54 protein-coding genes (2 of these 54 only partly in view) are annotated in these 57,671 nt (G+C 32.4%); 44 read left to right on the top strand and 10 right to left on the bottom strand.

Annotation, left to right across the window (positions count from 1 at the left end; translation table 11 throughout):
- A protein-coding gene (locus tag C1X07_RS01260; protein WP_103068165.1) for a transthyretin-like family protein crosses the window boundary here: on the bottom strand, window positions 1-289 show its 5' end (the start). 1,580 nt of this gene lie to the left of the window's left edge; 289 of the gene's 1,869 nt are visible here — the first part of the coding sequence; the start codon lies at window positions 287-289; its stop codon lies off the left edge, out of view.
- A gap of 226 nt (window positions 290-515) precedes the next feature.
- Between C1X07_RS01260 and C1X07_RS01265 the strand changes: the two genes are divergently transcribed.
- Window positions 516-1,325 carry an SH3 domain-containing protein gene (locus C1X07_RS01265; protein ID WP_128755171.1) on the top strand — a complete coding sequence of 270 codons (810 nt, stop codon included), beginning with the start codon at window positions 516-518 and terminating at the stop codon, window positions 1,323-1,325.
- Between the two features lie 193 nt (window positions 1,326-1,518).
- On the top strand, window positions 1,519-2,091 hold the full coding sequence (locus C1X07_RS01270) for a hypothetical protein (protein WP_103068167.1): 573 nt from the start codon (window positions 1,519-1,521) through the stop codon (window positions 2,089-2,091).
- Window positions 2,092-2,247: 156 nt separating this feature from the next.
- Here the strand turns inward: C1X07_RS01270 and C1X07_RS01275 are convergent, their stop codons facing one another.
- Entirely contained in the window at window positions 2,248-3,081 is an 834-nt protein-coding gene (locus C1X07_RS01275) for an OmpA/MotB family protein (protein WP_103068168.1), read from the bottom strand.
- 390 nt (window positions 3,082-3,471) lie between these two features.
- Between C1X07_RS01275 and C1X07_RS01280 the strand changes: the two genes are divergently transcribed.
- The gene (locus C1X07_RS01280; RefSeq protein ID WP_164914068.1) at window positions 3,472-4,386 is read left to right on the top strand and encodes a M23 family metallopeptidase; all 915 of its coding nucleotides are present in this window, start codon (window positions 3,472-3,474) and stop codon (window positions 4,384-4,386) included.
- Here the strand turns inward: C1X07_RS01280 and C1X07_RS01285 are convergent, their stop codons facing one another.
- Window positions 4,387-5,649 (bottom strand): response regulator, encoded by a 1,263-nt coding sequence (locus C1X07_RS01285; protein ID WP_103068170.1) that lies wholly within the window; start codon window positions 5,647-5,649, stop codon window positions 4,387-4,389.
- Between the two features lie 369 nt (window positions 5,650-6,018).
- On the opposite strand from C1X07_RS01285, the gene C1X07_RS01290 reads away from it, so the two are divergent.
- The 6 genes from C1X07_RS01290 to C1X07_RS01315 all read left to right on the top strand — a co-directional run bounded on the left by C1X07_RS01290 (window position 6,019) and on the right by C1X07_RS01315 (window position 10,183).
- Window positions 6,019-6,660 carry a hypothetical protein gene (locus C1X07_RS01290; protein WP_103068171.1) on the top strand — a complete coding sequence of 214 codons (642 nt, stop codon included), beginning with the start codon at window positions 6,019-6,021 and terminating at the stop codon, window positions 6,658-6,660.
- 153 nt (window positions 6,661-6,813) lie between these two features.
- On the top strand, window positions 6,814-7,302 hold the full coding sequence (locus C1X07_RS01295) for an RNA polymerase sigma factor (protein ID WP_103068172.1): 489 nt from the start codon (window positions 6,814-6,816) through the stop codon (window positions 7,300-7,302).
- Between the two features lie 7 nt (window positions 7,303-7,309).
- Window positions 7,310-7,930: a hypothetical protein gene (locus tag C1X07_RS01300; protein ID WP_103068173.1), complete on the top strand. Its 621-nt coding sequence runs from the start codon at window positions 7,310-7,312 to the stop codon at window positions 7,928-7,930.
- A gap of 220 nt (window positions 7,931-8,150) precedes the next feature.
- A complete protein-coding gene (locus C1X07_RS01305) occupies window positions 8,151-8,993 on the top strand; it encodes a sterol desaturase family protein (RefSeq protein ID WP_103068762.1) in 843 nt (280 codons plus the stop codon).
- A 26-nt stretch (window positions 8,994-9,019) separates the two neighbouring features.
- Window positions 9,020-9,418 carry a cupin domain-containing protein gene (locus C1X07_RS01310; RefSeq protein WP_103068174.1) on the top strand — a complete coding sequence of 133 codons (399 nt, stop codon included), beginning with the start codon at window positions 9,020-9,022 and terminating at the stop codon, window positions 9,416-9,418.
- Window positions 9,419-9,523: 105 nt separating this feature from the next.
- Window positions 9,524-10,183, top strand: coding sequence for a class I SAM-dependent methyltransferase (locus C1X07_RS01315; RefSeq protein ID WP_103068175.1), 660 nt, complete (start codon window positions 9,524-9,526; stop codon window positions 10,181-10,183).
- Between the two features lie 15 nt (window positions 10,184-10,198).
- Here the strand turns inward: C1X07_RS01315 and C1X07_RS01320 are convergent, their stop codons facing one another.
- Together C1X07_RS01320 and exaC are read right to left on the bottom strand one after the other, a co-directional pair.
- Window positions 10,199-10,573, bottom strand: coding sequence for a DUF779 domain-containing protein (locus C1X07_RS01320; RefSeq protein WP_103068176.1), 375 nt, complete (start codon window positions 10,571-10,573; stop codon window positions 10,199-10,201).
- 12 nt (window positions 10,574-10,585) lie between these two features.
- Entirely contained in the window at window positions 10,586-12,109 is a 1,524-nt protein-coding gene (gene exaC, locus C1X07_RS01325; protein ID WP_103068177.1) for an acetaldehyde dehydrogenase ExaC, read from the bottom strand.
- Window positions 12,110-12,529: 420 nt separating this feature from the next.
- On the opposite strand from exaC, the gene C1X07_RS01330 reads away from it, so the two are divergent.
- Window positions 12,530-15,772 carry a M14 family zinc carboxypeptidase gene (locus C1X07_RS01330; protein WP_103068178.1) on the top strand — a complete coding sequence of 1,081 codons (3,243 nt, stop codon included), beginning with the start codon at window positions 12,530-12,532 and terminating at the stop codon, window positions 15,770-15,772.
- Window positions 15,773-15,841: 69 nt separating this feature from the next.
- Here C1X07_RS01330 and C1X07_RS01335 read toward each other — a convergent pair whose 3' ends face one another.
- On the bottom strand, window positions 15,842-17,392 hold the full coding sequence (locus tag C1X07_RS01335; RefSeq protein WP_103068179.1) for a hypothetical protein: 1,551 nt from the start codon (window positions 17,390-17,392) through the stop codon (window positions 15,842-15,844).
- Window positions 17,393-17,400: 8 nt separating this feature from the next.
- Window positions 17,401-18,261 carry an ABC transporter ATP-binding protein gene (locus C1X07_RS01340; protein WP_103068180.1) on the bottom strand — a complete coding sequence of 287 codons (861 nt, stop codon included), beginning with the start codon at window positions 18,259-18,261 and terminating at the stop codon, window positions 17,401-17,403.
- A gap of 345 nt (window positions 18,262-18,606) precedes the next feature.
- On the opposite strand from C1X07_RS01340, the gene C1X07_RS01345 reads away from it, so the two are divergent.
- The 4 genes from C1X07_RS01345 to C1X07_RS01360 all read left to right on the top strand — a co-directional run bounded on the left by C1X07_RS01345 (window position 18,607) and on the right by C1X07_RS01360 (window position 22,643).
- Complete coding sequence (locus C1X07_RS01345; RefSeq protein ID WP_103068181.1) at window positions 18,607-19,584, top strand: sensor histidine kinase; 978 nt, start codon at window positions 18,607-18,609, stop codon at window positions 19,582-19,584.
- Window position 19,585: 1 nt separating this feature from the next.
- Window positions 19,586-20,299 carry a LytR/AlgR family response regulator transcription factor gene (locus tag C1X07_RS01350; protein WP_103068182.1) on the top strand — a complete coding sequence of 238 codons (714 nt, stop codon included), beginning with the start codon at window positions 19,586-19,588 and terminating at the stop codon, window positions 20,297-20,299.
- A 106-nt stretch (window positions 20,300-20,405) separates the two neighbouring features.
- Window positions 20,406-21,197 carry a helix-turn-helix domain-containing protein gene (locus C1X07_RS01355; protein ID WP_103068183.1) on the top strand — a complete coding sequence of 264 codons (792 nt, stop codon included), beginning with the start codon at window positions 20,406-20,408 and terminating at the stop codon, window positions 21,195-21,197.
- 123 nt (window positions 21,198-21,320) lie between these two features.
- Complete coding sequence (locus C1X07_RS01360; RefSeq protein ID WP_103068184.1) at window positions 21,321-22,643, top strand: S41 family peptidase; 1,323 nt, start codon at window positions 21,321-21,323, stop codon at window positions 22,641-22,643.
- Window positions 22,644-22,773: 130 nt separating this feature from the next.
- Here C1X07_RS01360 and C1X07_RS01365 read toward each other — a convergent pair whose 3' ends face one another.
- On the bottom strand, window positions 22,774-22,983 hold the full coding sequence (locus C1X07_RS01365; RefSeq protein WP_103068185.1) for a hypothetical protein: 210 nt from the start codon (window positions 22,981-22,983) through the stop codon (window positions 22,774-22,776).
- 114 nt (window positions 22,984-23,097) lie between these two features.
- Between C1X07_RS01365 and C1X07_RS01370 the strand changes: the two genes are divergently transcribed.
- Together C1X07_RS01370 and C1X07_RS01375 are read left to right on the top strand one after the other, a co-directional pair.
- Window positions 23,098-23,451: a hypothetical protein gene (locus C1X07_RS01370; protein ID WP_103068186.1), complete on the top strand. Its 354-nt coding sequence runs from the start codon at window positions 23,098-23,100 to the stop codon at window positions 23,449-23,451.
- Between the two features lie 136 nt (window positions 23,452-23,587).
- Window positions 23,588-24,154 carry a hypothetical protein gene (locus C1X07_RS01375; RefSeq protein ID WP_103068187.1) on the top strand — a complete coding sequence of 189 codons (567 nt, stop codon included), beginning with the start codon at window positions 23,588-23,590 and terminating at the stop codon, window positions 24,152-24,154.
- A gap of 41 nt (window positions 24,155-24,195) precedes the next feature.
- On the opposite strand, the gene C1X07_RS01380 is transcribed toward C1X07_RS01375, so the two are convergent.
- A complete protein-coding gene (locus C1X07_RS01380) occupies window positions 24,196-24,522 on the bottom strand; it encodes a hypothetical protein (protein WP_103068188.1) in 327 nt (108 codons plus the stop codon).
- A gap of 268 nt (window positions 24,523-24,790) precedes the next feature.
- Between C1X07_RS01380 and C1X07_RS01385 the strand changes: the two genes are divergently transcribed.
- From C1X07_RS01385 to C1X07_RS01435, 11 genes are all read left to right on the top strand, one after another.
- The gene (locus tag C1X07_RS01385) at window positions 24,791-25,327 is read left to right on the top strand and encodes a Crp/Fnr family transcriptional regulator (protein WP_103068763.1); all 537 of its coding nucleotides are present in this window, start codon (window positions 24,791-24,793) and stop codon (window positions 25,325-25,327) included.
- 66 nt (window positions 25,328-25,393) lie between these two features.
- Window positions 25,394-25,915: a GNAT family N-acetyltransferase gene (locus C1X07_RS01390; RefSeq protein ID WP_103068189.1), complete on the top strand. Its 522-nt coding sequence runs from the start codon at window positions 25,394-25,396 to the stop codon at window positions 25,913-25,915.
- Window positions 25,916-26,010: 95 nt separating this feature from the next.
- A complete protein-coding gene (locus C1X07_RS01395) occupies window positions 26,011-26,427 on the top strand; it encodes an HYC_CC_PP family protein (protein WP_241507168.1) in 417 nt (138 codons plus the stop codon).
- Window positions 26,428-26,529: 102 nt separating this feature from the next.
- On the top strand, window positions 26,530-30,264 hold the full coding sequence (locus C1X07_RS01400; protein ID WP_103068190.1) for an efflux RND transporter permease subunit: 3,735 nt from the start codon (window positions 26,530-26,532) through the stop codon (window positions 30,262-30,264).
- Window positions 30,261-31,478, top strand: a complete 1,218-nt coding sequence (locus C1X07_RS01405; protein WP_103068191.1) for a TolC family protein — start codon at window positions 30,261-30,263, stop codon at window positions 31,476-31,478. Before C1X07_RS01400 ends, C1X07_RS01405 begins: the two co-directional genes overlap by 4 nt.
- 17 nt (window positions 31,479-31,495) lie before the next feature.
- Window positions 31,496-32,044, top strand: coding sequence for a DUF3347 domain-containing protein (locus C1X07_RS01410; RefSeq protein ID WP_103068192.1), 549 nt, complete (start codon window positions 31,496-31,498; stop codon window positions 32,042-32,044).
- Between the two features lie 80 nt (window positions 32,045-32,124).
- On the top strand, window positions 32,125-32,685 hold the full coding sequence (locus C1X07_RS01415; protein WP_241507169.1) for a helix-turn-helix domain-containing protein: 561 nt from the start codon (window positions 32,125-32,127) through the stop codon (window positions 32,683-32,685).
- A gap of 73 nt (window positions 32,686-32,758) precedes the next feature.
- Complete coding sequence (locus C1X07_RS01420) at window positions 32,759-35,257, top strand: heavy metal translocating P-type ATPase (protein WP_103068193.1); 2,499 nt, start codon at window positions 32,759-32,761, stop codon at window positions 35,255-35,257.
- Between the two features lies 1 nt (window position 35,258).
- The gene (locus C1X07_RS01425) at window positions 35,259-35,963 is read left to right on the top strand and encodes a PepSY domain-containing protein (protein ID WP_103068194.1); all 705 of its coding nucleotides are present in this window, start codon (window positions 35,259-35,261) and stop codon (window positions 35,961-35,963) included.
- Between the two features lies 1 nt (window position 35,964).
- Complete coding sequence (locus C1X07_RS01430; RefSeq protein ID WP_103068195.1) at window positions 35,965-37,680, top strand: efflux RND transporter periplasmic adaptor subunit; 1,716 nt, start codon at window positions 35,965-35,967, stop codon at window positions 37,678-37,680.
- Between the two features lie 124 nt (window positions 37,681-37,804).
- On the top strand, window positions 37,805-38,689 hold the full coding sequence (locus tag C1X07_RS01435) for a DMT family transporter (protein WP_103068196.1): 885 nt from the start codon (window positions 37,805-37,807) through the stop codon (window positions 38,687-38,689).
- Window positions 38,690-38,841: 152 nt separating this feature from the next.
- Here the strand turns inward: C1X07_RS01435 and C1X07_RS24740 are convergent, their stop codons facing one another.
- Entirely contained in the window at window positions 38,842-39,051 is a 210-nt protein-coding gene (locus C1X07_RS24740) for a hypothetical protein (protein ID WP_128755172.1), read from the bottom strand.
- Between the two features lie 207 nt (window positions 39,052-39,258).
- Between C1X07_RS24740 and C1X07_RS01440 the strand changes: the two genes are divergently transcribed.
- The 17 genes from C1X07_RS01440 to C1X07_RS01515 form a co-directional block, all read left to right on the top strand.
- Window positions 39,259-41,583 (top strand): outer membrane beta-barrel family protein, encoded by a 2,325-nt coding sequence (locus C1X07_RS01440; RefSeq protein WP_103068197.1) that lies wholly within the window; start codon window positions 39,259-39,261, stop codon window positions 41,581-41,583.
- Between the two features lie 23 nt (window positions 41,584-41,606).
- Window positions 41,607-42,008, top strand: a complete 402-nt coding sequence (locus tag C1X07_RS01445) for a hypothetical protein (protein WP_103068198.1) — start codon at window positions 41,607-41,609, stop codon at window positions 42,006-42,008.
- A gap of 78 nt (window positions 42,009-42,086) precedes the next feature.
- Window positions 42,087-42,296: a DUF6250 domain-containing protein gene (locus tag C1X07_RS25345; RefSeq protein ID WP_394335661.1), complete on the top strand. Its 210-nt coding sequence runs from the start codon at window positions 42,087-42,089 to the stop codon at window positions 42,294-42,296.
- 14 nt (window positions 42,297-42,310) lie between these two features.
- The gene (locus tag C1X07_RS01450) at window positions 42,311-43,354 is read left to right on the top strand and encodes a sensor histidine kinase (RefSeq protein WP_103068199.1); all 1,044 of its coding nucleotides are present in this window, start codon (window positions 42,311-42,313) and stop codon (window positions 43,352-43,354) included.
- Between the two features lie 8 nt (window positions 43,355-43,362).
- A complete protein-coding gene (locus C1X07_RS01455) occupies window positions 43,363-44,028 on the top strand; it encodes a LytR/AlgR family response regulator transcription factor (protein ID WP_164914069.1) in 666 nt (221 codons plus the stop codon).
- A 91-nt stretch (window positions 44,029-44,119) separates the two neighbouring features.
- Entirely contained in the window at window positions 44,120-44,542 is a 423-nt protein-coding gene (locus tag C1X07_RS01460) for a MarR family winged helix-turn-helix transcriptional regulator (protein WP_103068201.1), read from the top strand.
- Window positions 44,543-44,544: 2 nt separating this feature from the next.
- Window positions 44,545-45,075 (top strand): NADPH-dependent FMN reductase, encoded by a 531-nt coding sequence (locus C1X07_RS01465; protein WP_103068202.1) that lies wholly within the window; start codon window positions 44,545-44,547, stop codon window positions 45,073-45,075.
- A gap of 368 nt (window positions 45,076-45,443) precedes the next feature.
- Window positions 45,444-46,736, top strand: a complete 1,293-nt coding sequence (locus C1X07_RS01470; protein WP_103068203.1) for a DEAD/DEAH box helicase — start codon at window positions 45,444-45,446, stop codon at window positions 46,734-46,736.
- Between the two features lie 70 nt (window positions 46,737-46,806).
- Entirely contained in the window at window positions 46,807-48,117 is a 1,311-nt protein-coding gene (locus C1X07_RS01475) for a DEAD/DEAH box helicase (protein ID WP_103068204.1), read from the top strand.
- Window positions 48,118-48,197: 80 nt separating this feature from the next.
- On the top strand, window positions 48,198-48,389 hold the full coding sequence (locus C1X07_RS01480) for a cold-shock protein (protein WP_103068205.1): 192 nt from the start codon (window positions 48,198-48,200) through the stop codon (window positions 48,387-48,389).
- A 361-nt stretch (window positions 48,390-48,750) separates the two neighbouring features.
- The gene (locus tag C1X07_RS01485; protein ID WP_103068206.1) at window positions 48,751-51,885 is read left to right on the top strand and encodes a SusC/RagA family TonB-linked outer membrane protein; all 3,135 of its coding nucleotides are present in this window, start codon (window positions 48,751-48,753) and stop codon (window positions 51,883-51,885) included.
- Window positions 51,886-51,897: 12 nt separating this feature from the next.
- Window positions 51,898-53,385 (top strand): RagB/SusD family nutrient uptake outer membrane protein, encoded by a 1,488-nt coding sequence (locus C1X07_RS01490; protein WP_103068207.1) that lies wholly within the window; start codon window positions 51,898-51,900, stop codon window positions 53,383-53,385.
- Window positions 53,386-53,434: 49 nt separating this feature from the next.
- Window positions 53,435-54,625: an IPT/TIG domain-containing protein gene (locus C1X07_RS01495; RefSeq protein WP_103068208.1), complete on the top strand. Its 1,191-nt coding sequence runs from the start codon at window positions 53,435-53,437 to the stop codon at window positions 54,623-54,625.
- A gap of 888 nt (window positions 54,626-55,513) precedes the next feature.
- Window positions 55,514-56,203, top strand: a complete 690-nt coding sequence (locus C1X07_RS01500) for a hypothetical protein (RefSeq protein WP_103068209.1) — start codon at window positions 55,514-55,516, stop codon at window positions 56,201-56,203.
- 6 nt (window positions 56,204-56,209) lie between these two features.
- The gene (gene prfH / locus C1X07_RS01505; RefSeq protein ID WP_103068210.1) at window positions 56,210-56,911 is read left to right on the top strand and encodes a peptide chain release factor H; all 702 of its coding nucleotides are present in this window, start codon (window positions 56,210-56,212) and stop codon (window positions 56,909-56,911) included.
- Window positions 56,908-57,432, top strand: coding sequence for a tetratricopeptide repeat protein (locus tag C1X07_RS01510; RefSeq protein ID WP_103068211.1), 525 nt, complete (start codon window positions 56,908-56,910; stop codon window positions 57,430-57,432). Before prfH ends, C1X07_RS01510 begins: the two co-directional genes overlap by 4 nt.
- 2 nt (window positions 57,433-57,434) lie before the next feature.
- Window positions 57,435-57,671, top strand: the 5' portion of a protein-coding gene (locus tag C1X07_RS01515) for a hypothetical protein (RefSeq protein WP_103068212.1). Its footprint extends 309 nt past the window's final position; the window shows 237 of its 546 coding nt (coding positions 1-237); the start codon lies at window positions 57,435-57,437; its stop codon lies beyond the right edge, outside the window.

A 57,671-nucleotide genomic window follows, 5' to 3' on the forward strand; every position in this document is an offset into this window, starting at 1 on the left:
GGACATCTATCATTATTGGTCCATCGTACTGTTCATAGTCACCCTTCAGAGAAGTTTCATAATTTCCATTTTTATCAATTTCTGCCTCAGCAATTAAAAATTTTGCTTTAGCTTTGATTTGCTTTTCATCCAGAATTTGTAATGTATTTTTTGGATCAGATGCTACATTTGTGATGACAGTAGTATCGAGGTTTGCTACTCGATAAAAACGCACCACAGAACCAAATAGCGGTTCTTTACAATCCTTGCATAATTCTCCTGCAAGATTTCCCCTTAGTATAAACCCCATGTTTCCTAAATTTTTAAGATTAATATGCTTTTATCTCAAAATTAGATATTTGTAAGTAGTTGTGAAAGAGTTTAATACCTGATATCTCTAGGTTTAATACCCTTTTTTTATATAGTTATATTACGGTAGACTATTAGGGGGTTTTCCTGATATTTATAGTTGAGGCATTTCAAAATTCAATATATTCGCTATGCCTAGTGAGCGTGTGATGGAAATATTAAATACTATGAAGAAAATACATTGTTGCATTTTGGTCTTATTACTGGTTTTTACCAATGTAATGAGTCAACATTTTGATAAAAATACTGTACTAACAAAGGGGACAACATATTATATGTTTGGAGATAACGTAAAATTGAGAGAAGCACCCGGGTTAGATTCAAAAACGTTAGTTTTATTACCTATAGGAAGCGAAATTAAGATATTGGATATGATGGAGATTAGCCATATGTATAATGGGATTTCTTCTCCCTGGTATAAGGTAAGTTTTGAGAATCAGATTGGATATTTGGTAGGAGGTCTAATCTCTATATATAGGCATGCCAGTCATAAGGATTCGAACACCAATTTTCTTTGTAACTTATCTGAAAAGGATGAGAGAGTTTTTGTAAATATTAGAGCAACTTCTAAAGGTAAAGTAATAGATGAAGTCTCTGTTAGATTAATAGGAAATGGATCTTTTCAGTTTAAAAATATAGGTCATAGAGGAGTAAAGCAGTTGCATGATATACTTTTTGTAGATAATGACAGTGAATCTTGTGGGGTGAATGGAGGGAAATCTTATGTTTTTTGGGATGGAACTACCCTTAGACATGTGGCAAATACTTCCGAAATTGGCGATGGTGGATTATACCATCACCATTCTGAATACATCTTTCCTGAAGATAAGGATGGAAGAGAGAATGTAGTAATTTATAAAGAGGAACATGGAGAGTTAAAAGATGAGGAAACAGAGTGGTATGTAACTACAAAACAAGAAAGAAATCTTACCTGGGATGGAGAAAAGTTTTTGCCTGTTAATTATAGAGAGGAGTAGTTTCACCGTTTACTACCTAAATTTACTTCGATAAGTCCTTTTTATTTTTATTCTTTCGTTATTAACATAGTTTTCTTTGACACCAAATTCAATCCATAAAGAGGCATGGATGAGTCAATAAAAATATGTTAAAAACTTGTTTTTATTTTCTGAAAAAATTGTGATTTCTTTGCCACCGGGAAAAAACAACATATTGGAAAATCAAGAAAAAGAGCATACTAAGGTATATACACGGTATAATTTTTTTAATAAAACGTATTGTGTATTTAGGGGGGCTTCCTTACGGGAAATTACTAGAAGAAAACCAAATTATAGAAGCGAGTCTGGAAGTACGTATTACTATACAAAACATGGTATTTATAGGCTGTCAAACCATTGGGGAAGGGCAGCGAATTGCCAGTGGAGATTAGTATCTGATTTTCCGGCAGAGATCGACGACTTACGATTGGGGTATGCTGATTGGGGAGATTTTAGAGAAAACCTGGATCCAGATGTAGATGCATATTATATTTCGGTGGATTTTGAAGCCAAAAAAGTGAGTTATATGCATAAAGATAATCCTGATTATAATAAGGTAGCCGTATTGCGTTCTGCCGATGCGACAAGAAAGCTTATCAAACAGATAAAGAATCTACTAGAAACTCATAAATGGGCTAAGTATTATGACTATGATGATCTAGAGGAGTTTAGAGAAGAAGTGGTTACTAAATTGATAAATAGTAACATCTCATTGAATGAACTACGTCGTGAATTAGCAGAGTGGTAATTTGATTCTTTTATTATAACTCTTTAAAAGATTAGGAATAAATTATTGCTTAGGAGGTACTAAAAGCAAAAAGTATATAAAAAAGAAAAGGGATGAAATTTAAATTTCATCCCTTCTTTTATTTATTGGAGTGTGTTTTACACTAAAATCTTTAGGTTAGTTAGAAGATAACATTGCAAAAAACTTGTCCATGTTAGGTAATAAAACAATTCTGGTACGTCTGTTGATTGCCATGTTTTCTTTAGAATCATTTTCTACTAATGGCTTGTAGCTACTTCTTCCTGATGCAATTAGTTTTGCAGGATCAACAGAATAGGTTGTTTGTAGTTTTCTGATGATCGATGTAGCTCTTTTTACACTAAGATCCCAGTTATCCTGTACTACAGCATTACTAATAGTTCTAGAGTCGGTATGACCTTCTACCATAACTTCAAGACTTGGTTCAGAATTAATAACGTCTGCCAATTTTTTTAGAATATCATTGGCTTTATTACTTACTCTATAGCTTCCGCTGTTAAATAACATTTTATCAGATATAGATATCATAACTACTGTATTATCTATATCAATAGAAATATCATCATCTTCCTTAAGTTCATCGGTTAGTGAACTTTTTAGATTGTAAGAAACGGCCAGATTCATTGAATCTTTTAAAGATTTTGCTCCTTGCACTTTTTGTTGGTCAACCTTGGCAAGCGTAGCTTTCATTTTTTCTTTAGTATTGTTAGAGATTGCAGTAACACCTTCTACCATTACCATTTTTTCATCATTCGATTCTTTTAAAGAATTGATTTTAGCATTATAATTTGCTACTCTGGCTTCAATCTTAGCAAATTTTTCTTCAAGTTCATCTTTTTCTACCGAAGTCTTTTGCAATGTACTACGCGTGTCCTGTAACTCTTGTTCTAAAGCAACATATTTTTTCTTTGCTACACACGATGTCAATAGGAATATCCCTGACAAGGCAATTAATGTGAATAATCTTCTCATGGTTATTTAATTAATTAATTATTTACTATTGTAACTACGTCTTATTTTATTTATTGTACCCTATTTTATTAATGTTTTCATATCAATTTCTTAAAGAAATGTTAATGGAGTGTTTGGTGTAAAATAGGAGCTAATTATTAGTCTTTTTTTTGTAAAATAACCCGTTGATTTTCAAAAAAATATGTGTTTTTGTGTAAACTTTATCTCACATATTGGGGAAAAAAGTATTGATTTATTGTAATAACGTACTATTTTTACAGTCTTAAATGTAGAAATAAACGAACGCTATAGCCCGAGATCTACTTTAGTTAATATAATGTATAATAATAATTGATGTTTTTAATTGATAAGAGGCTAGTGTCCTGTTTCTTGATGTTTATATCTTTTTTTGTGATAACTGCGCAAGAAAACCTAGAAAAAGACAAAGAAAGTATAGCTGTAGATTGTAAAAAGTTAGTTTTAGAAGGTAAAATAGTCTGCTTACCTATATATCCAAAAAATTATAATTTTCCTGTTGATGATATCTTATTAGACAAGATAGAAGATCAAAATACTGAAGTATTTAATAGTAAATGGGATAATCAGGTCTTTAATCCATACTGGAATGAAAACCTTACATTACCATTTCAATTAGAATTTAACGAAGAAGATTTTTCTTCTCCGGTTAATGGTAAGATGGTAGTTACTTCTAGGTATGGTTGGAGAAGAGGACGACCGCATCAGGGTATAGATATCGATCTTCATACAGGAGATAGTGTAAAAACCATATTGGGAGGTAAAATACGATATGTAGGATATCATGGGGGACATGGAAATACGATTGTAGTAAGGCATCATAATGGACTAGAATCTGTATATGCCCATCTATCCAAGATATTAGTAAAAGAAAATGATGATGTCAAAAGAGGTGATGTAATAGGAAAAGGTGGTGTTACCGGAAATGCAAGAGGAAGTCACTTACACTTAGAAGTACGATATCATGGAAAAAGTATTAATCCCGAGTATTTGTTTGAATTTGCCAAGGAAACTAAAATTAGATCAGATGTACTTTTTGTTACCAAAAAATGGGTTACTCCCAGATATCATCGATCTACACGCAAAAGCAATATTGTAGTTCATACAACAATTGATGATATTGCCAGAATTGAAGAAGAACAAAAAAAGATTTATACTGTAAGAAAAGGAGATACGCTTTCCAGAATCGCAAATAAGTATGGATTGGCGATTTCTCAAATTTGTAAAACGAACTCTATTCGATCTAATTCGGTACTAAAAATCGGGCAGCAAATAATTATAAATCTATAATTATTTAGTAACAGGATTATCCAAATACTTATGAATCATTTCTAATAAATGGTTTTTGTCATATGGTTTTAGGATATAGTCATTTAAACCAGCATGTACGATTTGCCTGTTTAACTGAGTGACATCTACAGCGGTTAAAGCGATGATAGGAGTAGTCTTATTAAATTCTCGTATTCTTTTGGTGGTGCCTATACCGTTTAATCTTGGCATATTAATATCCATAAGAATAACATCATAGTCATTATTTCTTACTAATTCTATAGCGTCAAAACCATTATCTATGGTGGTGCAGTCAAAATGTTCTTTTGATAACATTTTATCAGCTACCAAAAGATTTAGCTTATTATCATCAACAATCAAAGCTCTAAATTGAGTGTGAAAGGACTCTTTGTCTTCAGGAGTATCATTATTCGTAGGGATTTCTTCCTTTGTTTGTCTAATCTTAAAGTTTACAACGAGTGCATATTCTGACCCTTCTGGTGACTCTTCCTGAATAATAACCTCTCCATTAAGTGCTTGAGCCAGATTATTTACTATATCAGAATTAATACCCGTACCCAAATATGATTTTTTAGTGTTTTTTACATTAATAAACTCTTCATAAATTGATTTTTCATCTTTTTGGGATACTTCATATCCATCATGATTTATTTTAAAAGAAATAGTAGAAACATCTTCTTTTTTCTTAATCAAGGATATAGAAAAAGATACATTACCGTTTTTGGTAAACCGTAGTGCATTACTTAATAGGCTCATTAGTATTTGCGCAAGAATTGCTGGATCCCCATATACCATTGGGTCAATTTCTTGGTCAAAATCAAAATGTAGTTTATTATCGTTGTTTTCGGTGGCATAGCCAAAGGAGTTGATAAGATTTTGTGTAACCTCTTTGAGGTCAAATAGTACATTTTGAGCCGTAATCTCTTCAGAACTCAAAAAATTTACATGCAATACGTTATTGATAAGTGTAAGAAGGTAGTCTCCCGAGAATTTAAGAGATTTTAGATTTTTATCATTTTTGAGTTCTGGGTATTCCTCTGCCAAGAGATTGGTTAATCCCATAATACCATATAAAGGTGTTCTTACTTCCTGACTAAGGATAGATATCAGATCCTGTTGTAATTGAAATTGTTTGTCTTTTGCTTTATTTAAAGAGTCTAACTCAATGTTTGTAGCATCAAGCCTTTTCTTTACTTTGCTATACTGTAGCCATACAAATAGAAGAACGGCTAGTAGTACTCCTCCAATTACATAATAGATCATAAACTTTTTTAATAACAAAATAAGAAATATAAGGTTTATCTTACAAGTATGTTGGTGTATTTTTATACACAATTTTGTAATTTATAGTAAACCAAAATATTATTGGGTAAAGGATATCAATTAAAACTACATTTTGTTCGACAAAAGGTAGGTAGGGGCGCAATTTCTTACAATTAAATATATACGTTAAAAACTTTTGTAGATAGTTTTTGGTATATTAATTGTTAGAGTTGTGTTGTAATTATTTACTATTTATATCGTCTTTATACTAGTACCAAATCTTTATAAAACAAGTTTTACGTGTAATAAGAAGTCTTAAAGGGCTATAATACTTATCTTTGTTATTAATTAATGAGTATCTAAAAAGATATGAAAGCTAGATTATTTTTGTTTTTTTTATTATGTATTGAGGTTACGATCTATGCTCAGATAGAGAATAACTCCTCTTTGCGTATTGATAGAGAAAGTAATTTAAGTACTAATAAATTTAGTCTCTCAAAAGAATTATCAACACCTGATTATAATTCTTCCTTATATGCTCTTCCAAAAGAATTATCAGAATATAGCCGTAGGAATCAAACTTTTGATATGACGGGTAATACCGGTTTTTTAAAACCCAACACAGAATTAACTCCAAAATGGTTTAAAAAAGACAAAAACGTAAGTGAAGAGTTTAAAAGTGATCAATATCTAGGAGATTTTAAAAGTGGAGGAAAATTTGTGCATTTAATATATCGAGATCATGAATCTGTAGATGGCGATGTAGTTCGGATATATATTAATGATGATATTATTGGACCTCGGATATATTTGACAAGTTCGTTTCAAGGAATTAAAATTAATCTGGTAAAAGGATTTAATAAGATTGATATCGAAGCATTAAATCAAGGGGAATCTGGGCCCAATACTGCAGAGTTTCATCTCTATGATGACCAAGGCAATATAATTACTGGTAATGAATGGAATCTCACAACAGGTGTTAAAGCTACTCTTATTGTAGTCAAAGACTAAGAACATTTGTTTTAATAACTGCAAAATATCTTACCTATAAGCAGTGAATCTTTAGTAATTTTAAAAGGAATTATTATATGTTATAAAATTTTCACAGTCTTTTCTGTGATTTTTTTTATGTACTTGATACTAATATGATAAAAGTAAACCTATATGAATAAAGAATACGAGTTTATTCAGGTTATTAAGGATAACGAAGGTGTCATTTTCAAGATAACCACTATTTATACCGATAATCAGGAAGATCAAAAAGATCTATATCAAGAGATCGTCTATCAATTATGGAAAGCATATGATAGCTTTAGAGGAGATTCAAAAATTAGTACATGGATGTATCGTGTTGGACTTAATACCGCAATTACCCGATTGAAAAAAGAAAAGAGAAAAGGAAATCAAATCGGAATAGACAAGGTGATCATGAAACAAACCGAGTACTATGATACAGGATTTGAAGAACGATTAAAAAAACTATATGCACATATTCATAACCTTAATGAACTGGATAAAGGGTTGATTTTATTGCTTCTGGAAGGAAAAAAATACGAGGAAATTGCTAGAATAACAGGTTTGTCCCCAAGTAATGTAGGTACTAGGATTTCAAGAATAAAAGATAAACTAAAAAAACAAATTGTAAAAAAATAGAATAGGGATGGAGTTAGAAGAAATGCAAGCTGTTTGGTCTCAAATGAGTAACCAAATTGAAAAACAAAAAAAGTTAACGGATAAAATGATTATTATGATGACGCAAGACCAATACAGAAAAAAAATAAATAAAATAGCATACCCTGAGATAATAGGAGCGATTATATGTTATGGCACAGCTATACTAATAATTACGAATTTTTATAAGTTGGATAACTGGTATACCTTATTATCGGGGATCATAACGACCTGTATACTATTAATTTTACCTGTTTTATCATTAAAATCAATACATAAAATGCATAAAATTGATATTGCAACAAATAACTATAAAGAAACATTGATAGCATATAATAAGGGTAAAAAGAGATTTCAGTTGGTTACCAAAATGGGGTTTTATCTTGGTTTTATTCTGCTCTTTGCAATAATGCCGGTTACAACAAAGATTTTGAATAATAAAGATCTGTTTTCTCCAGCTCCCGGTAAATCCATATGGCCATTAATTGTTGCAATACCAATTGCAGTGGTGTTTTTTATAGCTTTTGCCAGATGGGTTGGAAAATATTATAACAGAAATATGAATTCTGCCGAATCATTGTTTAAAGAATTGGATAAAAATGATATGTAGTATTGTAGTAACCCAAATTGTCTCAATAAAAAGAAAAGCTATCCAAAAGATAGCTTTTCTTTTATAAAACTGAGTTTGTTAAAGTTGTTAAACTAATATTGCTTACTCAGTTTTTGATGAGCCTAGAGAATAACTGTTTTTTGTTAACAATTGATATACAGTTTTCTATATTTACTCAAAACCATTTGTATAGTTATCAAAAATGGAATATTTTGTAAGTATGGAAAGTATAATAACTTATTTTGAAACGATACCTTCATCCCATCGTAGTTTTATTTTAGTGGGTGGGATTACCTTTTTTTGGTTAATTGAGTATGCAATTCCACTGTTTAAATTTGATTACAAAAAATTTAGACATGCTTTACCGAATATTTTTTTTACTCTTACAACTATTGTAATCAATTTTGTTCTGGCATTTATATTGCTAAAAACTAGCGATTGGACCATAGAGAATAAATTTGGAATACTACAATGGTTAGGCTTACCATTTTGGGCTACTATATTGTTGGGAGTAGCATTATTGGATCTTATAGGTGCTTGGTTTGCACATTACATTCAGCATATTATAAAACCATTATGGATGTTTCATTTAGTACATCATACAGATAACCATGTAGATACAACAACTGCAAATAGACACCACCCAGGAGAGAGTATTATTCGTTTCTTATTTACAACTTTAGCCGTGTTTGTAGCAGGTGCACCCATTGGAATAATAATGTTATATCAATCATTATCAGTAGTATTGTCTCAGTTTAATCATGCCAACATTTCATTACCAAAAAAGGTTGATGATATGATAAGTTGGGTAATTGTATCTCCAGATATGCATAAAGTGCATCATCATTATATGTTGCCTTATACAGACTCTAATTATGGCAATATTTTCTCTATCTGGGATAGAATTTTTGGGACTTTTACCAAAATACGAAATACAGAGTTGGTGTATGGAGTTGATACGTACCCAGATATTAATTCTAACTCAAAGATTAATAAACTATTAAAGCTTCCTTTTATGGGGTATCGGGCTCCCACAGGTGCTAAATTTGATTCGAACAATTAACATTAATTCATTTCACATATACATTCATGAAAGCAGTGCTAATTATTTGCGGTATTCTTATTTCATATACTGGTCTTATGGCTCAAAATACAATGGCTATGGATAGTATTCAACCCGATCAGGAATATGAAAATCTATTGGTAAAAAAAATCTATTCAGATAAGCATACTTCTACATTTATTGTTTGGTTAAAAAAAGGTATTAAGGCTCATAAACACCTAAAACATACTGAACAGGTATTTGTACTTGAAGGAAAAGCCAGTCTGATATTAGATAATAAAAAAATAATTGTTCAAAAAGGAGATTGGATTACAATACCAGAAAAAACTGTACATGCCGTAAAAGTGCTATCAGAAATACCAATGAAGGTTATTTCTATTCAGTCACCAGAATTTGAAGGAAAAGATAGGGAGTTCGTAGAATAAATCATTTGATTAACAAATATTTATATTCAAAAAAGCACAAATTTTTCATAAAGCCAATTCTGCATATCTAATTAAGAAGTATTTTGAAAACTAAAGTAATTGGTTATGAGGAGTTATCAAGTATGGTTTGTAATATTACCAGCTTTTGTATTCACATTGCAGAGTAATTATGCGCAATATAAAAAAGCAGATTGGGATAAGAGGAATACGTGGATGAATGTTTCTGATTTATTTGAATTAGCAAAAATTGAACTAGGAGGTGCAGTAGCAGACGTAGGCTGTCACGAGGGGTATCTTACAATTCATATGGCACAGAAAGTGGGGGACTTAGGAAAAGTATATGCAGTAGATGTACGTCAAGATCGATTGGATAAATTGGATAAATATCTCGAAGAGCATAAAATTCAGAATGTAAAAACGATATTAGGGGATTATGATAATCCTAAATTACCAAAGAACACCCTTGATGCAGTAGTGGTTATGGACACATATCACGAGATGGAAGATTACAAGGATATTCTTGATCGTATAAAAGAATCTCTAAAACCAGGAGGAAAGATTTTGATTTTAGAAAAGCTAAAAAGGCACATGATTGATAAACCTAGAGACGAGCAAATAGAAGCGCATACTTTATCCTTGCATTATGTGAAGAAAGAATTACAACAAGCAGGTTTTCTGATCACTAAAGAAATTGATGATTTTGGACAATGGAAAAATGATCCAGATAAAACAATGTGGATTTTGGTTGGTAAGCGCAATCAGTGATGAAACATCATCCTTTTAAATTTCTCCAATATGAATTACACTAAGTGATTTCATTTCTTGTTCGGTATATACTCGTGATCGAATAACAAAACGAACCCCCATAGGGATTTCTAAAGAAAAACTAGCACCTCTACCTTGTACTACATCGACAGTTAGCTGAGTGTGTTTCCAGTATTCAAATTGATCAAGAGACATATAAAAATCGCAGCCATGCACATTACCCAACCATATATCTGTTTCATTAATCATAAGTTCCCCTTTGGGAAAACACATAGGGGAGGATCCATCACAGCATCCTCCGCTCTGATGGAATAATAACTCCCCATGTTTTGCACTAAGGGTATCAATTACGGTTTTTGCCGCATCGGTAATCTTAACACGTGATATCATATAATTACTGTTTTAGAAAAAACCCATAGCTTTTTTATCATAAGAAATAAGCATGTTTTTAGTCTGCCTGTAATGATTAAGCATCATTTTGTGTGTTTCTCTTCCAATTCCGGATTTTTTGTACCCTCCAAAAGGAGCATGTGCCGGATAGGTATGATAACAGTTTACCCAAACACGACCAGCTTGTACTGCTCTGGATACTTGATATGCCTGATGGGTATCTCTTGTCCATACTCCTGCACCCAGACCATAGAGTGTATCATTGGCAATGCTGATTGCTTCTTCCTGATCTTTAAAAGTAGTAACACATGCTACAGGACCAAAAATTTCTTCTTGAAACACTCGCATTTTATTATTTCCTTTCAGAAGTGTTGGCTGTATATAATACCCATTTTCAAGTCCTTCAACATAAGCAGCCTCGCCACCAGTCAATACTTCACAACCTTCTTCTTTTCCTATTTTTAGGTAGCTTAATATTTTTTCATATTGATCATTAGAGGCTTGTGCTCCCATCATAGTTTCTGGATCTAACGGATGCCCTAGTTTAATAGCCTTTGTACGCTCTATGACCCGTTCTATAAATTGATCATAGATACTTTCCTGAATCAAAATTCTAGAGGGACATGTGCATACTTCACCTTGATTAAGAGCAAACATTACTGCACCTTCTAGAGATTTATCAAAGAAATCATCATCGGCATCCATAATGCTTTCAAAGAAGATGTTAGGTGATTTTCCTCCTAACTCAAGTGTTACCGGAATTATGTTTTTTGATGCGTATTGCATTATAAGTTGTCCGGTAGTGGTTTCTCCGGTAAAGGCTATTTTATTAATTCGGGAGCTAGAGGCCAAAGGTTTACCTGCTTCTACTCCAAAGCCATTTACGACATTAAGTACGCCAGCAGGAATTATATCCTTAATAAGTTCCATCAAAATCATTATCCCTACCGGGGTTTGTTCTGCCGGTTTTAATACCACACAATTTCCGGCAGCCAGAGCGGGTGCAATTTTCCAGGTAGCCATCAAAAGAGGGAAGTTCCAGGGGATAATTTGCCCAACAACGCCTAGAGGTTCTGGTATATTTATAGAAACAGTGCTGGCATCAAGTTCGCTTACTGATCCTTCTTCTGCACGAATCACTCCAGCAAAATACCTAAAATGATCAATTGCCAGAGGAAGATCTGCAGCAAGAGTTTCTCGCAGGGCTTTTCCATTATCCCAGGTTTCTGATCTAGCCAGTACTTCCAGGTTTTCTTCCATGATATTAGCAATTTTTAATAAGCAATTACTGCGGTATGTAGCAGAAGAATTGTTCCATTCTGGAGCCGCTGCCCATGCAGCGTCGATTGCAAGTTCAATATCCTCACTAGTAGAACGTGCTACTTTGGTAAAACTTGTTCCGTCCACAGGGGAGATATTCTCAAAATATTGCCCTTTTACAGGTGCAGTCCATTTTCCGCCAATATAATTGTCATATTGATCCTTAAAGTTGGGTCTTTCCATCTTGCTTTTGGGAGATGCTTGTGAAATACTCATAATTTTAGAATTAAAGGTTTTTAAAGTACTGAAATGTGTGTTGCATTGTCTACATGTGTAATGTGTTGACAAGGAGGGGGCTATCTTTAAATATACTGTATTTTGGGCAATATTTTTAAAGAATAATGTTAATATTCTCATGACAATTTTATGTAGTTTTTAGAAGCCCAAATAGTCTTAAAGAATATGGTCAATTTTGTAATAATACATGTATTACAACCATAGATAGAGTTTTGATATATATAAATCATCTATGATATAAAGAAACCTATGTAATGAGTGCTTGGTAACTGTCCAATCAATACAAAAAAAACTACCCTATTAGATTCTAAACGAATTTAGTACCTTTAGGAATGATATAATATTACACAATAATATTAAAACTAAATATTAACTCAATTTAAATTACACTTAAAACCAATGAAAACACACATCATGTTAATGCTGTTGGTATCTTGTACCATAAGCATTTCTCTTTCTGCGCAAAAAAGCCACAAAGAGCTCGCTAATGAATACCTAAACACAAAAGGTGAAGTCATTTTTGATTTTACCATTAAAAACAAATCAGAACTAAATACAATTACAAAAGAACTTGCGATTGTGCATTTTGATGAGAAGACCAATATTGTAAAGGTAATGGCCAATAAAAGTCAATTCTCTTCTTTCTTACAGAAAAAAATTGACTTTAGGGTTGCGTCTGAAGATAATATAGTAGGCTATAGAACCATGACGTCTGACCTGGCAGTCAAAGCAGCTACATTTCCGCTTACTGCATATCCGACATATGCAGACTATGTGACGATGATGAATGATTTTGCTGCCAATAATCCTTCTTTATGCAAAGTGGAAAATATTGGAGCTACCACAGAAGGAGATAAATCAATATTATTTGTAAAGTTATCGGATAATGTCACTCAAAATGAGCAAGAACCTAGGGTGATGTATACCTCTTCTATGCATGGAGATGAGATAGCAGGATATCCTATGATGCTCAATCTTATTGATTATTTACTTGGGGCATATAATGATACTAGTCATCCGAAGCATGCGGAGATTAAAAACTTATTAGATAATAATGAGGTATGGATTAATCCATTGGCAAACCCAGATGGTACTTATAGAAATAGCGCGAATAATACATCTGTTGCTAATGCTACACGTGGAAATGCCAATAATGTTGATTTAAACAGAAATTATCCTGATCCCGATGATGGACCGCACCCTGATGGTAATACGTACCAGACAGAGACAGTTGCATTTATGAATTTTGCAGATACAAAACATTTTGTACTATCAGCCAACTTTCATGGCGGAATAGAATTGATTAATTACCCTTGGGATACTTATGCAGGTGCACATCCGGATGAAGATTATTTTATACATGTGTCTAAGGAGTATAGAGATCATTGCCAGGCAAATAGTCCTGCAGGGTATTTTACTGCATTAAATAATGGAATTACCAATGGGTATGCCTGGTATGAAGTACAAGGAGGTAGACAAGATTACCAAATATATAGTCAAAAAGGAAGAGAAGTAACAGTAGAATTATCAAACAATAAAACACCTCCGGCTAATCAGTTAGTAAACTATTGGAATTATAACAGAGAAGCTCTTATTGCATTTTTGAAACAAGTAAATTATGGTGTACGAGGAGTTGTTACTGACGCAGTAACTAATTTACCTATACAAGCCAAAGTTACTGTAGTGGGACGAGAAAGTTACGAATCTTGGACTCCAACAGAATTGCCTGAAGGAGATTACTATCGACCTATAAAAGCCGGAACTTATAATATTTTGTATGAAGCAGAATGTTATGAACCAGTTACTTTAATAGGGGTGACTGTTGCAGATTACGCCGCTGTAATTAGAGATGTACAACTAACTCCTATTGCTGGCGTAGCACCAACAGGATTGACCGCATCAAATGTTCAAACCACTACAGCTACTTTAAGTTGGAATGCCAATTCTGTTGCTTCATATGATGTTCGATATCGGGAGACAGGAACTACAAACTGGACAACATTACCGTCGAGTACAAACACAATTAATATAACTGGATTAACAGCTATTACTCAATATGAAGCTCAAGTAAGAGGAAACTGCGCAGGAGGAACAAGTTCACCGTATAGTAATTCAATAAACTTTACTACAACGGATGTTCAGGCATGTACAGGAATTACTAGTTTTCCGTATGTAGAAAGTTTTGAAACTGGGATAGGACTATGGACTAATGCCACGGGTGATGATATTGATTGGACACGTGACTCTGGAGGAACACCCTCATCATCAACAGGACCATCATCGGCACAAAATGGATCTTATTATTTGTATACAGAGGCATCAACCAATGTAAATCCTCCCGGAAGTCCTAATAAAACAGCAATTCTTAATAGTTCTTGTATTAATTTGGCTTCGCTTTCTAATGTTTCTCTAGATTTTAGTTATCACATGTATGGTTCTAATATGGGGTCTATGGAAGTTTTGATTAGTACAAATAATGGTACTAATTATACCTCATTATGGACAAAGAGTGGAAATATTGGAAATACCTGGAATCAAGAATCAATCGACCTCACTTCATATGCGGGTTCTGTAATCAAACTACAGTTTAAAGGTGTTACCGGATCGAGTTTTAGAAGTGACATGGCTATAGACAATATTAGCATAAAATCTTCTACACCAGATACACAGGCTCCATCGACACCTGCGAATCTTTCGACTTCATCTGTGACTTCGACCAGTATAGGGCTTTCATGGAATGCCTCTACAGATAATGTTGGAGTGTCAGGATATGAAGTATATCAAGGAACTGCTTTATTGACTACCGTAACCAGTACAAGTTATAATGTTACAGGTCTAACGCCTAATACTACGTATTCATTTTCTGTAAAAGCCAAAGATGCTGCAGGTAATAGTTCCTCATCAAGTAATACGGCTAGTGCCACTACCTTAAATACATCGATCACCTATTGCACATCCAAAGGAAATAATGTAAACTATGAATACATAGATTACGTAGAGTTAGGTGGAATAGCTAATACTACAGCTGCTAATGGAGGCTATGGTGATTTTACTAATTTGGTTGGTGCTATAGGAGCAGGAGCTAACACTATTGTTGTTAGTGCTGGTTTTGCTAATACTGCATATAGAGAATATTGGAGTATTTGGATTGATTATAACCATAGTGGTACTTTTGAGAGTTCAGAACAAATCGTGTCAAACTTATCCAACAGTAGTGCAAATCTATCTTTTAATTTTAATGTTCCTTCAACGGCATTATCTGGTAATACCAGAATGAGAATATCTATGAAATATAGTACAGCTGCTGGTCCTTGTGATACATTCACATACGGAGAGGTAGAGGATTATACAGTCAATATTGGCGTAGCTTCTCGTTCTAAGGAGAATGGGACCTCTTTGATAAGTAATTCTGATGACATAATCTTATATCCTAATCCAATAAAAGATGGAATATTATTTATACAAGGGCTACATCAGGATAAAGTGTCTTTTAAAATCTTTAACTATGTTGGTCAAACAGTTATACAGGATCAATTATCTGATCAAAGCATTGATGTAGGGCATTTACCTTATGGCATGTATCTGTTAGAGATTTCTGTAGACCAGAATGTGATCACCAAAAGATTTGTGATCAGTAAGTAAAGCTCAGATTTTCAATCCACATTATAAGCTTCCGAAAAATTTGTCTTTCGGAAGCTTTTTTGGTATTACTTACATTTTTTTTAATTCGAGATTTCTAACAATATAACTCATAGTAAGCAATAGGGTTACGATAACTAAAATCCCCATAAGATAACTGTATTGATCATGTAATCCACCAAAGTAGTCAACTAATGGTATGGTATTAAGATTGGCATAGGTTATCAAAAAAAATAGGATTTCAAATAGTTTTTTTCCTTTGGTTAACATTCCTGTTAAAACAGCAAATGAAACAATAAAAACACCACCAAATATAATCGAGATCGCGGGTACAAAATCAAACTGTAAAATATATCTGAAGAGCAAAGGGATAGCAAGTAATATTGCTAGTAAAATTCCTGAAATTATTTGTGATAAAAGTAATCTTTGCAAAGGTTGATAAGAAGAAAATGTAAAAAAATGTGTGTTATATATTCTTTCTTTGGTTACCAATGATGACCATCTACTAACTTGCAGAAACCATAAGATTGGTAATACCATTTGATGAGCAATAGATATTGGAGTAAAGCATAAGGCTATCATGCCTCCAATATTTAGTATCCACAGCCATTTATGTCCATGTCTTATAAGCAATAAAAATTCGGTTTTGATCAGAGGTAGTATTTTAAAAGAAAGTGATGTTTTTGGAAGTGTAGAAATATCAATATTATTTGCAGTACTTGTTTTTAGTGTTATTTTTTTATGTTTCCTTACCTGAAAGCGTTCTTTTATCTTAAACCTATGAAAAAACAGAGATGCCACCCCTAATAAAAGTAAAGAAATAGCAATCCAGGATATGCGGCTTACTATAAATTGAGGGGGAAAATTTATTCCATTAAAAGTGAAGTGTTTTGTATTTGATATATTTCCTAAAACAAACCCTATTGTTAATCCACTCTTTTCTTCCTTACCCGTGATTTTTTTTACGGTTTTTTCCATCTTATGAGTAACTATCTTAGTTCCAAATACATCAAAATAAAAGTTCTCATCATTTGTAGGTTGATATACTGCTAATGCACCAAAAAGAAAGAAGAAAAGAATATTCTGAAGTATTGATTTTTGACCTAAAAACACTTCAAATAGTACTGCTAGGACAGAAATAAAGAATAAAGAAGAAATTACAATAATACTATATGGAGTTATAAATTGTAGTATTTCAAAAGAAAATCCATCATTATATAAAAAGAATAATAGGATACTCATTATAAATACTACAAATGCTATGGTGATCAGCACAAGGAAATTACTGATGGTTTTAGAAAATAGATATGCAAAATTTGAAATTTTTGTAGTTGCTATAATTTGACCGATTTTACTATCAATATCATTTTTGATTGAACCGTTAACGAGATAAAATCCAATTAAAGAAAGAAAAATACTTGTCATAAGGGCAGATACGTAACCAATCCATGATGAGTTATAAAAACCAAGATAGTCTCCAATTCTAATCGTTGAATAATTTGCATCTGGAGAAGGTATAAACGTATATGCTATTACCAAACTAATACATAAGGTGATCAAAAAAGCATAGCTTCGGGTACGTTGTAAATAATCAGAGGTTATAATAGTTATAAAATTTTTCATATATCACGTTATTTTTTGGTAGTATAGAGATATGCATCTTCTAGAGTTGCGGTACAAGGAGTATGTTGGCCATAACCTGTTTCAGAGATATGTCTAACAGTTATTTTATCCTTTTTTCTGATGGTATTAAGAACAATGTGATTATTTGCAAAGTTGTGAATATCTTCTTTGGCTATTATGGTTTCAAATACTTTTCCTTTTACAGTATCTACAATTGTTTTTTGGGTTCCTTGAGAAAGAAGTCGCCCTTCTTTCATTATAGCTACTTCATCCGCAATAGTATCGATGTCAGAGACGATATGAGAGGATAAAATAACAATACAATCATTAGCCAATTCAGAAATTAGATTCCTAAAACGTACACGTTCTTCTGGATCTAGCCCAACGGTAGGTTCATCAAATAATACTATTTTTGGGTTATTAAGTAGCGCCTGTGCTATGCCTATTCGTTGTTTCATTCCACCAGAGTAATTACCGATTGGTTTTTTGGCTACTTCGATTAAATTTAATCCTTCTAGAAGAAAATTTATTTTTTGATTTAACTGATTACCACCAATTCCTTTTAGGGCTGCCATGTAAGATAAAAATTCATAGGCATTAAGATTTGGGTAGACACCAAAATCTTGAGGTAGATACCCTAACTGTTTTCTCATATAATTGGGATCTTTTATTACATTATTTTTGTTTAGCAATATGATTCCTTCAGACGGTTTACTTATGGTAGCGATCATTTTTAGAAGAGTAGATTTGCCTGCTCCATTTGGTCCTAATAACCCCAAAATACCTTTTTCAATACTTAGTGAATATTCCTTTAAACCATATTTTTTATAATTATATCTTTTGGATACATTTTGTATATCTAGTCTCATTTGATTGTTGTTTTGAAAAGTTAATTTTTAGCGATATATGGTTTTATACACTTACTATGACCTTAAGAACACTTATACATAAGAATATTATATATAAACAAAGATTTAGAATTGATTTCATTGTAATAGTTTTTTAATTCGTTGCCTCAAAAGTGTTTATAAATTCAAGGATTAAAAATAAAAAGTGATATACTGCAGGTATTGAGTGATAAATGATAAAAGGAGATTTTTTTACCTTTATCATTTTATAAAGTATGTTTACACCAAAAAGAGATCCTTTTGTCATTATTATATGCATTATAGAGGCTTTTTCTAGTATTTTTGAGATTACTTAAAGTAAAAAGTATGTCTAAACTAGATCAATGGGTTGATAATCGTATTATACAGAATATAGCTGTATGGGTGTTTATCATACTAATTCTTACCATGACTATTCAATCAGAAAATAGACCTTTGACAGCGTTGTTGGCAGGGCTATTTTTGGTACTTCCGGTTTACATAAATAATCTAAAAATTTTACCCTTGTTTAATCGGAAAAATAAGCTTTTGGGATTAGCTTGTTTTTGTTTGAATGCCTTTATTTTCAGCAGCATTGCAGTGTTTTTTATTAGCAATCAATTAGAAGAATTTGAATGGGCAATGTTGTATAATCTTTTTGCTGTTATGATTTTGGCATTGTTATTTAGTTCGGCTATCAAAATTGCAAAAGATAGCTTTACACGTAGACAAGAGATAAAGGATGCAGAGTTAAAATTGCTAAAAGCACAGTTAAATCCTCATTTCTTATTTAATACTTTAAATAATTTATATGGGTTATCTGTTGTTAATTCTGATAAATTGCCCGGTTTAATGCTAAAACTTTCGGATTTACTAAGATATAGCTTGTATGATACCAAGGAGCAAAAGGTTCCTTTGAAAAAGGAAATTCAGTATATACAAAATTACGTGTCTTTAGAGAAAATACGTTTAGAGGATAAAACGGATATCAAGTTAGAAGTTTCAGGAGAATTTTCTAATTTATATATCGCTCCTATGTTGTTGATCGTATTTGTAGAAAATGCATTTAAACACTTGGGGGTAACTAAAGAAGAAAAAAGCAAAGTTGCCGTTAATATAGTGGCAGATACTAATGAGTTAAAGTTTAGCTGTATAAATACAGTTGACTGTAGTAGGGATAACTCAGCTGATTTAGAAAAAGGAAAAAGTGGTATTGGTTTGCAAAATGCAGAAAAAAGATTGGCTTTAATATACCCAGACAGGCATACTTTAACAATTAACACACAAGAAGAAGAGTACTTAGTTCAATTAACGCTAGACCTTTAAAATGGAAATTTTAAAATGTATTATTGCAGATGACGAGCCTATTGCTCGACAGATTTTAGAAAATTATATAAAACAAATACCGTATTTGAAGCTCGTAGCTTCTTGTAAAGATGCTTTTGAAGTAATGGATGAACTCCAAAAGCAAACAGTAGACATTCTTTTTTTAGACATAAATATGCCTAAATTATCAGGGTTAAGTTTGTTAAAAACAATGCAAAATAGACCTGATGTGATTATTACAACAGCATATTCTGAATATGCGATAGAAGGATTTGAGTTATCTGTTGCTGATTATTTGTTGAAACCTTTCTCCTTAGAACGTTTTATACAAGCGGTTATGAAAGTTCAAAAAAAGGAAAGCGCCAAAAAAGAAACTATTATTCCTCCAAAAGATGAAGAAATACCTACATCTATTTTTGTAAAAAGCGATAAAAAATTAATAAAAGTACCCTTTGATGATATTAGATATGTAGAGGCATATGGCAATTATATTAAGATATATACAGATATCATGATTTTGACGCCGAATACATTATCGGACTTCTTTGAAAAACTTCCAAACCAAGATTTTATTAGAATTCACAAGTCATTTATTATCAATTTTAATGAATTAAAGTTAATAGAAGGAAATCAATTAACATTAAATAGTTTGGAAACATTGCCTATAGGGAAATCATATCGTAAATTAATCTTGGATAGAATTGACGGAATGTAATCAAAAGGTTTTTATGTCTGAAAACCAAGTGATACTTAAGCAGCTTTATAATCTTATTACTATATTAGAGTAATTATTTGTAAAAAACTGATTTAGACGTCTTATCATGATATCATTAAAAACAAAAGAGTTTTTAGGAAAAACTACAGCGCAGTTTTCTTTTGGAGATTATGATATTTCTATGGTAAAATATAAAAAACCAGTTTCTGAGGATTGGCATTCTCATGAAAAATACCATCTTTCTTTGGTGTTACAAGGAGGAAACTTGGAATCACGAAAAAAAGAAGATATCCAAATACTGCCAGGTAGTATTATACTATATGATAAGTTGGAGGTGCATCGCAATAGGCATACTGCATTTCCTTCAGAAAACTTAAATATTGAGATTGATGATCATTTTTTTGTTAAAAATGATTTATCTACTTCTGATTTCAGGACTTCAATTCTTAAAAACACAGCAGTTCAATTTCAGTTATTAAAAATATACAGAGAACTACAGATAGATGATATATCTACTTCTGATTCTATTCACTCTTCATTACTCACATTGTTTTCTGGATATACAAAAATAACAACCAGCTCTAAACCTATATGGGTTGATACCATAAAGGAATTATTACATGACCGCAGGAATGAATTTATTACACTACAAGAGTTATCACAAGAACTTCAAATCCATCCCGTTACTATTTCAAAATATTTTTCAAAATATTTTAATTGTACTCTAGGAGAATATATGCGTAGGATTAAGATTGAAAAAGCAGTTTTGTTTCTTAAACACAGTGATAAATCAATGACAGAAATAGCTTTTCTCTGTGGTTTTTCTGATCAAAGTCATTTTACTAAAACATTCAAAATTAATACAGGATTCAGACCAAATGAATTTAGACGGGTCTAAAAATTAATCTGACGCTAATTTCATACTATTTTCAGTAAAACTTAATTCGTTATTTTACATTGTATAAATGCATATATTAGGTAATTTCTGTAATTGCCTACATCAATCGATAATTCAATTTTCATGAAACGAACAGTATTACAGAAAAGTATAATGCTCATCACATTACTTTTCACCGCATCTCTTCAGTATGCTCAATCAAATAATGATATTGTAAAACAAGTACAAAAGTTACTAGAAGAAAATTACATCTTTTTGGACAAAGCAAAAGAGACCAATACACATTTGGATGCGTTAATTAAAGAAGGAGTTTTTACTGATAAATCTCCCACCGATTTTGCTAAGTTATTAAACCAACAACTTAGCAAAATTACCAAAGATAAGCATCTCCGCTTTATGGCTCCTCGTCCTAAACAGCCGGCGGGTAATAAAAATGACCAATTTGTTCAACATTTAAGTAGATATAGATCTCCAATGCTAAGAGGATTTCAACTATGGGAATCTAATATTGGATATATAGACCTTGCTTTTTTTGGAGGTGCAGATTTTCATAGAGCAAAGATAGATGCTGTTATGAAAGAAATGCAGGTAGCAGATGCAATCATTATTGATATGAGAAGAAATGGAGGAGGAAGCCCTGAGACTGTAAACTACTTGAGTAGTTATTTCTTTAATGAAAAATTATTGCTAAACAGTATATATTCAAGAGCAAATGATCATACAGAAAAATTGTGGGTAGTGGATGTAAAAGGAATAAAAAGACCTAAAGTTCCGGTTTATATTCTAACAAGCGATTATACCTTTTCTGGAGCCGAAGACTTTTCATATACTATGCAAAGTAGAGGTAGAGCAACCATAATAGGAGAGGTTACCGGTGGAGGTGCACACCCAACAAGAGGTTTTTCTCTTGACAAAGGTTATAGAATCGGAATACCATATGCCAGAACTATAAATACTGTAACCAAAACCAATTGGGAAGGTGTAGGGGTGCAGCCAGATATCAAAATGGATGCAGATGAAGCTTTAGAGAAGGCAAAAGAACTAGCAAAAATAAAAGCAATAGCCTATAGAGATTCATTCTTTAAACCATTAGAGAAAGCTCTTAGTGACTTAGAAAATAAAAAAGGAAAAAATACGCAAGGTGCTGAAGTACACAATCAGTTAGAAAGATTAATTAAGGCAAATATGATAGATGAAGGGGAGATAAATAACTTAGGATATGTATATCTACAAAGAAAGAATATGCAAGTAGCTTTGGTAATTTTTAAAACTAATACTTCATTGTTTCCTCATTCTGCAAATACATGGGATAGCTTAGCCGAAGCCTATTTAGGAATGGAAAATAAGGATATGGCAATTAAATATTATAATAAAGTGATCAAAATGGATCCAGATGGTGTTGGACAAAATGCACAAGAAATGTTAAAAAGAATTAGCGCCCAATAAATAACATGTAGTATGCATCTATAAATAATATAGGAGTAAGGCTATATAATAGCAATTTTTTTAAAACAAAGACCAGATTAGTTTCGTTAGAGACGATCTGGTTTTTTTATTTGCTTACCTACCAAAAGGTTTATTTTTCTTTATAATCAATAATATCCTTTATTTCTACCCCCATGTAATCTGCAATTTTTTGTAGCCGTTCAAAGTCTTTTACCAGATCTTTTTTCTTTACAACATAATCTCCTGCCTGTGGACTAACCCCCAAAGCTTTTGAAATACCATACACTGTTTTAGCTCCTTTACTTCGTTTTAGGAGCTTTTTTAGTTTCCTGTTAATCATAAGAACAAATATACATATAACATTTGATTAATCAAATAAAATTTTATTAAAGAAATATTTGTATATTAAAAAAATGTTTGTATATTCGTAGCATACAAATCAAATCATCTAACTATGAAACTTTTATTAGCAATAGCAGTGTTTTGCGTATCTTTTGGTTATGCTTCGACACCTACTACTGAGCCTACCTCATTTGATAAAAAAGAAAAAACTGAGAAAGAAAAAACTGTAGAAGGTAATGCTTCACAGAAGAAGAATCTTCACTCAATTAAGAAATGGAAAATGACCATTGAGTACACTAATGGTAATTCAATTTCAAAAACTATTGTGGTTAGTAAGAATTCTAAATTAAGTGCATTAGAAACAGCTTTTGAAGAAGCAGAAAAGCATTTAAAAAATATAAAAAATGTAAAAGAATATAGTGTTTCTCCGATGACAGACTCTTATGTGTTGCTTGCGGGACATTAACATATAATCAATACCCTAAACTTACCTACATGAATAAAGAAAGACCGCTATATAGTGGTCTTTCTTTATGTATAGTAGAGCGGATTTCTATCAAGAATAATACTTAACTTTCAAAATTCTATTTTACTATATCATTATGAATAAAATATATGTTTTTATTTTTCTATTATGTAGTTGTACAATTTCTTTCTCTCAAGAAGTAAATGAAACTCAGCAATTTTGGAATTCTTTACAAGCCTTATGTGGGAAATCCTTTGAAGGAACGCTAGAATTACCAATTGAAGATGAAAAGTTTGGAGGAAAACGATTGCTTATGCATGTCCGCTATTGTAGTGATACTATTATAAAAATTCCCTTTTTTGTAGGAGAAGATAAGTCCAGAACTTGGATACTAACCTACAAGAGCGATCGTATAACATTAAAACATGATCATAGGCATAAAGATGGATCAGAGGATAAAATCACTCAATATGGAGGGACCACCACAAATGCGGGGCAGAAAAATATACAAATATTTCCTGCCGATGAAGAAACAAAAGTTATGATTCCCGCTGCCTCTACTAATGTTTGGTGGATTACTTTAGATGAAAATGAGTTTACCTATAATTTAAGACGTATTGGTACTTCTCGAGTATTTAGAGTAGTCATGGATATAACAAAACCAGTAAACACTCCTGAAGCTCCATGGGGGTGGAAAGAATAATGAAATGATACCGAACTGTACAGAGAAATTATAGAATAAATTTAAGCCATTTCTCCTTCTCCAACTGGTTCATTACCAGTAGAAATCCTTGAATTATTAAAATTATTATCATTATTGAAGTAAACATAAATTGGGTTCTCGTTTCTAAGCATGTCTATTAGATGCTGTAGCTGATCATGGTGATAATAAAAACTATAGTATGATCCTGTGTTGGTAGCAGCAGGTAGTACTGCATTAGGACCCTCTTTAAACCAGACTGAACAAACTTGCCCTGTAGCTCCTTTTAAAATTAGATTGGATTTTCCGTTATTTCTTGATGACCAATTATAGTATGAATACGATTCTACTTGAAAAGATGATTTTGCCATGATTTGTAATGTATTTGTTTGGTCAAATATATAATCTATAATTGCAGAGGGAAAGGGTTGAAAGACTGATTTTTATAAGTTAAAACACTTGTTTTTAGATTGATACGCATAATGGGGTTTAGCTGATGTATTGTTCTGTAAAGCTATTATTTATTATTACCGTTGTCATTTGACGAGTATCTATTTCTCATATAAATTAAATATACTGATGGTTTTGTAGTATTTTGTTGCAATGATGATATACAAGTCTTTTTATAATGTTTATCGAATGGAAGCAATCCAAGAATTAAAAAATAATCTAGAAGAAAAAGGAATTCTTACCAAAACTAAGATTTTAGAAAGGGATGAATATTTGAATAGCTCTGGTAAGAACAATACAAATTTATATTTTGTTGTAAAAGGAAGCTTGAGGGTCTTTTTTGTTAATGATTTTGAGGAGTATATTTTGTATTTTGGTTATAAACGATCTCTAATAACTACATTAGATTCTTTTTTTTCTGAGCAAGCATCCCAATTAAAAATTCAGGCACTAAAGAAAACTACTGTACATTATATCTCAAAAAGAGAGTTTATGGAGTTTATAACTGATAATCCAGAAAATTTGCATTTATGGCATAAAATACTTCAAGAACTTATTCTTTTGCAAACAGAAAGAGAGATAGATCTTTTGATTTCATCACCAATTAAGCGTTATAAGAGAGTATTAAAACGGAGACCACAATTATTTCAAGAAATTCCGCATAAATACATAGCATCTTATTTACGCATGGCTCCTGAAACATTATCAAGAGTAAAAAAATATTGATTTCAATCAAGTATTGTCTTTTTTTTAAATGGTTATTTTGTAAAAATGCTATAACATATTTGATACATGAAAAATTACCTGGTTGAATTATTGGATGTAAAAAGGAGTGAAGCTTTTTTTCAATTAATCGATAGAAATCGAAATCGATTAGAGGATTTTTTTGCAGGAACTGTTTGTTATACCAAAACATTGGAGGATACTATAAGCTATTGCCTAGAAGTGGATAAGAAAATTAAAAATAAATCTTATTTTCCATATGTTATTATAGAGAAGGATACTCAAAAATTTGTAGGTTTTATAGATGTTAAAAACATAGATTGGAGCATACCAAAAGCAGAACTAGGAGCTTTTATTGATTCACAATATGAAGGACAAGGGATTATAACAAATACAATATCTCAACTTATTGATGATATTGTAAATGAGCATGAATTTAAAAAACTACTTTGTCGGATTTCTAGTAGAAATAAGAGAAGTATTAATGTAGCATTAAATAGTGGCTTCAAATTGGAAGGAACTATTCGATGCGATTATAAGACAACAAGAGGTGAAATCGTTGATCTAAACTACTATGGCAAAGTGTTTTGAAGCCGCTATTTTTTATGATCTTAAATAAAATTGAGGATTAAATTTCTGTTAAACAAAATTCTTTAGATCAATTTTTTGTAAATTTGTTTTGTAAAATGAAAAAGGGTATCCACAAAATATGCGCAATTCTAATGACACTAGTAGTGATGTTCTCTACTATGTCATTTACTTTGGATCTACATTATTGTGGTAGAACTTTGGTAGATGTTGCTTTATTCAAAGAAGCAAAAACCTGTGGTATGGAACTTCAAGCTACGGATTCTACATTCTGTCCTATAACAAAAAAAGGTTGTTGCACAGATAAGCAATTCGCTTTTGAAGGGCAAGATGAGCTTCAGCATACCTTATTTGATAAGATTACCTTTGAGCAACAGGTTTTTGTTGCATCTTTTTACTATTCATATATTGACCTCTTTACTAATGTCGATAATAGCGTAATTTCTTTTAAGGAGTATCCACCTCCTTTGCTAATTAAAGATATATACGTTCTTTATGAGACTTTCCTAATTTGATTTATTGGATGATTAAGTTATACCCAGTGTAGATTCATTTGGGCTAAGTTGTTGTTTGTCATTTATAAACAGCAGTTTTACTAATTATTTAATAATCAAAATATGCTAAACAAAAGCATTAAATTTCTTATCGAAAATAAACTGGTTGCAGTTCTATTATTAGCTCTTTTTGTAGGGTGGGGCGTTGTCAATGCTCCTTTTGGATGGGAGACGGGTATTTTGCCAAGTGATCCCGTAGCAGTAGACGCTATTCCTGATATTGGCGAAAATCAGCAAATTGTTTTTACAAAATGGCAAGGAAGATCTCCGCAGGATATAGAAGATCAAATAACATATCCATTAACCTCTTCTCTTTTGGGAGTACCTGGTGTAAAAACTGTGCGTAGTTCCTCGATGTTTGGCTTTTCTAGTATTTATATAATTTTTGAAGAGGACATAGAATTCTATTGGAGTCGTAGCCGTATTCTCGAAAAGCTTAATTCACTACCTGGTGGTTTACTCCCAGATGGAGTAAACCCTACCTTAGGACCAGATGCAACAGGATTAGGTCAGATATTTTGGTATACCTTAGAAGGGCGAGACGAAAATGGAAATGTAACCGGCGGCTGGGATTTGCATGAACTTAGAAGTGTTCAGGATTATTATGTTAAATATGCTTTATCATCTGCCAGCGGGGTGTCTGAAGTAGCATCTATAGGGGGGTATGTGCAAGAATATCAAGTAGATGTTAATCCAGAACTAATGAAACAATATAATATTGGTTTAAATGATATTGTTAAAGCAGTCAAGCAGTCAAACCGTGATATAGGAGCCCAAACTTTAGAAATTAATCAGGCAGAATATCTTGTTCGTGGATTGGGGTATATTAAATCTATTGCAGATATTCAAAACGCTGTAATATCCTCAGAAGAATTTACATCTATACGTATTAAAGACGTTGCCAAAGTCAATTTGGGTCCTGCAACCAGAAGAGGGATACTTGATAAAGAAGGGGCCGAAGTAGTTGGGGGAGTAGTGATAGCTAGATATGGGGCAAATCCAATGGAGGTGATTAATAATGTAAAAGACAAAATTGCTGAGCTTAGTGCAGGACTACCATCAAAACAATTAAAAGATGGACGTACATCACAATTAACCATTGTTCCTTTTTATGATCGAACAGAGCTTATTCAAGAAACATTAGGTACACTTAATGAAGCATTGACATTAGAAATTCTCATAACTTTTCTGGTTATAATTATAATGGTGTTTAATTTAAGAGCATCAATTCTTATTTCGGGACTTTTGCCAGTTGCGGTATTAATGGTGTTTATAGCAATGAAATTCTTTGATGTAGATGCTAATATTGTAGCATTATCAGGTATTGCAATTGCAATTGGTACAATGGTAGATGTTGGAGTAATATTGTCTGAAAATATGATTAGACACCTTGATGATAATAAAAATAGTCTTCCAATTAATACCGTTATTTATAATGCTACATCCGAGGTTTCTGGAGCAATACTTACCGCAGTACTAACTACAATTATTAGCTTTATACCAGTGTTTACAATGATTGGCGCAGAAGGAAAACTGTTTAGACCTTTAGCTTTTACCAAAACAATGGCGTTAACAGCATCTATTATAGTAGCACTATTTATGATCCCTCCGTTTGCAGCTTTTTTATTCAAAAAGAAAAATATAAAAACATCAATAAGTTATAGTATTAATGGTATTATAGTTTTATTGGGTAGTGTAGCAATTTTCTATGGGTCGTGGCTGGGAGTGATTCTAATAGTGTTTGGAGGAACGGCTATTCTTGGTTTAAAAAATGTGCTTTCGCAAAAACAAAGGAATTTAATAAATATTGTAATTTCTGCAACTACAATACTGTTTTTATTAGCAGAATACTGGCGACCTCTAGGAGTGGATAAAAATATTTTCTGGAACCTTGTTTTTGTAGGAATAATATGTTTCGGGTTATTAGGAACTTTCACATTATTTCGAAAATATTATACCAAAATACTACAATGGGCATTAAAAAATAAAATAATGTTTTTGTCATTGCCTACGCTTATTGTGATCTTTGGCTTTTTAATAATGAATACTACAGGAAAAGAATTTATGCCTTCGCTCAATGAGGGATCATTTCTTTTAATGCCAACCACTTTACCCCATGCAGGTATAGATGAGAGTAAACGTATCTTAAAACAATTAGATATGGCGGTAGCAAATATTCCTGAAGTCAATACTGTAGTGGGGAAAGCAGGTAGAATAGAATCAGCCCTTGATCCGGCTCCCTTATCGATGTATGAAAATATCATTTTATACAAACCAGAGTACATGCTTAATGAAAAAGGAGAAAGACAGCGATATAAAGTTGATGATGATGGTTTTTTTGTGGGAAAAGATGGAAGTTTAATTTATAACCAGAATTATGATATCGATTCAAACGTTCTAAAAAAAGCTTCAAAAACAAAGTACTTTGCTATTAATAAAGAAAATCTTATTACTGATCATAATGGTGAGTTTTATCGTAATTGGAGACCAGAGATACGATCTGCAGATGATATTTGGAATCAAATAGTAAAAGTTACCAAGCTCCCCGGGGTAACCTCTGCGCCCAAATTACAACCCATAGAGACACGGTTAATTATGTTACAAACGGGTATGAGAGCACCAATGGGAATAAAGGTAAAAGGACAAGATTTAAAACAAATTGAAGCTTTTGGAATCCAATTAGAAACCATTTTAAAAGAAGTCGAGGGAGTAAAAAATGAAGCCGTTTTTGCAGATCGTATTGTTGGAAAACCATATTTGCTAATTGATATTGATAGAGAACAGCTGGTGCGTTATGGAGTATCAATCGAACAGGTACAACAAGTACTCGAAGTAGCAGTAGGAGGGATGCCACTTACTCAAACTGTTGAAGGAAGAGAACGCTATGAAGTGCGTGTACGTTACCCTAGAGAACTTAGATCTAATCCATCTGATCTCGAAACTATTTATGTACCGGTCGAAAAAGGAAATCCAATACCACTAAGTGAGCTAGTTACTATTAGATATCAAAAAGGACCGCAGGTCATTAAAAGTGAAGATACCTTCCTTGTTGGATATGTATTATTTGATAAATTGGATGGTTTTGCAGAAGTTAATGTGGTTCAAAATGCCCAAAAACTAATAAAAGATAAGATTGAAAAAGGAGAACTTATAATACCAAAAGGAATAAATTATCAATTTACAGGTACTTATGAAAATCAATTAAGAGCAGAAAAAACAATATCAATTGTAGTACCATTGGCGTTGGCTATAATCTTTTTGATTCTTTACTTCCAGTTTCGTTCAGTAAGTACTTCTTTAATGGTATTTACAGGTATTGCTGTGGCTTTTGCAGGTGGTTTTATTATGATTTGGTTATATGGTCAGAGTTGGTTTTTAAATATTGATTTCTTCGGAGAAAATATTAGAGATTTGTTCCAGATGCATACTATAAACCTAAGTGTTGCTGTATGGGTAGGTTTTATTGCCCTTTTTGGTATTGCTACAGATGATGGTGTGGTAATGGCTACATATCTTACTCAAACTTTTGATAGGAATAAGCCAAAATCTCTGGAAGAAATTAAAGCGTCAGTAATTGAAGCGGGTGAAAAAAGAATCCGACCTTGTTTGATGACGACAGCAACAACAATTTTGGCATTATTACCAATATTAACATCAACAGGTAGAGGAAGTGATATCATGATACCAATGGCAATCCCTTCTTTTGGGGGTATGGGGATAGCGCTAATAACCTTATTTGTTGTTCCTGTATTATTTGGATGGAAAAAAGAAATTGAATTTAAACGATTACATAAATGAAACACCTAATTGTTATTATTTGCCTTGTTTTTGTTTCAACTGTTGTTAAGGCGCAGCAACTTGAATCCTATATTCAGGAAGCAGAGCTTAATAATCTAGAAATTCAATCGTTTATACTTCGGCATAGTATTTCGAAAGAAAAAATTGAAGAAGGTAATGCCATCCCAAATACTCAAATAAGTGCAGGTTATTTTGTAAGTGAACCCGAAACTAGAACGGGGGCTCAACGTGCCAGATTTTCTATCAAACAAATGTTACCATGGTTTGGAACTATCACAGCAAGAGAAAATTATTCTTCGGCAATTGCCGAAGCAGAATATACTGATATTGTTATTGTAAAAAGAAAGTTAGCACTTGCAATTTCTCAATCGTATTATGAGCTATCCGCTATTCATTCAAAACATAGAATACTTAATGAGAATATTTTACTTTTACAGACTTATGAGAAGTTGGCATTAACATCTGTAGAAGTTGGCAAAGCCTCTGCAGTAGACGTTTTAAGATTACAAATTAAATTGAATGAATTAGAACAACATAAAAAAGTACATGCACAAGGTATTGATGCAGAGCAAACGACTTTCAATAGCCTTCTAAACAGGAAGTATGATATAGATATAGGGGTGCCCTTACTAAAGGAAATTCCATCAGAAGATCCTATTATTAATGAAGATGGATTGAAACTTAATCCAGAATTGCTCAAATATGATAAGCTATATGAAAGTGTACATCAGTCAGAATTACTTAATCAAAAAGAGAGTGCTCCTCAAATAGGATTTGGACTAGACTATATACCTGTATCCGAAAGAAGAGATATTAGTCTTAGCGATAATGGTAAAGATATTATAATGCCGCAGATATCTCTTTCGATTCCAATATTCAATAAAAAATATAAATCCAAAAGTTTACAGAATGAATTAAGACAAAAAGAAATTAAAGCACAAAAGGATGAACGTTTTCATCGACTAGCATCACTTCTGGCAAAGGCAGTGTCAGAAAGAAATACTGCAAGAATCAAAAATGAAACTCAAATCGAAAATTTAAAACGAGCAAAAAATGCAGAAGAAATTCTTATAAAGAGTTATGAAACTGGAACGGTTAATTTTAATGATATCTTGGATATCCTAGAGTTACAGCTTAAGTTTCAACTCAATCAAATAGAAAATATAAAACAATACTATATACAAACGGCAATCATAAATTATTTAACAAATTAAAATTAAAGACAAATAGAATGAAAAGTTATAGACTATATACTAAAATAGCGTTGGTATCAATTCTTACAATTACAGCAATTTCTTGTAAAAATACTGGAGATTCATCTAATAAAGGAGAGGCACATGAAGATTCTCAAAAGAATGCCAACGCCAAAGTCTCAGATATGCCAGAATTTAGAAACAATAAGGCCAAAGAAGCTTTTACATATTATATTGAAATTAAAAATGCTTTGGTGGATTCTGATGTAGAGAAAGTAAAAGAAGGAGCAGAAAAATTAAGTAAAGTACTACCAAGTACTTCTCTTAAGAAAGCAACAACAGAAATTATGAATACTGACGATATAGAGGCGCAAAGGCATAGTTTTACAACAATAACTTTACTTATTGATACCATTGTAAAGGAAACAATAATATCTGGAGAAATTTTTAAACAATATTGTCCTATGGCATTTGATAACAAAGGAGGGTATTGGTTATCTACAGAAGAAAAAGTTATGAACCCATATTTTGGAGACCGTATGCTACATTGTGGTAGTGTAACAGATACGATACAAAAGATAAAATAGAACTATTAGAATATCGAATATAAAACTGTTTCGATCGTACTAAATTTCTATGTGATTTTGGAAAGTAAAAAAACAAGCACATGAAAAAAGTTTTAATAAAAAATATGGTATGTGATAGATGTACCAGTGTTTTACAGCAGGAATTCCAGAAATCTGGAATTCCTGTTAAAACTATTAAACTTGGTCAAATAATTTTTGAAGATATTGAAATAATAGATTTTCAAAAAGTTGAAGAAATAATTACACGAAATGGATTCGAAATCATACACGATGAATCAGATCTTATTGTCGAACAAATAAAATCCTATTTGATCACCTTGGTGTCAGATGAAAAAAGACATAATCAAAAACTTTCTGATCTGGTTTCAAAGCATATAAATAAAGAGTATTCGATTATAAGTAAATTATTTAGTAACAATCAGGGGATAACGATTGAAAAATATTTTATCCGCCTCAAAATAGAAAAAGCCAAAGAGCTTATACAGATGGGAAATTTAAGCTTTTCTGAAATTTCCTATTCACTAGATTATAAAAGTGGAAGCCACCTTGCAAAACAGTTTAAAACAATCACAGGCATATCGATGAGTGATTATAAAAACTTGCAATCATGGGATCGACAACCATTAGACAAAATTGTATAAGAACTAACCATAATTGTCAAATAGAAAAAGGGATATACTCAATAATTTTGCCATGAATACCTAAAATTAAAGGATGAAATATACATATCACATATCGGGAATGACATGCAATGGATGTAGAGCTCATGTAGAAAGTATACTTGGTAGTGTTCACAATGTAACGAATGTATCCGTAGATTTAGAAAAATCTGAAGCAAGTATTGAAACAGAATCCCCAATAGCAATTAATGTTTTTCAAAACGCTTTAGAAGAAAAAAATACTCGTTATCGTATTCATAATCCAGGAGAATACGACAATAGAGAAATTAAAGAAAAAACACCTCCAAAAAAAGGCAATGGAATCTTTTATTGCCCAATGCACTGTGAAGGGGATAAAACATATGACAAATTGCAAGATTGCCCGGTTTGTGGTATGGATTTGGTAGAAGAAATTAATTTAAAAGTAGCTGTTTCTGAACAATTTACTTGTCCTATGCACCCAGAAGTAGTCGAGGATACCCCTGGACCTTGCCCAATTTGTGGTATGGATTTGATACCAGTTCAACCCGATATCTCGGTAGAAGAAAGGAATTATAAAATACTCCTTAAGAAATTCTGGATTGCAGTAGCCTTCACGCTACCCATTTTTATAATTGCAATGTCAGAAATGCTTCCAAATAACCCTCTTTATAAGTTGTTTGATCTCAGCTATTGGAATTGGATTCAATTTGGGCTCTCTGTACCTGTTGTTTTTTATGCCACATGGATGTTCTTTGAACGGGCTTTTCGTTCTATAAAAACATGGAACCTAAATATGTTTACACTTATTGGTATAGGAGCAGGAGTAGCCTGGGTATTTAGTGTTGTTGGATTGTTTTTCCCTGATTTTTTTCCAGATCATTTTAAAACTGAAAAAGGAACTGTACATCTCTACTTTGAAGCTGCCACCGTAATTCTAACCTTAGTTCTTTTGGGGCAAGTATTAGAAGCACGTGCACATAGCAAAACAAACACAGCAGTAAAAGAATTGTTGAAATTAGCACCCAATAAAGCAATACGCATTGTAGGAGGAAGTGAAGAAGAAATTTCTATCGATCAAATTAAATTAGGAGATATTCTTCGTGTAAAACCAGGTGAGAAAATACCTGTAGATGGATCAGTTACCCAAGGAGAAACCACTGTCGACGAGTCCATGATAACCGGTGAGCCAATTCCTGTAAATAAGAGTGAAGAAGATAAGGTGAGTAGTGGTACAATCAATGGAAACCAATCTTTCTTGATGAAAGCCGAAAAAATAGGAGCAGATACATTACTATCTCAGATTATTCACATGGTAAATGATGCAAGTCGAAGTAGAGCGCCGATTCAAAAACTGGCAGATACTGTTTCAGGATACTTTGTACCAGTTGTTGTTATCATTGCAATAATTACATTTATAGTTTGGGTATTGTATGGACCAGAACCCGCCTATGTTTATGGATTGGTTAATGCGATAGCTGTACTGATCATAGCCTGTCCCTGTGCTTTGGGGCTAGCTACGCCAATGTCTGTTATGGTTGGGGTAGGCAAAGGAGCACAAAATGGTGTGCTTATAAAAAATGCCGAAGCTCTAGAAGTAATGAATAAAGTCGATACACTCATAGTCGATAAAACAGGAACAATAACCGAAGGAAAACCAACAGTAGATACTGTAAGAATTTTGGAAGATAGTTTTCATGAAAAAGAAGTACTCCAATATATTGTTTCAATTAATAAGCTAAGCGAACACCCCTTGGCCGAAGCAATTGTTACATATGGAATAGAGAAGAATACTGAAATTTTGGAAGTAAATAGCTTTAAAGCTGTTACAGGTAAGGGAGTTGAAGGGGTTATTGCAGGTAAAAAGGTAATATTAGGGAATTCCAAAATGATGGAATATGCAAAAATACTTGTTTCTGATACAATAGAAAAAAGCGTGCTTTCTTATCAAAAGCAGGGAAAAACAGTCTCTTACATATCTATTGAAAACAATATAGTTGGGTATGTGGTAATAGGCGATAGAATAAAGAAAAGCAGTTTAGAAGCTATAAAACAGTTAAAACATATAGGAGTAGATGTTATTATGCTTACAGGAGATCATCACAATACCGCTCAAGCCGTTGCCCGTGAGCTCGGTCTTGCAAGCTTTAAAGCAGGGATGTTACCAGAGGATAAGCTTAAGGAAGTCGAAATACTACAGAGTGAGGGCAAAGTTGTTGCAATGGCAGGTGATGGTATTAATGATGCACCAGCTCTAGCAAAAAGTAATGTAGGTATTGCTATGGGTACAGGTACAGATGTGGCTATCGAAAGTGCAGCTATTACTTTGGTAAAAGGAGATTTAACAGGAATTGTGAAAGCAAAGAAGCTAAGTAATAGTGTAATGAAAAATATTAAAGAGAATCTGTTTTTTGCACTTATTTACAATACACTAGGAGTGCCTATTGCAGCAGGAGTATTGTTTCCTTTTTTTGGAATACTGTTGTCTCCTATGATTGCAGCTTTAGCCATGAGTTTTAGCTCAGTATCTGTTATTACAAATGCTTTAAGATTAAGATCAATAAAAATTAATTAAAATGGTTAAAAGACAAGTAGCTACCAAAATAAGAAAAGTACACAGATACCTAGGGCTTTTTTTAGGAATTCAATTCCTGATGTGGACAATTAGTGGACTTTATTTTAGCTGGACAGATATAGATGAAATACATGGAGATCAATTTAGGGCAGAAAATGTTCCCTCATTATCTTTTAATAATCTAATAAGTCCGTCTGCAATTCGTACTAAAGGGGCTATAGAGTCCTTAGAACTTCGAGAAATAGCTGGTAAACCATATTATTGGGTAAATGACCAAGAGCTTTTTGATGCAACAACAGGAAAACTTAAATCCCAAATTACTCAATCAGAAGCGCTAAAAATTGCTGAAAAAAATATGCTACCCGAATTAGAAGTAGAAAGCATAAAAAAGATCGATAGTGTAGGTAATCATCATGAATATAGAGGCAGACCATTACCAGCTTATGTAGTTTCTTATAAACACCCGGATCATGTAAAAGCTTATATCTCTATCACAGATGGCAATTTTCAGAGAGTAAGACATAGATCATGGCGTTGGTTTGATTTTCTTTGGATGACTCATACCATGGATTACGAAGGAAGAGATGATTTTAATACCATTGTTTTGAGATTCTTTTCTTTACTAGGGTTAATAACCGTTTTAAGTGGATTTGTATTATGGTTTGTTTCCTCTCCGACGGTAAGAAAAATTAAGAAAAAGAAATAATATGAATAAGAACATCATTTATATCGGTATAGCAGCTTTGGTAGGGCTATTAGTAGGCTATATTGTTTTTGGGACTAGTAATACTATTAAAGAAGACAAGCACGAACATAACGCAGAAACGGCAGACCAAATGTGGACCTGTTCTATGCATCCGCAAATTATGCAACCAGAACCAGGAGATTGTCCAATTTGTGGAATGGATCTGATTCCTGCTGCGTCGGTAGGAGATGGGCTTACGGCAGATGAATTTAAACTTACCAAAAATGCTATGGCACTGGCAAATATTCAAACAACAATTATAGGAAATCATATTGCAGAAGAAGGCAATACAATCACCTTATCCGGAAAAATTGTAGAGAATGAAGAAGCAAATGCAACACAAGCAAGTTATTTTGAAGGTAGGATTGAACGGTTGTATGTTAATTATGAAGGGCAGGAAATCAGAAAAGGACAAAAATTAGCTAATATTTATGCCCCCAATCTTATTGCAGCACAGCAAGAACTTATTACAGCTGCCTCATTAAAAGAATCACAACCAACACTCTACACAGCAGTTCGTAATAAGTTAAAATTATGGAAGCTTTCAGAAAAACAAATAGATGCTATAGAATCTTCTGGTAAAACTCAGGAAAACTTTCCTATTTATGCAACCGTATCAGGAACCGTTTCTGAAGTAATTAGTGCAGAAGGAGATTATATCAAACAAGGTCAACCAATAGTAAAAGTAAGTAACCTTAGCACAGTATGGGCAGAGTTTGATGGCTACGAAAATCAAATTTCTCAGTTTAAAAAAGGACAAAAAATAACCATAACTACAAATGCTTATCCTAATAAAGATTTTAATGCAAAAATCTCTTTTATAGATCCGGTGTTAAATGCAAAAAGCAGAACACTTAATGTTAGAGCTACTCTCAATAATCAAGATGATATTTTTAAACCAGGGATGTTTGTAACAGGTAAAATCTACGGTGTAGAGACGAATACAAAACAATTTACTGTACCCTCGAGTGCAGTTCTATGGACAGGAGAACGCTCGGTGGTATATGTAAAAACCAACCCTGATGAACCTATTTTTGAAATGAGAGAAATAGTATTAAAAAATGCTAATGGAGATATGTATACCATTTTAGAAGGGCTTGATCATGGAGATGAAATTGTTACTAATGGTACTTTTACAGTAGATGCCGCAGCGCAGCTTCAAGGTAAGAAGTCAATGATGAACAAAGAAGGAGGAAAAACTATGACTGGGCATGAAGGTCATACTGAGATGAAGATGGAATTATCGACATCTGTTCAGAAAGATTTTTTATCTGCTCTTGATTCATATTTAGAGATGAAAGATGCATTGGTTCAATCTAATGCTTCTCAAGTCACTATTCATGCAAAAAAAATGAGTAAAGCACTAAAAGTGATTATGAACGAAGAAGTAAAGGCAAAGAAAAAAACACATCTTACAAGAAGTCTTGAAATGCTAGATGGGATTGTAAAAAAGAATGATATAAATAATCAAAGGGCTCATTTTGTAGTGCTAAGCGAAAATGTGCTGTCATTGATATCGCAGGTAGATATGAAAGATATGACTATGTATGTGCAACGATGCCCAATGGCTAATACAAATAAAGGAGCTATCTGGTTAAGTACAGAAAAAGAGATTCGTAATCCGTACTTTGGTGATGCAATGTTAACTTGTGGTAGTGTAATTGATACCATTAATTGATTATTTTGCACCTTATAATTGCTTTTTACTCATTTTGGGTAGTACTTCATTTTAATAGAATATCTATGTCAATGATTTAAAACTTATACTATACCTTTACCCTGGTAAAGTAATTTTTCAGTCAGTGTATAAATCAAACTATTTATTATTTATTATCCCTGCTTTAATTTGGGGATCGACCTGGTATATTATTAAATATCAATTAGGTGTAGTAGATCCTATAATTTCGGTTTCTTACCGATTTGGATTAGCCGGAGCAATATTATTGGGGTATTCTAAACTTAGAAAACTACCTTTATCGTTTACAAAAAGACAACATTTCTTTGTTGCCTTGCAAGGTATTTTACTATTTGGGACTAATTATTGGTTGGTATATATATCAGAATTATACCTTAGTAGTGGACTGGTGGCAGTTGCATTTTCAACTCTTATTTTTTTAAATATATTCTTTGGAGCACTGTTTTTAGGTGATAAGATCAAAAAAAATATAATAATTGGAGCTATTTTTGGTCTTATAGGAACAATCTTGATTTATCAATCAGAGTTTAGAAGGATTAATTTTACAGATGATCAAATCAAGGGGCTACTATTTTGTATTGCCTCAATCACATTTGCTTCTTTAGGTAATATTACATCAGCTTATAATCAGCGTACGTTTAAACTTCCAGTTGTTCAAACAAATGGTTTTGGTATGATATATGGGGCAATTGCCATGCTGATCATTGCAATAGTCAGTGGCAAACAAATAAATTTTGATTTTTCTCTTCCTTATATTTCGTCACTTGGCTATCTGGCCATTTTTGGGTCTATTATTGCGTTTACGGGGTATCTCACCTTGATTGGGAGAGTGGGAGCGAGCAAGGCAGCGTATACTATTGTTGTAATCCCTGTAATTGCTTTAACAATATCAACTATTTTTGAAGGGTATTCTCCTGATATATTTGCTTTTATAGGAATGGGGCTTATTATTATCGGAAATATACTTGCACTAAGGAATAAGACTGCATAATACTTTTTTAAATAATTGGAGGATAAAATATATAATAGAGTAAGTATGTTTATAAACAATTCCGATTACTTTTACGAAGCATCTTAGTAGTAATAGTAAATCATAAAGCATTATTATTACTGATCCCGGGATACTTTTTTATAATCACCATATCAAATGTGGTCATCACCATAGGTAAACTCATGCTCACCATACCAAATATGATCATCACCATGGTTAAACTCATTCTCACCATACCAAATATAGTCGTCACCATAGTTAAACTTATACTCACCATTATGGGGAATATTAAAAATATTACGGGGATTACCCGTTTTGATATAATGATGATAATATTTGGCGTGGTGAGTGTTTAATATCACATGAGGTATATTATAATTTTATTTAGGTTCTAATTTGCTGTCTAAAGAAGTATACATAATAAAAAGGCATGGTTCGTTTAACTCTTATAAACATAAAAGGTAAAAAAGATAATTTCACAGAGCGATAAAGCACACTTACAGATTAAAATTTTATAAAACTCATACTTGTATCACATTTGAATCATAGCAAATTAAATGATTTAAAATATGATGCATTTCAGAGATGTTTTTATCTTATTTTTTGTACTAAATAGTGGACTAGTATATTCTCAGAATACTGATATAAAGGGTGTTGTTGTTGATTATATTACTAAAGAAAAAATTCCATTTGCGACGATTGCTCTTTATGATAATGATCAATTGGTTGATGGTACATCTACAGATGAATCTGGAAATTTTGAACTAACTACCAGTAAAACATTTACAAATATTCGTGCTAGCTTTATTGGTTATGATAGCTATACTGTACAGTTATCAGATGTTAGTAATGTAGAAGATCTAGTAATCTCTCTAAAGGTTTTACAAAATGAATTGGAAGAGGTTGTAGTAGAAGGGGAGCGTACCACTACCGAATTAAAAATAGACCGAAAAGTCATTAATCTGGGAGCAGATCTACAACAAGCTGGTGCTACTTTATTAGAAGCCTTTGATCAGATTACCGAGGTCCAGACTGATTTAGGAACTGGTTCGGTTTCACTTCGGGGGAGTAATAATGTTCGTTTACTGATTAATGGAAAACCTTCTGCTTTGAGTACTACCGAAACTTTAGAACAAATTTCTGCAGCTATGGTAGATAAAATAGAGATAATTACATCCCCATCTGCAAAGAATCAGGCTAATGGTCTTTCTGGGATTATCAATATTGTTTTAAAGAAAAATAAGGCTCTTGGCCTAAATGTTGACCTAAATTCATCAGTAGGAACCAAACGATATGGTTATGGTTTTAATGGTAATTATAACTTTTCTTTTTTAAATTTTAGAGTAAACGCCTCACAAGGAGGAAGAGAAATGGATAGCGAGCAAACAATTCATCAAGTTTTTAATGATAATAGAAGACAAAGTATTTATACACCTCATGTCTTTAATGGAATGGTTAGGCAAATAGCTTCAGGTTTTGATTTTTTTATTGATGATAATAATGAATTTTCTTTTGAATTTAACTACACCGATGATTATCATAGCTTTCATAATAATTCACTATACTTCAACCTTACAGATAGACCAGATTTTAACTATTTAAGAAGATCATCTCACGATCATAAAACATTAGTTTTTAATAGTAACTACAGGACAAACTTTAAAAAAGAAGGTCATTTTCTTGAATTAGAATATAATAGTAATACCAATACCAATGATTATCCTGCAATAGATTTTGAAAATAATATCTTTCTGTTTGATGAAAATCTTCAAAATGATAATACCATAAATTTCCTGGCATTAGATTATACTTTACCATTATCTGATAAAATTAATTTAGAAGCCGGTGTGTTATGGAATGGGAAGAAAGTAGAAAGTAGTAGAAGTATCCATACAGACAGTACAAATACCAATGGTAATTTTGAGTACGAAGAAAGTCTTTTGGGAGCTTATGCGTTAACAAGTTTTAGTATTCACAAACTCGATTGGAAAGTTGGTTTGAGATATGAAAATTTTGAATCAGATTCTTTTAATACTACTACTTTAGAAACTACAGATTTAAAGTTTTCTAATTTCTTTCCTTCTTTGCATGTATCATATAAATTGAACGACAACAATACTTTTAACTTTGGGTATAGTAAACGTGTTTCACGCCCTAATATCCATCATATAAATCCTTTTCAATTAGGTAACCCATATTTTAGATGGAATGCGAACCCTAATCTAAAATCTGAATTGAGTGATAACTTTGAAGTTAACTATCAATTTGATAAAAACATGTTGAATATATCATCATCTGTATTTTATCGTCATAGAAAAGAAATTATTGAGAGGTTAACTACTATTGATACTGAAGGCGTACAAACCATCAGTTTTGATAATATAGGAACAAATCAGTCATATGGAATTGAAATGGATGTAAGATATAGAATAGCTCCATTTTGGACAATGCAAGGTGCCGCCAATTATTACTTTTCAAAAATAAATACTACTCAATTAATTACTTGGGATGAGTTGTACCAATCTAACATTATTTTCAAAAACACATTCAAAATCAATAAGAAGATCAGTGCTGATATTAGTTATAGACATACTCCAAAAAGACAAAGCACCTTTAGCTTTGTAGATTCAAGAAACAGGGTGGATTTTGCTGCTAGAGCAAAATTCTTAAACAATAGATTGACTGGTAGCTTGAGAATTATCGATGTGTTTGATAGAAACTTGTTTCATAGAACGACTATAACCAGAGAGGTAGAAAGAAAAACAATATGGAGATTTCAATCTCAAACATTTGGAGTATTGTTAAGTCTAAATTATAAACTTTTTAAAAACACCAAAGCTTCACGAAACAGGAATAGAAAAGATAGAGATTATGGTGATCAGGGAGTGCATTAGAATCACAATAGATAGTATAAAATATGAAAACACTAATATTAATTTGTTTTACAATAATATCACTAATTACTTACGAATTAAGTGGTCAGGAGAAATATAGTAAAGAAAAAATATCACCTGAAGAATTATCAGGTTGGCAAACTCTGGGTAAAGGAAAAGTTACCATAAATGCAGATGAACTCATCATTGAGGAAGTAGCAGAATCAGATGGTTATTTTTTGTTTAGTCCTAAGAGCTATATGGGAAATGTGATCTTAAAGTATAAAGTAAAAGCGTTGTCAGAATCATCTGTATTAATTGTTTTAGTATCTGCATCAGATCCAGGAAATAGTAATAAAATTTCTATTCCCATTGGAATAGAAAAAAATAGTATTTGGCAATGGCGAAGACAATTAGAGCATTATAATATTACATTTAATAACTGATCACATGGATACAAACCATTTTTTTATAAGAATATAAACCCTTTTACATTAGGTTTTCGGCAAACCATACCTAACAATATTGTAGAAACAAATAAATGGTATACCGTAGAGATAGGTAACCAAAATTCAAGAATTTGGTTTAAATTAGATGACAAAGTTATTTTTGATATGAAGGACTGTGAGCCTCTATCTGGTGGTCATATTGCTTTTAGGGTAAGTGGTACAACAGGAGAAACTCCAATTTATGCAAAAGCATCAATCAAGGATCTGGTAATTTTACATCAATAATAAGAGCGTATTTTATGGTCATATCCAAAAAAGAAAATGCCTATTTCCAGTTTTTAAAATTAGAACCCCTAATTCATATTGTAATCTGGGTAATGGTTTTGTTTTATCCCTACGTAAAATATTTTGGAAAAGAAGGAGGGTATAACATGCCTTTTACTCATGAGTTACTTGCATTGTTTTTTAAAATGACAATATCATATTTTTTATATTTCTGGTTTTTTCCAAAAAATAATAAGAAAAAGAATGTTGTAATACTCCTTCTGTTTTTTTTGATAAACCTGGCAGTATATGAGTGGTTAGATGGATTTTATCATAATCAGTTTCTTGAAAGTTGTTGTAGGCATTATTGGAAACATTTTTTTGCAAATTCTTTAACTCATACAAGTTTTGGTATCGTCTTTTTTTCCATTTACTCTATGAAAAAATTATACAAGAAACAATATGAGCTCGATACCTTGAATAAAGAAAAGAGACGCTCCGAACTACAGGCGCTAAAAGCACAAGTAAATCCACATTTTTTATTTAATACTTTAAATACAATATATTCTAGTGCCTTAAAAAAAGAGGATAAAACGGCAGAAATGATCCTAAAACTATCAGGTAATTTTAGATACCTGCTCCATGAAGGACAAAAAGAAGAAGTTCCTATAAAGAAAGAGATTAGACATATTAAGGACTATGTTAGCTTACAGGAGGAAAGATTATCTAGCAAAGTAAAAGTTGATTTTAATGTAACTATTGATAATGTAGAACAAAATATAGCGCCTTTGTTATTAATTTCGTTTATAGAAAATGCATTTAAGTATACAAGCTTATTAAAAGGCTCAAATCATAATATAATTATTAGGATTGAATTAAAAGATGGTGTTTTTGGTTTTTGTTGTATAAATCCCTATAACAGAACTATTGAAGAGGATATTGATAATGAATGGAAAGAAAGTGGTATTGGTATAAGTAATACAAAAAAAAGATTACAACACCTATATCCAAATAAGCATGAACTGCAAATTGATGATAAAGAAGATGTTTTTAAGGTAACTCTTAAAATAATATTATGATGGATTGTTTGATTTTGGAAGATGAAAGCCCAGCGCAAGATGTTTTAAAAGGGTATATATCAAAAACTCCTTTTTTAAATTGCTTAGGTGTATATGAAAGTGGATTAGATATTACGCAAGAAAAATTAGAGCAAGTAGATTTACTGTTTTTAGATATTCAATTGCCAGAATTAAACGGTTTATCTTTTTTGAAAACACTTAATAACCCTCCGGTTGTAATTGTAACCACGGCATATCCTAATTACGCGATTGAAGCTTTTGAAGAAGCAGTAGTAGATTATTTATTAAAACCATTTTCATATGAACGTTTCTTTAAAGCGGTAAATAGAGTAAGAAATAACCGAAAGAAACAAAATAGAGAGGCAGATAATAACTTGTTTTTATACGCGGATAAAACTTTGTATAATATAAGTATTGAGGATATTTTGTTTCTTAAAGCAGAAATAGATTATGTAAAAGTGGTGACTCTAAAGAAAAGCATTCTTATTTTAGATAGCTTAAGAAATTGGAATGAAAAACTACAAGGATTCAGTTTTATGCAAGTGCATCGTTCTTACATAATTAATATTGACAAAATTTCTAAGATAACTGGAAATCAAATTTTTATTGAAGACATGGTAATTCCAATAAGTAAAACTTATAAAGAGCAATTTTTTAGTAAACTCAAGTCATAAAAAACATGAATTTTTTTGAATAATTATGTATTTAAGCTTGTGTACTAAATTGTCATACAATATATTTGTATATACAGATAATGTAGTTGTTATGAATAAGGAATATCTTGAAGCAATTTTAGAAATTATAAGAACAGGGCATTGGATCACAGATTCTGTTTCTAAAGAATTAAAAGAATTTGATATCTACGAACCTCAGTTTAATGTATTAAGAATCTTGAGGGGAGCCAAAGGCAATCCAATATCTGTAAACACAATATTAGAAAAAATGATTCAGCGTTCTAGTAATGTAACTCGTATTGTTGATAAACTGGCAGCCAAAGGTCTCGTAGAAAGAACACTATGCTCCCAAGACAGACGTAAAATGGATATTATAATTACTGATGAAGGGTTAGAATTACTAAAAAAGTTGGATACAAAAGTTGATAATTTTCATAAGCCAATGCTTAACAATTTAAGCACAGAAGAAGCAATAACATTAAAAAAGTTAATTAAAAAATTAAAAGGAGAATAAAAATGAAAAAAATAATAGCATTAGGAGGCAGCAATAGTAAGAAATCAATTAATAAAACATTAGCAGTCCATGCCGCAAAGCAAATAACCAATTCTGAAATTGTAATAGTCGATTTAAATGATTTTAACTTACCTCTATATGGAATTGATACAGAAACAGAGAATGGTATTCCAGAAGCAGCGACAAAGCTTAATGATCTTATAAATACTGCAGATGGTTTGGTTGTATCACTTGCAGAACATAATGGTTCTTATTCAGCAGCGTTCAAAAATACCTTTGATTGGTTGTCAAGAATTGATCAAAAAGTATGGAAAAACAAGCCTATGTTGTTAATGGCTACATCACCAGGAGGAAGAGGAGGAGCAACTGTTCTTGAGACGGCAAAGACTTCTTTCCCGCATTTAGGGGGAAATATTGTTGCAGATTTCTCTTTACCAGCGTTTCATGATAATTTTTCTGAAGAAGGATTAATCAACCCTGAGTTGAATACTACATTAAAAGAAAAAATTGAAGCACTTCAAAAAGCTATTTAAAACAAATATCTAGCAAATTGAAAGTGTGAATGATATTGGTGCATTGACCAATAGAATTTCTTAGTAAGCACAACTATTTATAGTTGTGTTTATTTTTTTTGATATAATTATGTATAGGTGTACTCAAAAAAGTAGTATTCAAAATTTTTAATCAGATTACAGACTATGTAAAATTATTAACACCATTCCCCCTTAAAAATAAGTAAGTTATAATAAAAAGGTGTAGTTTCGCGCTTGCATTAAAAAAGCTAACATTTGGACTCGTAAATGAGCATAAGAATTGTTCTAAGTTTTGTAAAATGCTTGAGAAACATAAACTCCTAAGGTTATTAAAAGAGTAAGTATCCATTTGTATATAAATATATCCTATGTCAAAACAGTTTTTAGAACTTGGTATTAATAAGTCCATCCAAAGAAGGCTTTCAGAGTTAGATATCAATGTTCCAACCAATATTCAAAAGAAAGCAATTCCAATTCTGTTAAATCAAAAAGAAGATTTTGTAGGTTTGGCCAAAACTGGAACAGGAAAAACTGCTGCTTTTGGGTTACCTCTTTTGCAATTAGTTGATACTGATAATCCAGAGATCCAAGCCGTCATAGTTGCACCAACTAGAGAGTTAGGACAACAGATTTATTCGAATTTGATCTCTTTTGCCTCATTCTTACCAGATATTTCCATTGTTTCTATTTGCGGAGGAACACCAATTAAACCACAGATAGAACGTTTAACTAAGGCAACCCATATTGTTATTGCTACTCCTGGACGTTTGATTGATTTGATAAATAGAAATGCAATCTCTATCAAGAATGCAGGATATTTGGTTTTGGATGAAGCCGATGAGATGGTAACTTCGTTAAAAGATGGTCTTGATAAAATTGTAAAAGAACTCCCTAAAAAAAGAAAGACTATTTTGTTTACTGCCACAATGCCAGGTGCTATTAAGCAATTGATACAGAATTATATGTCTAAACATGTGATTCAAGTCGAATCTGAAATGGAAACAGTAGGGCATCAAGGGATAGATCACCAATACGTGGTAGTAGAGCCTATAGAAAAACTTGATGTTTTAAAGTATTTTTTAACTTCAAATGAAGGCAAACGGGGTATTATTTTTTGCAAAACCAAAGCCGCCGTAAATAAACTGGCAAAAAACCTGGCGATTCATAAGTTTTCTTCTGGAGCACTTCATGGTAGTTTGTCTCAGCCAATTCGTGATAGAATCATGGGACAGTTTAGAGAAGGTCATATTCAGATATTGGTAGCAACAGATCTTGCAGCAAGAGGAATTGATGTGAAAGAAATTGAATATGTGGTACATTATCACTTACCTGATGTATATGAGACCTATGTGCATAGAAGTGGTAGAACAGCTAGAGCAGGAGCAAAAGGTTTATCGCTAACCATAATACAAAAGGAAGAAGAATATGAAATTGGAGACTTTGAGCACGAATTGGATATATCTTTTAGGAAATATAACAAAGCTAATCCTCAGAGTATAGAGGAGAATAATACATTGTTATGGGCAAAAAAGGTATTTAAAACAAAACCCAATAGAGAAATTTCATCGGATTTTAAAGAAAAAGTACATACCGTTTTTCATCATCTTACTAAAGAAGAATTAATTGATAAAATCCTAGCAAATTATATCGAACAGCACTAAAAGCGTTAGTATTTACGACAAAATAAAAAATGTAAAAAAAAGAAAACGCTAATCTTTAAAAACAAGAATTATGGCCAATACTAAAAGATCTCAAGCCGAAATTTTACAAAAACTAAACATTCATCAATTGAATCGAATGCAGCAGCAGGCCATTTCTGTAATACAAAAAAAATCAAATACTATATTACTTTCTCCTACAGGAACAGGAAAGACCTTAGCTTTTTTATTACCTATTATAAATCTTTTGGACCCAGAATGCAATGATGTTCAAGTACTTATTTTGGTACCTACTAGAGAGCTAGCTATGCAAATAGAGCAAGTTTTACGTAATATGGGTTCTGGATATAAAGTAAATGCCGTTTATGGCGGAAGAGCGACATCAAAGGATAAAATTGAACTAAAACATACGCCAGCAATTTTGATTGGTACTCCTGGCAGAATAGCTGATCATTTAAAGCAAGAACGATTTTCTACCAAAAACATAAAAACATTGGTGCTTGATGAATTTGATAAATCTTTAGAAGTCGGATTCGAGGTAGAAATGAAAAATATTACTCGTCAGCTAACAAATCTGTCTAAGCGTATATTAACCTCAGCAACACAGGGAGTTAGTGTTCCAGGTTTTGTGAAATTAAACGAACCTACAATTGTTAATTTTCTGAAACAATCAGATTCAAAGTTAACATTCAAAACTGTAGTTTCTCCAACAAAAAATAAATTAGGTAGCCTTTTAGATATCTTGAACCATATAGGAAATCAGCCAGGGATTATATTTTGTAATTTTAAAAAGGATATTCAGGAAGTTAGTTCTTTTTTAGATCGTAATGATATTAATCATGGCACATTTCATGGTGACATGGAACAAAAGGAAAGAGAACGTTCTTTGATCAAATTTAGAAATGGAACTCATCAGATATTACTAGCAACGGATTTGGCAGCAAGAGGGATAGATATCCCTGAGATGAAATTTATTATTCATTATCAACTCCCGTATTCAAAGGAAGAGTTTACACATCGAAATGGGAGAACAGCTAGGGTTAATGAAAAAGGTACAGCTTACATCATTAAATGGGAAGAAGAGTTACTGCGAGATTTTATCCCAGAAACTACTCCTGCAGATGTTTCAGAAATTGCAAATCGTAAACCTCAATATTGGGAAACCCTATTTGTTTCTGGCGGTCGAAAAGATAAAATATCCAAAGGAGATATTGCGGGTTTGTTTTTTAAACAAGGTAACCTTGCAAAAGACCAGTTGGGAGTTATAGAGTTAAAACAAGATTGCACTTTTGTTGCAGTACCGGTTACCATTGCCCGAGAGCTTGTGACGAAGTTAAATAATAGCAGACTTAAAAAAAAGAAAGTACGAGTTACAATACTCTAAAAAAGAAAAAGTACTGACATAAAAATTTATGGCACTATATTTGACATTCATATAGTAATTATTAAATTAAAATTATTATAATGAGTAAAGGAACAGTAAAATTCTTCAATGATGCCAAAGGTTTTGGATTTATTACTGAAGAAGGTTCGAACAAAGAGTATTTTGTACACATTTCTGGATTAGTAGATGAAATTCGTGAAGGTGATGAAGTTGAATTTGATCTTAAAGAAGGTAAAAAAGGATTAAACGCAGTAAACGTAAAAGTTATCTAACATATATACGCTTTAACTTTGTATTAAAGACCTACCCATTTTTTTGGGTAGGTCTTTTTTTTGATCAATTCAGAGTGATTAATTAGTGATAAGATAATTTTATGCTATTACTTACTTATACAGATAAAAATACTTCGGAATAAGTTTTTGTAGGACAAAAATATTGATTTTCAAAATGTTGTTTTTTAGGTGTTTATGATGTTTTAACGTCATTTTATTATTGGTTTTCATTATTTCTCTTTCCAGATTAACCAGAACTCTTTTTTATAAAAAACGTAATTACTGTTTAGGGGGTGGTAATCATTTCTACGTCATACTTAGTAGACACTATTATCATTTTAACTAATTAACAATTACATTTATGAAAATTAAGTACTATTACATTTTAGTATGCATTTTATTAAGTGCTACATCCTTTGCACAAGAAATTGTTGTACAAGGAAATGTTTCTACAAAAGATGGTCCTTTACCTGGAGCTTCTGTTGTTGTAAAGGGGTCAGCATCAGGAACTCAAACTGATTTTGATGGCAATTTTTCTCTTAAAACAGATCGTAACTCGATCCTTGTATTTTCTTACATAGGATTTATTACCCAAGAAACTAAGGCGACATCATCAATGAACATTATTTTGGTCGAGGATGCAGCTCAACTTGAAGAAGTTGTCGTAGTAGCTTATGGTACAGCCAGTAAGTCATCATTTACAGGATCTGTCAATCAAATTAGTGCTGCCGAAATTTTGGATAGACCATTAACAAACGTGCTAACAGCATTAGATGGAGCGGCACCAGGAGTAAGAATAACCCCAGCAAATGGGCAGCCAGGATCGAGCCCAAGTATTCGAGTTAGAGGAGTTGGATCTATCAATGCGTCCAGTAGCCCTTTAATTATAGTAGACGGAGTAGAATTTGTAGGTAGTTTTTCTAGTATAAATCCAAATGATATTTCGAGTTTATCGGTATTAAAAGATGCAGCCTCGACCTCATTATACGGAAGTAGAGCTGCAAATGGAGTAATCTTAATCACTACCAAAAAAGGAAAAAAGGGGAAAGATACTTTTTCTCTGGATGTTAGCCAAGGAGTAAGTTCGCGAAGCATTAAAGAGTATAAGAGAGTTAATGCTTCAGAATATTACATGTTAATGTGGGAAGCACTAAGAAATGGATTTTCAATTTCTGGTACAACCCCGGTTACAGATGCAAATCAAATGGCTAGTGATCAGATTTTTGATAATCTGGGGGTCAATCCGTTTAATGTGCCAAATGATCAAATTGTTCTGACCGATGGAGCAATTAATCCGTCGGCAAAATTACTTTACGAAGATGATTTAGACTGGCAGGATCAATTAATTAGAACTGGATATAGATCAAATTTAAATTTTTCCTATAGTGGAGGAAGTGATAATACCGATTATTTTGCCTCAATTGGTTACTTGAAAGAAGATGGATACATTATTAAATCTGATTTCGAAAGGATTACCGGTCGTCTTAATGTAAATAGTAATTTAAAGGAGTGGTTTAAAACCGGAATAAATTTGTCAGTTGCAACAAGTACATCTAACAATGCTGCTGATGGTTCAAGTAGCAGTTTAGTCAATCCATTTGGAACCTCCAGGCAAATCGCTCCAATTTACCCAGTATTTTTGCATAACCCTACAACTGGAGCTTTTTTACTAGATGATGCAGGTAATCGAATATATGATAGCAGTACAGCTAGAGTCGGTAGTTCTAGTGGAAGAAATGTAATACAAGAAACTATTTTAAACATTGATTCTGATAAGATTTTCTCTTTTAATGCTAGAACATATGGAGAGGTTAAGTTTTTACAAAATTTTACTTTCACGTTTAATGCAGCCCTGGATAAGCGCTTTTTTAACACCGAGGGATTTGATAACCCTGTAGTTGGCGATGGTTCTCCTGATGGTAGAGCAGAAAGAGACGCAATTGTTAATACAACAGTTAACTACAATCAACTTCTTAAGTTTAATAAAAGTTTTGGAGATCATACCGTTGGCGTTCTATTAGGGCATGAAAATTTTGAAACCGAAAGAAATTTTTTGACAGGATTTAGATCAGGAATAATCGCTGACGGAAATACCGAACTAATTAACTTTACCACCACATTGGATCTAGAATCTAATACCAGAAGATTAACCAGAGAAGGATATTTCAGTAATATTACTTATGATTATAATGATAAGTATTATCTAAATGTATCCGCAAGAAGAGATGCTTCCTCCAGATTTGATAAAGATGCCAGATGGGGAAACTTCTTCGCAGTTGGTGGTTCTTGGAGGTTAGATCAAGAAAACTTTATGAACGGTGTAGATTGGCTTAGTACACTGAAAATTAGAGCTTCTTATGGAGAAGTAGGAAATGATGATATATTTAGGAGTAATAGTTCTAGAAGTGATTTTTATGCTAGTCAAGCCCTACTTAGTTTAGGTTTTAATAATGGAGCAGAAGGAGGAATCATTTCTTCAGCAAAAGGAAACCCCGATTTATCTTGGGAAACTAATATTCAGACCGATGCTGCAATTGAATTTGGATTTTTAAACAATAGAATTTCGGGAACAGTTGAATACTATAACAGAGAGTCAGAAGACTTACTCTTTTTTGTTCCATTATCGGTTTCTGAAGGTTTAGATGATTTTCCTGATAATATTGGGAGTATGACTAATAAAGGTCTAGAAGTAGATTTGAATGTAGGAATCTTTGATACCGAAAATTTTGGTTGGAAATTAAACATAAATGCAGCAACACTCAATAATGAAATTACAGAATTACCTCAGAAAGAGATAATAGATGGAACAAAAAAATTAGTGGTTGGAGGAGATATTTTTGCCTATTGGTTAAGAGATTGGTATGGAGTTGACCCCACTGATGGATCAGGTCTTTATGTACTCGATACAGAACTTGGAGCAATAGGAGATGACGATGTAAGAACAGCATCAGATGGAACTGCCGTAACAACTAACCAAAATAAAGCGCTTTTTGATTTTGGGGGTACTGCTACACCAGACCTTTTTGGTTCTTTTTCAAATGATTTGAGATATAAAAATTTTGAATTAGGTTTTACATTCACATATCAAATTGGTGGTGAAACTTATGATTCTGCTTATAGAAGACTATTGCACTCTGGTCAATATGGAACTGCATTGAGTAACGATATTCTTAATCGTTGGCAAAAACCTGGGGATATTACTGATGTACCAAGGTTGGATGTAAACCAAACCAGTGCCTTTGGAGCTGCATCCGACAGATGGTTAGTTAAATCAGATTATTTGGCATTAAGACAAGTAAACCTTGCATATAATTTTAATAGAGAATTGGTGAACAGACTTGGTGTTAGCGGAGCAAGACTTTACATGAGTGGAGAAAACTTGTTTTTAATTAATAAAAGGCAAGGATTAGAATCTAGTCAGAATTTTAACGGAACAACTTCAAATAGATTTACTCCATCGAGAATAATAACAGTAGGGTTTAACGTAACATTTTAAAAAAAAGAAATTATGAAAACATATAACAAACTGATATTAGTAATCTTAATACTGGCAAGTGTTGTGTTTAATTCTTGTCAAGAAGATTACCTCGATGAATTGCCCACAGAAGATGTATCCATAGATAGTGCTACGGCAACTACAAATAACTTATTTTTAGTCATCAACGGTATTCACAGGTCTTTATATATAAGATATGGTAGTCAAGGTCGTAGTGGTATAGGAGCCCTTATGTTACAAAATGAGGCTCTAGGTGATGATTACGTTATGACTGCAAATGCAAACAATTGGTTTATCAATACCTATAAATGGCTTGATCATACTAATGCCAATGATAGTGATAATTTATTTCCGTACAGAACATATTATCGAATTATTAGAAATGCAAACATAGTTATTAATGGCGCTGATCAAGCAGTTGGACCGATACCTGATAAAAATGCAGCTGTAGGACAAGCATTAGTATATAGGGCCTGGGCGCATTTCCAAATAGTTCAACTATATGGTAAAAGGTATGTGCCGGGAACCAATAATTCTCAATTAGGAGTTCCAATTCGTTTAACTACAGAATCCGAGCCTTTGGCAAGAGCAACTGTTGAAGAAGTGTATGCGCAAATAAATAAAGACTTGGATGCCGGGATAGTGGCATTAGAAGAATATTCAAGACCAAATAAATCTCACCTGGATAAAAGTGTTGCTCAAGGTCTCAAAGCAAGAGTAGCATTGGTGCAAGGTAATTATGCCGTTGCAGCAGAGTTTGCAGAAATAGCGAGAGCTGGATATACGTTAATGTCTGCAAATGATTACTTTAATAATTTTAGTGATTTTACTAGTGAAGAGTGGATGTGGGGAAGTACTATACAAGAAGATCAAACCGATTTTTTTGGTAACTATGGGGCATTTATATCTAGAAATTACAGTTCTTCCAATATTAGAGGAAACCCTAAAGCTATTAATAGTACTTTATACAATACAATTCCAGCTACAGACGTACGAAAATCATTGTTTGACCCTACAGGGTTACACCCAACATTACCACCAGGTATAGAGATATCATCAAGACATAGTCTTAAGCCTTATACAAGTCAAAAATTTATTGCGGTTAGTACTGGGGATAGCAGAATGGATGTGCCATATATGAGAGTCTCAGAAATGTACCTTATAGAAGCAGAGGCTAAAGCTCGTTTAAATGATGCTTCTGCAGTAAATGTTCTTTTTGATTATGCAATTGTTAGAGATCCTTCTTACACATTATCAACCAACACAGGTACGGCATTGGTTGATGAAGTTTTACTACAAAGACGCTGGGAATTATGGGGAGAAGGCTTTAGGTTTTATGATTTAAAACGTATGAATTTACCACTTAATAGAAATGGAGCTAACCACATCGCCTCATTGGCGGTAATATTCGATGTGCCTGTAGGAGATAATAGATGGCAATTTTTAATACCACAAGATGCGCTAGATGCTAATCCATTATTAGTACAAAACCCGCTGTAGAGAATGCTACATAGTTGGAAAAAAATATAATAATTTTAATAAACAGAATATGAGTAATTTAATAATAGCAAGAGTAAAATCATTCTTATTACTGAGTTTCCTGTCTTGCGTCATTTTGTGGTCTTGTGACAGAGATGATGATCAAACATCAGGTCCCGCAATGCCACTAACTATAAAGAGTATTGCTCCAGAAAGTGGTATTATAGGTACAAGTGTCATTATTAGTGGTACCAATTTTAGTACAACACCAAAAGGTAATTTAGTAACCTTTAACGGAGTAACTGCTGCAGTTACAGCATCGACAATAAACTCTATTACGGCTATAGTACCTGTAAATGCAGTTTCTGGGAATGTTAATGTGACCGTAAACAATGAAGAAGCACCAGGTCCTGTATTTAATGTTACTTTGCCACCACCAACAATTACATCTGTAACTCCGGATAGAGGAGCTGCCGGGAAAGAAATTGTAATTACCGGAACCAATTTTAGCACAATTATAGAAGAAAATATAGTTGTTATTAATGGAGTTGAAGCCGTAATAAGTCAAGTAACTGCAACTTCTATTACTACCTCTGTGCCAACAGATGCTGCAGAAGGAGTAAGTGCAATTGTAGTAACAGTACAAGGTGTTACAGTAACAGGACCAGATTTTACGGTTCCTCCTGCAATAACATTAACAATTCCTATCGACGAAGAAGAAGGAGATGTAGAAGAAGCAGCAGATGGAAGGATGACATTAACCAGTAGTGATTTAGAACTTGGTGAGTTTGACACCTACGGTACTCCTGATCTTGGATTGCAGAAAATTGGACTTAGATTTAATAATGTAGCGATACCAATAGGAGCAACTATTGCTTCTGCAAGTATCCAATTTACCTGTGATAATACTGGTTCAGACCCTACAGAAATGACTATATATGGAGAAAATATTGGTAATTCAGGAGTATATACAACTACGGATTTTGATTTAAGTAATAGAGCAAAAACAACTGCTAGTGCCATCTGGGAAATCCCAGAATGGGTTGCAACGGGAGATAAGCTACCTGCCCAAAAAACAATTGATTTATCAGAGATAGTTCAGGAAATTGTTGATAGAGGAGATTGGTTATCAGGAAATAGTATCAATTTTATAATGGAAGCTAGTGGTCCAAGTAGTGGGACTACTAGTAGTACTGGAGGTAGAGAAGCCGAAACCTATGATGTAGATCAGCCAGAGTTAATAATTACCTACCTAGAATAAATCAGCTTCATATTTTATATGACTATTTGAATTGGTTTATTCGAATTTTAAATAGCGATAGCATTATTTGCTATCGCTGTTGTTTATTGTACAGCGTATTTTTAGAATTTTGATATTACATCTATTTATTACATATTTGCATCATATTTAAGAATCAAAAAGCAAGTTTTAAGCCTATGTTATTATTTTTTACATATAAAAAGGACGCTGCAAAGCTGTTTTCAAATCAAAAACATAGGAAATAAAACTATAATAAGATAATATAAAGCAAAAGCGTCCAAGAAATTGGTCGCTTTTTTTATGTTTTTTATAAATTCTGTTTCTATCTAACAAAATGTTGTTTGAGTAATAAGCTTCATAACTACAGTAGGTTATCAAATGATATAGTATCTGTTAATAAACGGACAGGAGTTGTAATGTCTGAATATTAACGTAACTATCTGGTCTTTAGAAAATTAAGTTGATTTTTATTTGCGTGTTTCAAAAAATGATTACATATTTGCATCGCAGTTCAAGAATTGCAAAACATTATAATTAACCTTTAAATAATCGAAGTAGCATGAACTATGTAGACACATATTGCGATATAAAAAAGAACGAGGTTCTTTTTTGTGCATGCTTCGGGACTTCACTAATTAATTACTCTTTATAAGAAAGATAGAAGTCCCACAACGCATTAGTTTAGGACTTTTTACACTTCATTTTGGATTGATGCATCATTGTCATGCCCTTACTTAAGATCTGTATAAGAATCCTCGAGAAACAAATATTCATTTTAAAATCAACAGTATGAAATTTTATGATCAACACGATTAAGATTTCAGAGATCTAAAGAGATTTGCTGGAATCATTTTTAAAAAGACAATTATAAATGTAAAACGATGTCTAATGAAACCGGCACATAACAAAGGTCAAAAACAAAAAGAAATTCGTCGTATTCGTAAGAGACAACGTCAAATCTGGAAAGAGCAGCGAGAATTAGGATATATTAAATTGGATAAACCCATACGTCACGGTTGGTTTAAAGAATTGGTAATAACAGAGAATATTGAGCGGTATAAAAATCAAAAATATATTCTTGAAATACATGATTGTTTACCAAAATCTTATTGGGGTAGAAGCAAGGAAGAAGCAGATAGAAAATGGAAAGCAGAAACCTCTAAATACCTTATCAATAAAGATATTCCAACGTTGAGTAGACGTAGATATAATCAGTTAAATGATGGTGCAAAAAGATTATGTGTTCCTTTTAATTATTATACAGAGAAGAAAAAGCTAAGGCTTAGGTTTTATGTTAATCTTCCTCAAAATACCTACAAAATCAAGTTCACAAAAGCATATGTTACCCATAGTAAAAGAATAGACCCTATATTAGAGAGTGAAGATGCGCTTTTAGAACAAAAACTCTTAAAAAACGAATATTACAAAATAAGTCAAAAAGGAAATGGGTGGAAAGATTATTGGCAAATATCTAAGTACAGAAAAGAAAAACTAAAAATGAAAAAAGAGCTTAGAAGTTTAACCAAATATTCCATCAAAAATATCATTCATGAAGAAATTTCATGGGAAAAAAATTAAGGAGAGATGAATCAAAAAATCATACAAATAACAGCAGGCAGAGGTCCTGTAGAATGCAGTTGGGTTGTAGCGCAGGTGCAGAAAGTATTTTTAGGAGAAGTAAAACAAACTGGATTAACCTATACTGTTATTCAAAGAATACAGGGTACTGAGAATGGTACAATACAGTCTGTAACTATCAAATTACAAGGAAAAGAAGTAAAATCCTTTATCATGAATTGGTTAGGATCAGTACAATGGATAGGAACTTCAACTTTTCGTAAGTATCATAAACGAAAAAATTGGTTTATAGGGATTTATGAATTAGATCAGTTGCATACACAAAAAATTGATGAAAGAGACATCAGTTTTCAAACTATGAGAAGTTCTGGTCCTGGTGGGCAGAATGTAAATAAAGTTAATTCAGCTGTAAGAGCAATTCATAAACCCACAGGAACAAATGTAGTAGCAATGGATAGTCGATCCCAACATCAGAATCGAAAAATTGCAGTGGAGCGATTAAAAGATAAAGTGTTAGAAATACAATTAGAAAAACTAAAACAATCTTTATCTGATCAATGGGAAAATCATCTAAATGTGAAAAGGGGTAACCCTACTAGAATATTTAAAGGAACTGATTTTAAAAAAGAAAAAAATACAAAAACGTATAAGAATAAGCGAAATCAGTTAAAAAAAGAATTACAAAACGAATTAAAAAACAAACAATGAGCAATTTACTGGATAAATATCTATTTCAAGCATTAGACGCTTATCCATATAATTTGGAAGAAGCAGTTGAGTCTTTGAATTATGCGCTGTCATATGATCAAAAAAATCCAATAGCACTTGGTCTTATGGGACAGATATACGCAGAATCTTTGAAAAACTATCAAATAGCAAAAGACTACTATCAACAGGCTTTGGCAGAAGATATGTATGCTTTGGATATCTACCCAAAGTATATCGACGTATTATTATGGAATGAAGATTATAATGAGGCTAAAAAACTGATTGATTTTGCACTAACAGTAAAAGGAACAGATAAAGCAATGTTACTGCTAAAGAAAGGGATTCTCTTTGAGCAAAAAGGAAGCTATATAAAGGCATTAAAATGGCTGAAATTGGCAAAGAAGAATACATATAACAATCATTTTATGAATGAGATAAATGAAGAAAAGGAGAGGATTAAAAATAAAATGCCTAAAAAAAAGAAAGGTAAATCTTCTTCAAAAAAAACAAAAAAGAAATAATAATGGGAGCAGCGCATAATAAAAAAAGATACGGTGAAGTATGGCCAGAATTTAGAATAAAATGCTCACTAGAAGAGTTAGAACCATTACAAGATTTAGTAATATTATCAGGAGGCTGGGCATGGCATTTTTTATCACCAGAAGGGCATATCGAATATAAACATGCACATGATCATAAAGATATAGATCTATTTGTATATCCAAAAGATGTTGCAGAAGTGATGTGTATACTTTTACAA

The sequence above is a fragment of the Aquimarina sediminis genome (assembly GCF_002895435.1).
Lineage (GTDB): Bacteria > Bacteroidota > Bacteroidia > Flavobacteriales > Flavobacteriaceae > Aquimarina > Aquimarina sediminis.

What these genes read in the sequence shown, in the direction of transcription:
- C1X07_RS01275 (WP_103068168.1), bottom strand. Translation starts at nt 3,081, where the DNA reads ATGAGAAGATTATTCACATTAATTGCCTTGTCAGGGATATTCCTATTG.
- C1X07_RS01490 (WP_103068207.1), top strand. Translation starts at nt 51,898, where the DNA reads ATGAAAACATATAACAAACTGATATTAGTAATCTTAATACTGGCAAGT.
- C1X07_RS01460 (WP_103068201.1), top strand. Translation starts at nt 44,120, where the DNA reads ATGAATAAGGAATATCTTGAAGCAATTTTAGAAATTATAAGAACAGGG.
- C1X07_RS01295 (WP_103068172.1), top strand. Translation starts at nt 6,814, where the DNA reads ATGAATAAAGAATACGAGTTTATTCAGGTTATTAAGGATAACGAAGGT.
- C1X07_RS01410 (WP_103068192.1), top strand. Translation starts at nt 31,496, where the DNA reads ATGAAAAGTTATAGACTATATACTAAAATAGCGTTGGTATCAATTCTT.
- C1X07_RS01335 (WP_103068179.1), bottom strand. Translation starts at nt 17,392, where the DNA reads ATGAAAAATTTTATAACTATTATAACCTCTGATTATTTACAACGTACC.
- C1X07_RS01390 (WP_103068189.1), top strand. Translation starts at nt 25,394, where the DNA reads ATGAAAAATTACCTGGTTGAATTATTGGATGTAAAAAGGAGTGAAGCT.
- C1X07_RS01470 (WP_103068203.1), top strand. Translation starts at nt 45,444, where the DNA reads ATGTCAAAACAGTTTTTAGAACTTGGTATTAATAAGTCCATCCAAAGA.
- C1X07_RS01310 (WP_103068174.1), top strand. Translation starts at nt 9,020, where the DNA reads ATGAAAGCAGTGCTAATTATTTGCGGTATTCTTATTTCATATACTGGT.
- C1X07_RS01485 (WP_103068206.1), top strand. Translation starts at nt 48,751, where the DNA reads ATGAAAATTAAGTACTATTACATTTTAGTATGCATTTTATTAAGTGCT.
- C1X07_RS01320 (WP_103068176.1), bottom strand. Translation starts at nt 10,573, where the DNA reads ATGATATCACGTGTTAAGATTACCGATGCGGCAAAAACCGTAATTGAT.
- C1X07_RS01350 (WP_103068182.1), top strand. Translation starts at nt 19,586, where the DNA reads ATGGAAATTTTAAAATGTATTATTGCAGATGACGAGCCTATTGCTCGA.
- C1X07_RS01345 (WP_103068181.1), top strand. Translation starts at nt 18,607, where the DNA reads ATGTCTAAACTAGATCAATGGGTTGATAATCGTATTATACAGAATATA.
- C1X07_RS01385 (WP_103068763.1), top strand. Translation starts at nt 24,791, where the DNA reads ATGGAAGCAATCCAAGAATTAAAAAATAATCTAGAAGAAAAAGGAATT.
- C1X07_RS01465 (WP_103068202.1), top strand. Translation starts at nt 44,545, where the DNA reads ATGAAAAAAATAATAGCATTAGGAGGCAGCAATAGTAAGAAATCAATT.
- C1X07_RS01425 (WP_103068194.1), top strand. Translation starts at nt 35,259, where the DNA reads ATGGTTAAAAGACAAGTAGCTACCAAAATAAGAAAAGTACACAGATAC.
- C1X07_RS01300 (WP_103068173.1), top strand. Translation starts at nt 7,310, where the DNA reads ATGGAGTTAGAAGAAATGCAAGCTGTTTGGTCTCAAATGAGTAACCAA.
- C1X07_RS01265 (WP_128755171.1), top strand. Translation starts at nt 516, where the DNA reads ATGAAGAAAATACATTGTTGCATTTTGGTCTTATTACTGGTTTTTACC.
- C1X07_RS01495 (WP_103068208.1), top strand. Translation starts at nt 53,435, where the DNA reads ATGAGTAATTTAATAATAGCAAGAGTAAAATCATTCTTATTACTGAGT.
- C1X07_RS01360 (WP_103068184.1), top strand. Translation starts at nt 21,321, where the DNA reads ATGAAACGAACAGTATTACAGAAAAGTATAATGCTCATCACATTACTT.
- C1X07_RS01475 (WP_103068204.1), top strand. Translation starts at nt 46,807, where the DNA reads ATGGCCAATACTAAAAGATCTCAAGCCGAAATTTTACAAAAACTAAAC.
- C1X07_RS01340 (WP_103068180.1), bottom strand. Translation starts at nt 18,261, where the DNA reads ATGAGACTAGATATACAAAATGTATCCAAAAGATATAATTATAAAAAA.
- C1X07_RS01400 (WP_103068190.1), top strand. Translation starts at nt 26,530, where the DNA reads ATGCTAAACAAAAGCATTAAATTTCTTATCGAAAATAAACTGGTTGCA.
- C1X07_RS01480 (WP_103068205.1), top strand. Translation starts at nt 48,198, where the DNA reads ATGAGTAAAGGAACAGTAAAATTCTTCAATGATGCCAAAGGTTTTGGA.
- C1X07_RS01285 (WP_103068170.1), bottom strand. Translation starts at nt 5,649, where the DNA reads ATGATCTATTATGTAATTGGAGGAGTACTACTAGCCGTTCTTCTATTT.
- C1X07_RS01355 (WP_103068183.1), top strand. Translation starts at nt 20,406, where the DNA reads ATGATATCATTAAAAACAAAAGAGTTTTTAGGAAAAACTACAGCGCAG.
- C1X07_RS01290 (WP_103068171.1), top strand. Translation starts at nt 6,019, where the DNA reads ATGAAAGCTAGATTATTTTTGTTTTTTTTATTATGTATTGAGGTTACG.
- C1X07_RS01395 (WP_241507168.1), top strand. Translation starts at nt 26,011, where the DNA reads ATGAAAAAGGGTATCCACAAAATATGCGCAATTCTAATGACACTAGTA.
- C1X07_RS01445 (WP_103068198.1), top strand. Translation starts at nt 41,607, where the DNA reads ATGAAAACACTAATATTAATTTGTTTTACAATAATATCACTAATTACT.
- C1X07_RS01330 (WP_103068178.1), top strand. Translation starts at nt 12,530, where the DNA reads ATGAAAACACACATCATGTTAATGCTGTTGGTATCTTGTACCATAAGC.
- C1X07_RS01510 (WP_103068211.1), top strand. Translation starts at nt 56,908, where the DNA reads ATGAGCAATTTACTGGATAAATATCTATTTCAAGCATTAGACGCTTAT.
- C1X07_RS01500 (WP_103068209.1), top strand. Translation starts at nt 55,514, where the DNA reads ATGAAACCGGCACATAACAAAGGTCAAAAACAAAAAGAAATTCGTCGT.
- C1X07_RS01370 (WP_103068186.1), top strand. Translation starts at nt 23,098, where the DNA reads ATGAAACTTTTATTAGCAATAGCAGTGTTTTGCGTATCTTTTGGTTAT.
- exaC (WP_103068177.1), bottom strand. Translation starts at nt 12,109, where the DNA reads ATGAGTATTTCACAAGCATCTCCCAAAAGCAAGATGGAAAGACCCAAC.
- C1X07_RS01450 (WP_103068199.1), top strand. Translation starts at nt 42,311, where the DNA reads ATGGTCATATCCAAAAAAGAAAATGCCTATTTCCAGTTTTTAAAATTA.
- C1X07_RS01305 (WP_103068762.1), top strand. Translation starts at nt 8,151, where the DNA reads ATGGAAAGTATAATAACTTATTTTGAAACGATACCTTCATCCCATCGT.
- C1X07_RS01430 (WP_103068195.1), top strand. Translation starts at nt 35,965, where the DNA reads ATGAATAAGAACATCATTTATATCGGTATAGCAGCTTTGGTAGGGCTA.
- C1X07_RS01415 (WP_241507169.1), top strand. Translation starts at nt 32,125, where the DNA reads ATGAAAAAAGTTTTAATAAAAAATATGGTATGTGATAGATGTACCAGT.
- C1X07_RS01405 (WP_103068191.1), top strand. Translation starts at nt 30,261, where the DNA reads ATGAAACACCTAATTGTTATTATTTGCCTTGTTTTTGTTTCAACTGTT.
- C1X07_RS01440 (WP_103068197.1), top strand. Translation starts at nt 39,259, where the DNA reads ATGATGCATTTCAGAGATGTTTTTATCTTATTTTTTGTACTAAATAGT.
- prfH (WP_103068210.1), top strand. Translation starts at nt 56,210, where the DNA reads ATGAATCAAAAAATCATACAAATAACAGCAGGCAGAGGTCCTGTAGAA.
- C1X07_RS01420 (WP_103068193.1), top strand. Translation starts at nt 32,759, where the DNA reads ATGAAATATACATATCACATATCGGGAATGACATGCAATGGATGTAGA.
- C1X07_RS01315 (WP_103068175.1), top strand. Translation starts at nt 9,524, where the DNA reads ATGAGGAGTTATCAAGTATGGTTTGTAATATTACCAGCTTTTGTATTC.
- C1X07_RS01375 (WP_103068187.1), top strand. Translation starts at nt 23,588, where the DNA reads ATGAATAAAATATATGTTTTTATTTTTCTATTATGTAGTTGTACAATT.
- C1X07_RS01380 (WP_103068188.1), bottom strand. Translation starts at nt 24,522, where the DNA reads ATGGCAAAATCATCTTTTCAAGTAGAATCGTATTCATACTATAATTGG.
- C1X07_RS01365 (WP_103068185.1), bottom strand. Translation starts at nt 22,983, where the DNA reads ATGATTAACAGGAAACTAAAAAAGCTCCTAAAACGAAGTAAAGGAGCT.